The following is a 56,857-nucleotide window of genomic DNA, read 5'->3' as shown; positions in this document are numbered from 1 at the left end:
GGGCGGGCCCGCCGATGTGGAGGCGGGCCCGCTCGCTGATCGTTCAGCGGGTCACTTCGTGGTGATGACCTGGGTTCCGCCGGCGATCTCGTCGTGCTTGCCCTGCTTGGTCGGGCTGGAATTGATGGTCACCGCGATGACGATGTATGCAATGAACACCAGGAGTCCGCCGAGAAGGGGGACGACATTGAGAAGCATGAAGGCGTTGCGTTTCGCAGCCTCTGCCTGAGTTGGGTTGCCTCCGGCGACTCCCACCGTGCGCAGTCCCAGCAACTGCTTGCCGAAGGTTTGTCCGCGGGACGATTCGAGGAAGACGAAATACGAGAATCCGAGGACTGCGGAGATGATTCCGAAGAGGAGGCTGCCGAAGAACCCGGATGGAAGAATCACGTAGAAGACCGCGAGCACGATTCCGACGATGATGCCGTCGATCAGACGTGCGCCGAAACGTAGTCCGAGGCTCCCTGGTTGCCCGCCTCCGGGCAACTGTGAACCGGACCCGTATGCGGCGTTACCGCCGACCGGCGGCGGCGGGTAGTTGCCCGGAGGTGGTGGGTAGTTGCCGGGGGGAGGGTAGCTACCGGGAGGCGGATATCCACCGGCGTTTCCGGGAGGCGGGTACCCGCCGGCTGGGTTCTGGGGATACTGAGGCTGATTCGGATCCGAACCGTACTGAGGTCCGTTGGGCGGGTTCTCGCTCACTGATGTTCCCCTCGACTGACGTGATGTTGAGTCGTTGACAAATGTCTGGATTTCGACGCTGAGCGAACCGCACCCGGGGGTGCGTGTCAAGCACTACGCGCCCACCGCCCGTTTGGTTTCGTCGTCGATTCTCCACCGAGCGGGCACAGCTGAGGACCTCTAAGGTTGGTGGTTCTTACCGATTCGAGATTTGTGAGGGGCTCGCCGTGGGCATCAAGGTCGCTCTGGAACATCGAACAAGTTACTCGTTCGACCGCACGGTCCAAGTGTTTCCGCACGAGATCCGACTGCGGCCTGCGCCGCATTCTCGGACACCGATCGAAGCGTATTCGCTGAAGATCGAACCTGCCGAGCATTTCGTGAATTGGCAGCAGGACGTGTTCGGAAACTTTCTGGCACGCGTCGTTTTTCCGGAACGAACCGATCACATGTCGATCACTGTCGGGCTCGTCGCCGACATGGCCGTCATCAACCCGCTCGACTTCTTCGTCGAGGACTGGGCGGAGCATTTCGGTTTTCAGTACGACAAGGCGGACCTGCCGGATCTGGAGCCGTATCTGCGGCCCGTCGACGAGGACGAAGAAGGAAGTGGCCCAGGGCCGGTCGTGTCCACGTGGGTGGAGAAGTTGGAGGCGGCGGCACGCGAACGCGGTGACACGCTGCGCACCATCGATTTTCTGGTGATGGCGAACCAAGCCGTCCTCGGCGACGTCGGCTACTCGGTGCGGATGGAACCGGGTGTGCAGAGCCCGGACCACACGCTGACCACAGCTGTCGGTTCGTGTCGAGACTCGGCGTGGTTGCTGGTGTCCGTTCTGCGCCAGATGAAATTGGCCGCGCGGTTCGTGTCCGGGTACCTCGTGCAGCTCGCGTCCGACGTGAAGTCTCTCGACGGTCCGTCCGGGCCTGCAGCCGACTTCACGGACCTCCACGCGTGGACGGAGGTCTACCTCCCGGGTGCGGGGTGGGTCGGGATGGACCCGACCTCCGGATTGTTCGCGGGCGAAGGCCACATCCCTCTGTCGGCGACGCCGCACCCGTCCACGGCGGCAGCCATTTCCGGCGCCACGAGCAAATGCACCGCAGAGCTGGACTTCTCCAACACCGTGGTTCGGGTACACGAGGACCCGCGCACGACACTGCCGTACACCCAGGAGCAGTGGGACGCCATCCGGCGGACTGCATCGACGCTCGATGCCCGCATGAGTGCGCAGGACATTCGATTGACGGTGGGAGGTGAGCCGACGTTCGTCGCCATCGAGAATCAGGACGCGCCCGAATGGAACACCACCGCCGACGGTCCGCACAAGCGAATCCTGGCCAGCGCACTCGCCGAGCGTCTGCGCACCATCTACGCACCCGACGGGTTGGTCCAACGCAGCCAGGGCAAGTGGTACCCCGGTGAGCCGTTGCCGCGGTGGCAGGTCGGTCTGTATTGGCGGACCGACGGTGAATCGTTGTGGAGCGACTCCGATCTGATCGCCGATCCGTGGCTTCCTGCCGACGAGCGGCCCGCCGACGTGGACAACTCCGCGTCCCGGGCTCTGGTGGAAAAACTGGTGGAAGGCCTGGGATTACCGGCAGAGCAGGCACGACCGGCGTTCGAGGATCCGTTGGTGCGGCTACTCGACTACGTCCGGCAGCCGTACGGCGATCCGCCCGTCGACGCCGACATCGAACCCGGCACCGACACCCCGGACGCCCGTGCGGCGTTGCTGGCGAAGCTCGAGTCCAGTACCGACGAACCAGCGGCGTTCGTTCTGCCCATCGGCAGAACTCCCGACGGCACGGGGTGGCGCAGCGCGGATTGGACTCTCCGCCGTGGTCGCATCGTGCTTCTCGAGGGCGACTCGCCCGCAGGCTTGCGGCTTCCGCTCAGTGCCATCTCGTGGACCGGTGGTCCGCCGGAGAATCCGTCGGACCCGACCGACCGCAAGGATCCGTTGCCTGCGCGTCAGATGACGCAGCGTCCACCTCGGCCCGTCGACCCGGCCGAGGCGCGATACGCGCGACTCGCACTGGCGAACGAGTCGAATCGGGGCGTCGTCGGCGGCAACGGCGTGACGGCGCTCGTCGCCGAAGTGCGGGAGGGCATCCTGCATGTGTTCATGCCTCCCGTGGACCGGTTGGAGGACTTCGTCGATCTGGTCGCTCGGGTGGAGGACGCCGCGTCGGCGATCGAGACGCCCGTCGTCATCGAGGGCTACGGACCTCCGTCGGATCCACGCGTGCAGACATTGACAGTCACCCCCGATCCCGGCGTCATCGAGGTGAACGTTCAACCGTCGTCGTCCTGGGCGGAACAGAACGAGCTGATGGAGACGCTGTACCGCGAAGCACGCCGATCACGGCTGAGCACGGAAGGATTCGACAACGACGGCACGACGCGGGGGACCGGCGGCGGCAACCACATCACTCTGGGTGGCGTCACGCCGTCGGATTCGCCGATTCTGCGCCGACCGGACCTGCTGGTGTCGCTCCTGACTCACTGGCAAAGACATCCGTCGTTGTCGTATCTGTTCTCGGGTCGCTTCATCGGAACGACGTCGCAGGCGCCGCGCGCCGACGAGGGCCGCGAAGAGGCGCTGTACGAACTGGAGGTCGCGTTCAGTGAAATCCAGAGGTTGACGGGGTCGGATCGGACTGGGTCGCCATGGGTGGTGGATCGCGCGCTTCGCCATCTGCTGACCGACATCACCGGCAACACACACCGTGCGGAGTTCTGCATCGACAAGCTCTACAGCCCGGACAGCACACGCGGCCGATTGGGTCTGCTGGAACTGCGCGGATTCGAGATGCCGCCGCACCACCAGATGGCGATGGTGCAGTCGCTGCTCGTGCGGTCGATGGTGTCGAGGTTCTGGGACACACCGCTCGACGCGCCGCTGATTCGGCACGGGTCGAACCTGCACGGCCGGTACATGTTGCCGCACTTCGTGATCAGCGACATCGGCCGAGTCGCGGAGGACCTGAGAGAGCACGATATCGAATTCGACACCAGCTGGCTGGACCCCTTCACCGAATTCCGGTTTCCGCGGTTGGGGACCACCGTGATCGGTGATGCGGAATTGGAACTGCGCGGCGCGATCGAACCGTGGAACACACTGGGCGAGGAGTCGACGTCGTCCGGCACCGCCCGGTACGTCGACTCGTCCGTCGAGCGGCTTCAGGTGAAGATCGCCGGTGCGGACGATGGCAGATACATGGTCACGTGCAACGGGGTTCCGGTGCCGATGCTGCGGACCGAACGGCAGGACGTTCAGGTCGCCGGCGTCCGCTACCGGGCGTGGCAGCCGCCGAGTGCACTGCACCCGACCATCGAGGTACAGAGTCCGCTTCGGTTCGACCTCGTGGAAAAGCAAACGGGACGAGCAGTCGGAGGCTGCACCTACCACGTGGTTCATCCAGGTGGGCGGTCCTACGACGGGCCGCCGGTGAACTCGGTCGAGGCCGAGGCGCGCCGCAACGGTCGATTCGAGGAGGGCGGGTTCACCTCCGGCAAGGTGGACGTAGCAAGATTGCTCGAGTTGCAGGCGCGCCAATCGATCGACGTGACGGCGCCTGGCATGTTGGATCTCCGGCGTACGGGTGTCTACGCCGGCTAGTGGCCCGCGCGGCCACCCGCGACGCCCGACGGAAGGAATGACGACTCGATGGTGCCCGTGGATGCGACACCGAGCAGCGCGGCCCCTGTCGGCGCGTCGCCCGAGTCGGTGACGTCGTCGGGTGCGCCCGGTTCGACGGTCGGATTCGCGTCGACGGAAGCGGTCGAGGCGTATCGCAGCCGTCGGCGCGGGTTGCCGGGTTCGGACGACCGGTACGACGAACTGCTGAGTGACGGCCCCGGCGAGAGAGACGGGAAAGTCTCGGGCCTCCGTCGGCAGTGGTCGGAACTGATCGTCGGGCTCGATCGGGCCGGTCGCGGAGGCGAACGCGCCCTGCAGAATCGAGTTCGCAGCCTCGTCGACGAGCACGGGATCACGTACAACCCCGTGTCGGTGGGGGCGTCCGAGGCGCTCACGACTCCGGTGAGGTGGGGCCTCGACGGCATTCCGCTGGTGCTGGCCGCCGAGGACTGGGATGTTCTCGAGGCCGGACTGATCCAGCGCGCGCGTCTGCTCGATGCAGTTCTCACCGATCTCTACGGCGACATGCGCACGGTCACCGACGGTGTGATTCCTCCGCAACTGGTGTTCGGCGACCCCGGGTACGTCCGTGAGGCGCACGGGATCACCGTGCCAGGTCCACGGCAACTGTTCTTCCACGCCGCCGACGTGGGCCGGGCATCCGACGGTCGGTTCCGAGTGGTCGCCGATCGAACACAGGCGCCGTCGGGAATCGGGTACGCGCTCGCGGACCGCCGTGTGATGTCGCGGGCGACGCCCGAGTTGTTCCAGGACACGAATCCGCGCCCGTTGTCGACGTTCGCTCGCGCTGTCCGGTCTGCGCTCATCGACGCCGCCCCCGCGGCTGCCGAGGACCCCGTCGTCGTGGTCCTCAGTCCCGGATCGCACTCGGAGACGGCTTTCGACCAGGCGTACCTCGCCACTGTGCTCGGGTTCCCGCTGGTGGAGAACGCCGATCTGGTGGTGCGCGACGGATGCCTGTGGATGCGTTCGCTCGGCAAACTTCGCCGGGTGGACGTGGTCCTGCGGCGCGTCGACGCCGAGTTCACCGACCCGTTGGATCTGCGTCCCGATTCGCGGTTGGGTGTCGTGGGGCTGGTCGAGGTTCTACGTCGCGGTGCAGTCACCGTGGTCAACACCCTCGGCAGTGGTGTGCTCGAGAATCCGGCACTTCCTTCTCTTCTACCCGCGCTGAGTCGTGCGTTGCTCGACGAGGACCTGCTGCTCGAGTCGACGCCGTCGATCTGGGGCGGGGAGCAGCACGGGGTCTCGCGTCTGACGGCAGGCGTTCGCTCGTTGATCTTCCGATCCGTGACGACTCGTGACACCGTCGTCGGCCACGACCTGACCGATTTCGCGGCAGGCGAATTCGTCGATCGTCTGCGTGCCGAGCCGTGGGCGTGGGTCGGTCAGGAAGTCCCCGAGTTCTCCAGTGCACCCGCCGGGTCGGGTTTCGGCGGCACGATCGGTGCCGCCGAAGTCGGGATGAGGCTGTTCAGCGTCGCCCAGCGAACGGGATACACGCCGATGACGGGCGGCCTGGGGCAGGTCCTGGTCACCTCGCCCGTGGCGGACCCGCTGATCACGGTGGCGTCGAAGGACGTGTGGGTGCGTTCCGCCGAGCGGGTGACCACGGCCGATTCGGCTGCCCACACGCCGCCCGCCTCGGTCGAGGAATTGCCGCAGTACGCGGCGACCGAGAACGTCGACGTCGTCAGCTCGCCCCGCGTGCTCGGCGATCTGTTCTGGTTCGGGCGCTACAGCGAACGCGCCGAGGACATGACACGTCTGTTGATCGCGGCGCGCGAACGACACCAGGATTACCGCTCGATGCCGTGGCTGGACGGCAGCGACAGCCTGCCCATCCTGCTGCAGGCCGTGACGAAGGTGTCTCGTACCGGCCCCGGCTTCTTCGACGAGGACGTCTGCGCCGACGCGGTCGCCGAGCTTCGGTCGCTGATGCTCGACGTGGACCGACTCGGCTCGGTCGCACAGTCGGTGGATCGTCTGCAGCAAGCCGCGCGAGGTGTCAGGGATCAGCTGTCGAACGACACCTGGGCTGTTCTGAGCCGGATCGAGGCAGCGCTGGGCGAGCTAGCCGACACCGACACCGCCGACGGCGCACAACTGGCGGCGTCGCAGTCTTCGGTGCTGCGCGGTTTGCTGTCACTGTCCGGTCTGGCGTCCGAGTCGATGGTGCGTGACGCGGGCTGGTACCTGATGGACTGCGGCCGCCGGATCGAGCGCGGGCTTCAGCTGACGGCACTGCTGTCCGCCACGCTGAGCCATGCGTTGACACCGTCGACCGAGCAGGCGGTCATCGATTCCGTGCTCGGCGCGGCGGAATCGTCGGTGATCTATCGTCGCCGCAACCGGGGCCGTGCACGCCCCGCCGCCGTCGCGCAGCTGCTGTTGTTCGACGAATACAACCCACGATCGTTGGTCTATCAGTTGGATCGAGTCAAGGACGATCTCGGAGCGCTTCCCGACGCGTCGGGCACGTCGCGGGCGGAACAACTCGTCGAACAGATCGCGGTGCGGCTGCGACGCGTGGATCCGGGCGACCTCGAAAGCGTCGACGCCTCGGGCAGGCGGGTGGACCTCGTCGAGTTGGTGGACGGCATTCACGATCAGCTCGAGGAACTCTCTCGTGTGGTGCTTGCGACGCACATGGTGCTTCCCGGCGGGACTCAGCCGCTGTGGGGGACGGTCGGCGGTAACCTCTCGCAACGTCAGACGACGGGAAGTGGTGATTTCCGATGAGCAGGCGGTACAGAATCCGGCACATCACCACCTACACGTATTCGGATCGCGTGACCTCGTCGTACGGACGCGGGTTTCTCGCTCCGCGGGAGTTCGAGGGTCAGCGTTGCCTCGAGAAGTCGGTCGAGGTGCAGCCGGCGCCGACGGATCAGTCCTACGGCGTCGATGTCTTCGGAAACGAGGACGTGTACTTCCACGTGACGAGCGACCACGACAGACTGGTCGTGACCGCCGATTCGCTCGTGGAGGTCGACGAGCCGTCCACTCGGGACCTGGAGTCGGGTGCGACGGAACCGTGGGAGACGGCCAGGCCGCAGGCACCGGGGGAGTACACCGCGTCCGGTGCACGTGCCACGGCCGTGGAGTTCGTTCTCGACCTCGTCACGCCGGAGATCACCGACGGCGTCGTGGCGTACGCGGAGGCGAGCTTTCCGGCAGGTCGGCCACTCCGAGAGGCGATCGTCGATCTGACGCACCGCATCTTCACCGATTTCACCTACCAGTCCGGCTCCACGACGGTGTCGACGAAAGTCGCGGACGTGCTCGAGGCGCGATCGGGCGTGTGCCAGGATTTCGCCAGGCTCGCGATCGCGTGCCTGCGGGCGAAAGGTCTTGCTGCTCGATACGTGTCCGGCTACCTGGCTACCGAACCCCCACCGGGCAAGGAACGGATGATCGGGGTGGACGCCACCCACGCCTGGGCTGCCGTGTGGACCGGCGCGGCTGGATGGCTCGCCTTCGACCCGACCAACGACCAACTCGTCGACGAGCGGTACACGACGGTGGCGTGGGGCCGTGACTACGCCGACGTTCCGCCACTACGAGGCGTCATCTACACCGAGGCGGAGGAAAGCAGCATCTCGGTGTCCGTGGACGTCGCTCCGGTCGGTTTTCCTGCGTCGTGACGAAATCGGTACGTAGGTTCCTCCAGTAGGTGCCGTCAGGCGCCACAGTCTGTCGGAACTACCGGGTATCTTGGTAGCCGATGACCGCAACATTGGCAGACCCTGTATCCGAGGTGGTGGCCGCCGCTCAGCACCTGCTGACGAGGCGCACCGGCGCACCTGTCAGGCTGGTGGACCCAGTCGATCTCGGAGGCAGTGGTCAAGCAACCGTCCTCCGAGTTCGGGTGGCGGAAAACCCCTTTCAGCTGCCACGCACTCTCGTGATCAAGCAGGTCAGGGAAGCGTCTGCCGATCTCGGCCCCGAGGTCGACTCGGCGGCCGACACCGAGTCCGGTGGCCCCTCGGCGTTTCTTCGGGAAGCCGCGTCGTATCAATTCGCCACGGCACTCGCCACCGACAGCAGGCCAGGTCCGGATCTGCTCGCCTACGATCTGGGTGCACGTCTGCTGATTCTCAGCGATCTCGGCGACGCGAGCCCCATCACGGCGCTACTGAAGCACTCCGATGCAGCGTCGGTCACCAACTCGCTGATGGCCATGGCGCAGGCGCTCGGGCGTATGCACGCTGCGACGGTGGGCCGAGAAGACGATTTCGCGGCACTGCTCCGTCGGGCCGGTGTACCGACCAGTGCCGACGGTATCTCGGCGCAGATCCCCGACGCGCTCGTCGCCGTCCCCCGGATGCTCGAGGAGGACCTCGGCATCACCGACACTCCGGATGCTGTGCGTGAACGCGTCGAGCGCAGCGGCCGTCTGTTCGCCCACGGTGCGTTTCGTGCTTTCAGTCCGTCCGACCTCTGCCCGGACAACATCCTCGTCAACGAGGAAGGTGTCCGCTTCCTGGACTACGAGTGGGGTGGCTTCCGCGACGCCACACTGGACATCACGTACGCGCTGGCGTCGTTCCCCGGCTGCCTGTGCCACTTCGAGCTGTCCGCCGACCGAGCGCAGGCCATGATCGACGCGTGGCGCGCCGAGGTCGTCGGCATCTGGCCGCATCTGGCCGACGACGGTGTTCTGGCGTCGAAGATCCTGGATGCGCAGCTCATCTGGGTCTGGTTGACGACGTACTGGTTCCTCCCGAACGACCACACCCGTATCGCTGCTGCGCGCGCGCATCATCTGTCGGTGCCGCGTTCGGATGCGCTCATCTCTCGATGGAACGTCCTCGTCGACCAAGCAACTCGGACGGGTGACACCGATGTCGCCGCGTTCGCCCTCCGCGTTGTCACGGCGCTGGAGAGCAAGTGGGATCGCTGATCGGGGAATGAACGCGAGTTTCGGCTCCGGTCTCGACGACAACGACGAACACGGTCTGTTCGACGCGCCGACCGACGAGCCATCCACCCCGGGTGAGCTGGATTCGGTCCCCGAACAGTCGTTTCAGGCGCGTCCGTACACGCCACCCGAGGCGCCGTTGGCGGTGCGGATGCGCCCCGTCACGCTGGACGAGGTCGTCGGCCAGAGCCATCTGCTCAAGCCGGGAGCACCGCTGCGCCGGCTCGTCGACGGTTCCGGCGCGTCGTCGGTCATGCTCTACGGACCTCCGGGGACGGGCAAGACCACGCTCGCCTCGCTCATCTCGGGCGCAACCGGACGAAAGTTCGAGGCCCTGTCCGCGTTGTCGGCCGGCGTGAAGGAAGTCCGCGGGGTCATCGATCTCGCGCGACGTCGATTGACTGCGGGTGAACAGACCGTCCTCTTCATCGACGAGGTACACCGGTTCTCCAAAACACAGCAGGACGCATTGCTCGCCGCGGTGGAGAACCGCATCGTGCTTCTGGTCGCCGCGACGACGGAGAATCCCTCGTTCTCGGTGGTGTCACCGTTGCTGTCGAGGTCGCTCGTGCTGCAGTTGCAGCCTCTCGCGTCGTCGGACATCGAGATGTTGCTGACCCGCGCTGCGAACGATCCACGCGGACTCGACGGTGCGGTGTCCATCGACGAGGACGCGATGGAACATCTCGTCCGACTCGCTGCAGGTGATGCCCGACGCGCACTGACCGCGCTGGAGGCAGCGGCGGGTGCGGCTACCGGGCCGGTGCTGGATCTGGCGACCGTCGAAGCGAGCGTGGACAAGGCGGCGGTGAGGTACGACCGCGACGGAGACCAGCACTACGACGTCATCAGCGCGTTCATCAAATCGATTCGTGGGTCGGATGTCGATGCGGCACTGCATTATCTGGCACGGATGATCACGGCAGGGGAGGACCCTCGGTTCATCGCCAGGCGACTCGTCGTTCATGCGAGCGAGGACGTCGGTATGGCAGACCCCACTGCGCTTCAGACCGCGACGGCCGCCGCGACGGCGGTGCAGATGATCGGTATGCCGGAGGCGCGGCTGGCGCTGGCTCAGGCCACCATCCATCTGGCGACGGCACCCAAATCGGGTGCTGTGATCGCTGCACTCGGTGCGGCCATGGCCGACGTCGCGGCAGGGAAGTCCGGCACCGTCCCTCCTCATCTTCGTGACGGCCACTACAAGGGCGCCGAGGCGCTCGGCAACGCGGTCGGATACAAGTACCCGCACAACGATCCCGGTGGGGTTCTTCGTCAGCAGTACCCGCCCGACGAGCTGGTCGGGGTGAACTACTACGAACCCACCGATCACGGAGTCGAACGGGAGATCGGCACACGCGTCGGCAAGCTCCGCAGGATCGTGCGCGGTGGATGACGCGCAGGTCGCGGCGCATGCGCGGGCGCCGTGGTTCTCCGGTTAACCTGTACCAGTGCAAACCCATGACATTCGCAGGCGCTTCCTCGACCACTTCGTGAAGGCGGGGCACACCGAAGTGCCCAGTGCCTCGCTCGTGCTCGACGACCCCAACCTGCTGTTCGTCAATGCGGGCATGGTGCAGTTCGTTCCGTACTTCCTGGGTCAGCAGACTCCGCCGTACGCAACGGCCACCAGCGTCCAGAAGTGCGTCCGCACACTGGATATCGAGAACGTCGGGATCACGACGCGCCACAACACCTTCTTCCAGATGGCCGGCAATTTCTCGTTCGGCGATTATTTCAAGCGTGACGCCATCAAGTTCGCGTGGTCGCTGCTGACGGGAAGCGTCGAGGACGGTGGCTACGGGTTCGATCCCGAGCGCATCTGGGTGACGGCGTACCTCGACGACGACGAGGCAATCGCGCTGTGGAAGGAACTCGCCGGGATTCCGGACGAGCGGATCCAGCGTCGCGGCATGGCGGACAACTACTGGTCGATGGGCATCCCCGGGCCGTGCGGTCCGTGCTCCGAGATCTACTACGACCGTGGCCCCGAGTACGGAGTCGACGGTGGTCCCGAGGCCGACGAGGATCGCTACATCGAGATCTGGAACCTCGTCTTCATGCAGAACGAGCGCGGCCAGGGGATCAGCAAGGACGACTTCGAGATCCTCGGTCCGCTGCCGAAGCAGAACATCGACACCGGGATGGGCGTCGAGCGTGTCGCGTTCCTGCTGCAGGGCGTCGACAACGTGTACGAGACCGACTTGGTACGTCCGGTCATCGCCAAGGCCGAGGAACTCAGCGGACGCACGTACGGCGTCGATCACACCGACGATGTTCGTTTTCGTGTCATCGCGGACCACGCCCGCACGGCGGCACTGCTGATCTCCGACGGAGTCAACCCCGGCAACGACGGACGCGGTTACGTACTGCGGCGTCTGCTGCGCAGAATCGTGCGGTCCGCACGTCTGCTCGGTGCACCGGATCAGACGATGGCTCAGCTGATCACCGTCGTCCGAGACACGATGGCCGAGTCGTACCCCGAGTTGGTCTCCGGGTTCGACCGCATCCTCAACGTCTCGGTCGGCGAGGAGACGGCGTTCCTGAAGACCCTGACTTCGGGGTCCAAGCTGTTCGACACGGCCGCGGAGACGGTCAAGTCCTCGGGCAGGAAGACGATCGGCGGTGCCGAAGCGTTCGCGCTGCACGACACCTACGGATTCCCGATCGACCTGACGCTCGAGATGGCGTCGGAGGCGGGGCTGACCGTCGACGAGGACGGGTTCCGGTCGCTCATGGCCGAGCAACGTCAACGCGCCAAGGACGACGCCCGGGCCCGCAAGCATGCGCACACCGACCTGTCGGTGTACAAGGATTTCGTCGATCGTGGGCCGACCGAGTTCACCGGGTTCGACGAGTTGTCCTCGGAGGCGAACGTTCTCGCCCTGATCTCCGGCGGCGTCCGTGTCCCGACGGCCACTGCCGGGGAATCTGTCGAGGTGATCCTCGACCGGAGTCCGCTGTATGCGGAGTCCGGTGGTCAGATCGCGGACATCGGCACCATCACGGCGCCTGGACTGTCGGTCGAGGTCGACGATGTGCAGAAGATCGCCAAGAAGGTGTGGACGCACAAGGTGACGGTGCAGACAGGGCAGATCACCGAAGGCGACGTGGTACGTGTGTCCGTCGATCCGGCGTGGCGCAAGGGCGCGACGCAGGGCCACTCGGGTACGCACATGGTGCACGCCGCACTCCGACAGATTCTGGGCCCCAACGCAACTCAGGCCGGTTCGCTGAACAAGCCCGGCTATCTGCGGTTCGACTTCTCGTGGCAGGGTGCGCTGACGGAATCGCAGCGAAGCGACATCGAAGCCGTCGCGAACGATGCGATCGGCGCCGACTTCGCGGTCAACACGTCCGTGACTGATCTCGCGAGTGCCAAGGCGATGGGCGCGATGGCGCTGTTCGGTGAGAACTACGGCGACGAGGTGCGTGTCGTGGAGATCGGCGGGCCGTTCTCGATGGAGCTGTGCGGCGGCACGCACGTCGAGCATTCCTCGCAGATCGGGCCCGTCACATTGCTGGGAGAGTCGTCGGTCGGGTCGGGTGTGCGCCGCGTGGAGGCATTCGTCGGACTCGATTCGTACCGGTACCTGGCGAAGGAACGTGCGCTTCTCGCGGGAGTCGCGTCGTCCCTGAAGGTTCCGAGCGAGGAAGTGCCGGCCCGAATCGAGACGCTGGTGGAGAAGCTCCGCGTGGCGGAGAAGGAGCTCGAGGCCGTCAAGGCTGCTGCGGTTCTGTCCTCGGCCGGGGATCTGGCCGCCGGCGCGGAGCGGATCGGCAGCGTTCGGGCGGTCATCTCTCGGGCACCGGACGGTGTGGGCGGAAACGACCTGCGGACCCTCGCGACCGACGTACGAGGCAGGCTCGGCAGTGACCCGGCGGTCGTCGTGCTGTTCGGCTCGGTGGACGGCAAGGTGCCGTTCGTCGTCGTCACCAACAAGGCCGCTCAGGACGCAGGCGTGAAGGCAGGCGAACTCGTCGGCAGTTTCGGTCCGGCGATCGGCGGACGTGGCGGCGGTAAAGCCGATTCCGCGCAGGGTTCCGGATCCGATCCGGACGGCATCGCCCAGGCCCTCGTGGCCGTCCGTGCTCGTATCTCCGAAGCAGTCGACGCCTGATCGTGAGCGAATCCACAGCCCGATCCGGCGCCGGTCGGACGCCGGATCGGCCAGGGTTCGACGACCCGGGACCAGGGAGACGGCTCGGGATCGACGTCGGCAGTGTCCGTATCGGTGTCGCATCGAGCGACCCGGGATGCGTACTGGCCACTCCGGTCGAGACCGTGGCCAGAGCCAAGGCGAAAGGCGCGGACGCATCCGATGTCGCTCGTGTCGTCGAGCTCGCCCGCGAATACGAGGTCGTCGAGATCGTCGTCGGGTTGCCGCGGACGTTGCGCGGCGAGAGCGGCTCCGCCGTCAAAGCAGCCCAGGGTTTCGCTCGCGTACTCGCACGGCACATACCGGACGTTCCGATCCGTATGGCCGACGAACGACTCACCACGGTGACGGCGTCGCGTGCGCTGCGCGACAGCGGCGTTCGCGCGAAAGCCCAACGCGGCGTGATCGATCAGGCCGCGGCCGTCGCAATCCTTCAGGGATGGCTGGACGAACGTTCGGCGCATCTCGCTCGGCAAGAACACCCAGTTTCCACCCCGTCGGAAGAGCAGAGTCGCATCCCGGAGGTCGGCGAGTGAACTACAGGCAGCACGAGGACGAGGCCCACACCGATCCGATCGGCTACCCGACCGGGGAGGGCAGCGAGTTCCATCGTGCCGTACACGAGGGCGCTGCCCCCAGAGGCCTGCCGCAGGAGGTCGGCCGGAGCAGGGCGCAGACAAGGCACGCACGCAAAGCCGGTAGCCGGCGCAAGCGCGGCCGCATCATCGGGGCCACACTCGGCCTCGTCCTGATTCTCGTGCTCGCGGGCGGAGGCTACTTCGTGTACGACCGGTTCTCCGGTGGCGCTGTCGTCGCGGAGGATTACCCGGCCGGTGCCCGCGGAGACTCCGTCGTCGTCCGGGTCCATCCCGGTGACACGGCGCAGCAGATCGGCGGCGAGGCCGTCGCCAAGGGAGTCGTCGCCAGCGAGGGGGCGTTCATGGGCGCCGCAGTCCAGAACTCCGCGATGGCGTCGGTGCAGCCGGGTTACTACCTGCTGCCCAGCAATGTGCCGGCATCCGAAGCCGTCGCCACTCTGGTGGACCCGGCGTCGCGCGTCGGAAGTGTGGTGATCTCCGAGGGACGCCAGCTGCACGACTCTCGTGACGTCAACACCGACGCGGTCAAGAAGGGCATCTACACGCTGTTGTCCGAGGCCAGTTGCGTCGACGCGACGGGAAGCGGAACCCCCACCTGCATCTCGTACGAGGACTTCAACGCCGCGGGTGGCGTCGACGACCCGACTGCGTTGGGGGTCCCGGCATGGGCAACCGATCAGGTACGTGGGGTCCCCGATCGTGATCGTCAACTCGAAGGACTGATCGCGGCAGGCAGCTGGGACATCGATCCCACCGCCACGCCGGGCGAGATCCTGAGTCAGCTCGTGTCCGAGAGCGCCACTACGTACGAGAGCACCGGAATCCTGACCGCCGGAACCAATTCCGGCCTCGATCCGTATCAGACTCTGGTCGCCGCATCCCTCGTCGAACGTGAGTCGTTGCCTGCGGACTTCAGCAAGGTCGCGCGGGTGATCATCAACCGCCTGGCCGAGCCTCAGAAGCTGGAGTTCGACTCGACGGTCAACTACGCGCTCGACACCACCGAGGTCGCGACGACCGACCTCGACCGGGCGACCGTTACTCCGTGGAACACCTATGCGATGGAAGGACTCCCGGCCACTCCGATCGCCGCGCCGAGCGTCGCGGCGGTGGAAGCGGTCGAAGCGCCGGCCGACGGTGACTGGCTGTACTTCGTCACCATCAACGCGGCGGGCGACACGCTGTTCACCCGCAGCTACGACGAGCACCTTGCGAACATTGGACTGGTCGAGGACGGCTTCCTCGAGAGCGGCCGCTGATCGGTGCATGCTGCTGTTCTGGGGAGCCCCATCGGGCACTCGAAGTCTCCGCTTCTCCACCGTGCTGCGTACGCCGCCCTCGGGTTGACCGACTGGACGTACGAGAGAATCGAATGCACGGGGGAGCAGCTTCCCGGGCTCGTCGACGGGCTCGCCTCCGACTGGATCGGTCTGTCGGTGACGATGCCGGGCAAGGTCGCGGCCCTCACCTACGCCGACGAACGCACCGAACGTGCTGTGCTCGCTGGATCGGCCAACACGCTCGTTCGCGTCGACGGGCACTGGCGAGCTGACTGCACCGACGTCGACGGTGTGCTCGGGGCGTTGAGGGAAGCCGGGACCGACGATCTGACGGGAACGGCCGTCACCGTCGTCGGAGCCGGTGGCACGTCACGGCCGGCGATCGTCGCCCTGGCCGAATTGGGCGCGACATCGGTCACCGTCGTCGCACGCTCGCGTGAGAGAGCACAGGACACCCTCGACTGCGCGGCGGCGTCGGGAGTGCGCGCAGCTTTTCTGGCCGTCGACGATCCCGAACTGGCCGACACTGCGGCTGCGTCGTCGGTGTTGGTCAGTACCGTTCCGGCGAACGGCGCCGCACCGTACGCACACGCGATGGCGCAGGCTCCCGTCGTCCTCGACGCGATCTACGACCCGTGGCCGACTCCGTTGGCCGACGCAGTCCGCGGCGCAGGCGGCACCGTCGTCTCCGGTCTGGCCATGCTGCTGAACCAGGCGTACGGGCAGGTCGAGCAGTTCACGGGTCGGCCCGCACCCAAGGACGAGATGCGCGCCGCCCTCGCCGCGCCGTAGCGCCGTCCGGTGAACAGCCTGCGCGTTGTCCACAGGTCGGCGGTTGTGCACAGGGCAATGTCCGAGCTGGGACGTCGCGTCGGCTCCCTCGGGTGCTCGGTCCAGAGTGATTCCCGTGACGTGGTGCGCTCTGTTCGTCCTGTGGTGCGTGGTGTCCAGCGCGGTCGACCTCGCGACTCGCAGGCTCCCGAACCTCCTCACCGGCGTCGGGGCGGCCGGACTGATCGGATGGGCTGTCACCGGTGACGAGTACGGTGCGACGTTCGCGGGCGCCGGTGCATTGTTCGGGTGTTATCTGGTGGTGCACCTGGCGGTGCCACGCGCGTTCGGTGCCGGTGACGTCAAGTTGGCGTTCACCGTCGGAGGCGTCGCGGGACAGTTCGGTGTGGACGCGTGGGCCATGGCGGCCGTGACTGCGCCGCTGCTCACCGGGGCGGCCGGGATGGCCTGTGTCCTCGCCGGGCGACGCCACGTCGCAGTGCCCCACGGCCCGGCGATGTGCGCGGCGACCCTGCTGGCGATCACCGTGGCCCCGACGTGAAAAGATGTCGCTGTGCTGCGCTGGATAACTGCCGGAGAATCTCACGGTCCCGCTCTCGTATCCATTCTCGAAGGAATGGTGGCGGGAGTCGAGGTGAACTCCGAGGACATTGCCACTCAACTCGCTCGTCGCCGTCTCGGGTACGGCCGAGGTGCGCGGATGAAGTTCGAGGCGGACAAGGTCACCATCACCGGCGGTGTGCGGCACGGTCGTACCCTCGGTGGCCCCATCGCCATCGAGGTGGGTAACACCGAGTGGCCGAAGTGGGAGCAGGTCATGTCGGCCGATCCCATCGATCAGAGCGTCCTGTCGGATCTCGCACGCAACACACCGCTGACACGCCCACGGCCGGGCCACGCCGACTACTCCGGCATGCTCAAGTACGGATTCGACGACGCCCGCCCGGTTCTCGAGCGCGCGAGTGCGCGTGAGACCGCGGCTCGTGTGGCGATCGGCACCGTCGCCCGTCGATTCCTGAAGCAGGCATTCGGTGTCGACGTCGTCTCGCACGTCATCTCCATCGGTGCCTCCGACCCTTACGTCGGCCCGCCGCCGCACGGTGACGACCTCGACGCCATCGACGCAAGTCCGGTGCGGGCGTTCGACAAGGCGGCCGAGGAATCGATGATCGCCGAGATCGAAGCAGCCAAGCGAGACGGCGACACCCTCGGCGGAATCGTCGAGGTCGTCGTGCACGGGTTGCCCGTGGGTCTCGGGTCCTTCGTCAGCGGCGAAAGGCGGCTCGACGCACGGCTCGCTGCCGCACTCATGGGGATCCAGGCCATCAAGGGTGTCGAGGTCGGCGACGGCTTCGAGACTGCCCGTCGACGCGGCAGCGCCGCGCACGACGAGATGACACCTGGGCCCGACGGCATTCTCCGTTCCACCAACCGCGCCGGTGGGCTCGAGGGCGGCATGACCAACGGTGAAGCCATCCGCGTCCGCGCGGCCATGAAGCCCATCTCCACGGTGCCTCGTGCTCTCGCGACGGTCGACATGAGTACCGGCGACGAAGCCGTCGCCATTCACCAGCGTTCCGACGTGTGCGCCGTGCCCGCCGCGGGGGTCGTCGCCGAGACCATGGTGGCTCTCGTCGTCGCGCAGGCAGCGTTGGAGAAGTTCGGTGGAGATTCGTTGGCGGAGACGGTCAGCAACGTCGATCACTACGTGAAGGGCACAGCTGCCCGACCTCCGCGATGACTCCGTACGCGGTGCTGGTCGGCCCGCCCGGCGCCGGCAAGTCCACGATCGGTCGACGGGTCGCCGCGGCGCTGGAGCTCGAGCTTCTGGACACCGACGTGGCCATCGAACGGACCACGGGGCGCACGATCGCGGACATTTTCTCGCAAGATGGGGAACCGGCCTTCCGAAGCATCGAGGAGACCGTCGTCGCAGAGGCGTTGGCGACGCACTCCGGCGTCGTCTCCCTCGGAGGTGGTTCGGTGTTGTCCGAACGGACCCGAGCACTTCTGGCGCCGTTGCCCGTCGTGTACCTCGAGATCAGTGTCGCCGAGGGCCTGCGGCGCACTGGCGCGAACACCGCCCGGCCACTGTTGGCCGGGCCCGATCCACGCGCGAAGTACCAACATCTGATGCGAACACGTCGACCTCTCTACCGCGGAGTCGCGTCCATTCGAGTACGTACCGACGGTCGAAGTCCGGCGCGGGTTGTCGGGCAGGTCGTCTCGAAACTGACCCAGTACCACGAGCAGAAAAGTGTGAGGTGACCGATATGACCGAGCCTGTGCGCGTCATGGTCGAAACGGCTGCTCCCTACCCGGTGATCATCGGACGGGGATTGTTGAACGATCTAGTCGACGAACTCGCCGGTGTGGCGACCGTTGCCATCTTTCATCAACCTCCGCTGGCCGAGACCGCCGAAGTGGTACGAGAGTCGTTGGCGGCGAAGGGAATCGATGCTCACCGCATCGAGATCCCCGATGCCGAGGACGGCAAGGAACTTGCCGTGGCCGGCTTCTGCTGGGAGGTTCTCGGACGAATCGGACTGACGAGATCCGACGCTGTGGTGAGCCTCGGCGGCGGTGCCGCCACAGATCTGGCGGGTTTCGTCGCTGCGACGTGGATGCGCGGCGTGAAGATCGTCCACGTCCCGACGACGCTGCTTGCGATGGTCGACGCTGCCGTCGGCGGCAAGACGGGCATCAACACCGAGGCCGGCAAGAACCTCGTCGGGTCGTTCCACGAGCCGTCGGCGGTCCTGGTCGACCTGGCCACACTGGAAACGGTCCCGCGCAACGAGATAGTCGCGGGTCTCGCCGAGGTCATCAAGACGGGCTTCATCGCCGACCCGGTGATCCTCGACCTGATCGAGGCCGACCCGGAGGCTGCGCTCGACCCGTCGGGCACCGTGCTGCCCGAGCTGATTCGGCGTTCCGTCGAGGTCAAGGCACGCGTGGTGGCCGCGGACCTCAAGGAGTCCAACCTGCGCGAGATCCTGAACTACGGGCACACCCTCGGCCACGCGATCGAGCGACGTGAACGGTACCGCTGGCGCCACGGCGCAGCAGTCGCGGTGGGCCTGGTGTTCGCAGCCGAATTGGGCCGGCTCGCGGGCCGCCTGGACGACGCGACCGCGGACCGTCATCGCAGTGTGCTCGAAGCAGTGGGACTTCCCGTGGGCTACGACGGCGACGCCTTCGGCGACCTGCTCAAGGGAATGCAGTCCGACAAGAAGAACCGTGCGGGGCTGCTGCGCTTCGTTGTGCTCGACGGGCTGGCCAAGCCGGGTCGTCTCGAAGGACCGGACCCGTCCCTGCTGGTGGCGGCCTACTCGGCCATCGCGAAGGACAACTCGGGTTCGTCGTCCACCGGCATCCTGCTCTGACCGACCTGCTCTGACCCGTCCGCTCTGACCAGTGAGGGCATGTGTGCACGTGCACACATGCCCTCACCGGTCAGCTCAGGGGACTACCTGTCTTTCTCGACCGCCGGGAAGACCTCGGTGTCGGAGTTGTCTCCCGACCATTGCGATTGCTCTCGGCCCGCCTGATCGCGACCGGACTGATGCCGTCCGGACTGCTGAGGAGCACCTGCGGTGCTGTCCACCGGATGGCGGTCGTGCCGTTCCTTGGCGTGCTCCTCGTCCGCGGCCGCAAGTTTCTTGTTGGCTTCTCGCCCCGCCAGGAGCCGACCCAGGAAGACCGCGATGGTGGCAGGAATGAAGATGACCAACACCGTGAACGCGGCCCCGGAGGTCAGTTCGAAGAAGAGGGTGTTCTGACCGACGCTGAAGTCGACGATGAGCTGGACCAGCCAGGTCACCAGACCGGCAGCCAGGCCGCCCAATGCCGCAGCCTTGAGCCAGACCATGGTCAAGTCCTCGCCGTAGTCCGGATCGGGATTCTTCCGCCGGTCCCGAATGCCGTCCAGCCCCGCCCAGACGACGACGGCGATCAACACCACCGCGATGCCCAGCCACCGGAGTTGCGATCCGTGCAGAGGCCACTGAGTCACAGTGACGCCGAGAAGAATTCGCACCCCCACGTTGATCAAGCACATGCCGATTCCGCGTACCACCCACCCTGTCATGGGGGACAGCCTAGCCCTACGCGCCGGTAGGTGTGTCCGACCCCACAGAACTGTCCGGCGGTAGTTTGTAGGGATGCCTGTAGATCACAGCGGCAGACGCGCCGCTCTTCGGCGAAGCATGGAAGCGAACGATCTCGAATCCCTGCTCGTCACCGACCTTCTGAACATTCGCTACCTCACCGGATTCACCGGGTCCAACGCCGCGCTGATCGTGTCGATTCACGATTCGCCGGGCCGCGAGGACAACACGGTCGTCTGCACGGACGGGCGTTACGTGACCCAGGTCGCCGATCAGGTGCCGGACCTGCGAGCCGTGATCGACCGCGCGTCGGCGTCGTACCTCCTGGGCGGCGAACTCGCGCCCAGGAACGCATCGATCGGCTTCGAATCCCACGTCGTCACGGTCGACCAGCACCGGGCGTGGACGAGCCTCGACTCCGCCCTGAATCTCGTTCGTAGTCCCGGTCTGGTGGAGGACCTGCGGATGGTCAAGGACGAGCACGAGGTAGCCCTGCTGCGCGATGCATGCCGGGCAGCGGACGACGCGTTCGCGGTGCTGGTGGAGCGTGGATCCGTCGCTGCTGGACGTACCGAACTCGAGGTCGCCCGAGAACTGGAATCGCTGATGATCGAGCACGGAGCCGACGGAATCTCGTTCGAGACCATCGTGGCAGCCGGGCCCAACTCGGCCGTTCCGCATCACCGCCCGACATCCGCGGTCCTGGCGACCGGTGACTTCGTGAAGTTCGATTTCGGAGCGCTGGTCGGGGGCTATCACTCGGACATGACGCGCACACTCGTCATCGGCGCTCCGCAGGACTGGCAGAAGGATCTGTACGCGTTGGTGTTGCAGTCGCAGACGGCAGGCAGGGACGCCCTTGCACCTGGTGTGAGCACGGCGTCCGTCGACGCAGCGTCGCGCTCGGTGATCGAGGAGGCCGGTTACGGCGAGTTCTTCCTCCACGGGCTCGGCCACGGCGTCGGACTGGAAATCCACGAAGCGCCGGGAATTGCCCGCACCAGCACCGGTACACTGCTGAGCGGTGCAGCTGTGACCGTCGAGCCGGGAGTGTATTTCTCGGGACGCGGTGGCGTCCGGATCGAAGACACGCTCATCGTCCGTGACGGCGGTCCCGAGCTGCTGACCATGACCAGCAAGGAACTTACTCTCGTGTGACGCACGGCAGTTCCTGAACACGAGAAACACGAGGAGACGTAAGAGCCAGTGGCTTCCACAAGCGATTTCAAGAACGGTCTTGTCCTCAGCATCGAGAACCAGCTGTGGTCGATCATCGAGTTCCAGCACGTCAAGCCGGGCAAGGGCCCCGCGTTCGTGCGCACCAAGCTGAAGAACGTCCTGTCGGGCAAGGTCGTCGACAAGACCTTCAACGCGGGCGTCAAGGTGGACACCGCAACCGTCGACCGCCGCGACATGACGTACCTGTACCACGACGGTTCGGACTTCGTGTTCATGGACGGCGACACGTTCGACCAGATCTCCATCAGCGAGGCCACCGTCGGCGAGAGCTCGCGATTCCTCCTGGAGAACATGAAGGTCCAGGTCGCGACGCACGAGGGCGCACCGCTGTACGTCGAGCTGCCCGTCACGGTCGAGCTCGAGGTCAAGCACACCGATCCCGGCCTCCAGGGAGATCGCTCCACCGGCGGCACCAAGCCCGCCACCCTCGAGACCGGCGCCGAGGTGTCGGTTCCGCTGTTCGTCAACACGGGCGACAAGCTGAAGATCGATTCGCGTGACGGCAACTACCTCGGGCGTGTGAATTCCTGACGTGTCGTCGAAGAAGAACCATTCGGCCGGCAAAGGTGAGCCGGTGAAGAAGCTCGGTGCACGCCACAAGGCCCGCAAGCGGGCCGTGGACTTCCTGTTCGAAGCCGAGGCTCGGGACACCGATCCTGTGAACCTGGCGAAGGAACGCATCGAGCTCGCTCGCGGCGACGATTCGATCGCGCCGGTCAGCGAGTACACCGAAACTCTCGTCGGCGGGGTAGCGGAGAACCTGGACCGGCTGGACAGTGTGATTTCCGATCATCTGACCGACTGGACCCTGAACAGGCTTCCCGCGGTGGATCGGGCGATCCTTCGTGTCGCGGTGTGGGAACTGTTCCACGCCACCGACGTGCCTCCCGTCGTCGCTGTCGACGAAGCGGTCGAACTGGCCAAGCAGCTTTCCACCGACGATTCACCGTCGTTCGTCAACGGTGTTCTCGGCCAGATCGTTCTCGTCGCCCCACAGGTCCGCGCAGCTGCTGCTGCGGTGTCCTCCCGGGACGACGCGAACAGCAGCACCGACAGCGAGTAATACCGCTCACGCGACGCTCCCCGAATTACGCCATCGGGGAGCGTCGTTGCTACGCTGTTACACCGTCAGACATCCTTTAACGATCCGTCCAGAGAGGCGGAGAAGGAGGTCGTAGTTTGCCTGCGTCCGTTGTGCCCCCCGATCCCTCGACGCCTGATCCCCCGTCACCCGGCTCGTCGCGTGAGCTTCTCTCCGCCGCCGACGTTGGTCGGACCGTGTCTCGAATGGCACACCAGATCATCGAGAAGACGGCACTCGACTCCGCGGATGCGCCCCGCGTGGTCCTCCTCGGTATCCCGACTCGCGGGACCACGTTGGCCGAGCGCCTCGCCGAGCGGATCGAAACGTTCACCGGCGTCCGCCCGCCCGTCGGTTCGCTGGACATCACCCTCTACCGCGACGATCTTCGCGGCAAGCCGCATCGCCCCCTCGAACGTACGTCCGTCCCCTCGGGCGGCATCGACGACGCCCTCGTGGTCCTCGTCGACGATGTCCTCTTCTCCGGCCGCACGGTCCGCTCGGCCCTGGATGCACTGCGCGACCTCGGTCGACCGCGTGCCGTTCAACTGGCGGTCCTCGTCGACCGCGGTCACCGCGAACTACCCCTCCGGGCGGATTACGTCGGCAAGAACGTACCGACCGCGCGTACCGAGGACGTGTCGGTGCAGTTGGTCGAGCACGACGGCCACGATCGCGTCAGCATTTCGGACGGGAGCGGAGCCCGCAGGAGTGACCCGGAAGTGGACGGGAGCGGAGCCCGCAGGAGTGAGCCGGAAGTGGACGGGAGCGGAGCCCGCAGGAGTGACCCAGAGGAAGACGGGAAGTACGCCCGGTGAAGCATTTGTTGTCGGTTGCGGATCTGAGCCGTGAGAGCGCGACCGAACTGCTCGACGACGCGGACCGGTTCGAGCAGGCGTTGCTGGGCCGGGAGGTGAAGAAGCTTCCGACGTTGCGGGGACGCACGGTGATGACGGTGTTCTTCGAGAACTCGACCCGGACGAGGGTGTCGTTCGAGGTGGCGGGCAAGTGGATGAGTGCCGATGTCATCAATGTCAGTGCCAGCAGCTCGTCGGTGTCCAAGGGTGAGTCTCTTCGTGACACGGCGATGACGTTGCGGGCGGCGGGCGCGGATGCGTTGATCGTTCGTCACCCTGCGTCGGGTGCTGCGCACCAGATCGCGAAGTGGACGGCTGGGCTGGGAACCGGTGGGTCCTTCGACGCTTCCGCATCCGGCGGCCCGTCGGTCATCAATGCAGGCGACGGTACTCACGAACACCCGACGCAGGCGCTTCTGGATGCGTTGACGTTGCGGCAGCGGCTCGGCGACATCGAAGGCAAGCGCATCGGAATCGTCGGGGACATTCTGCACAGTCGTGTGGCGCGGTCGAATGCGATTCTGCTGTCGACGCTGGGGGCCGAGGTCGTGCTCATCGCGCCGCCCACGTTGCTTCCGGTCGGAGCGTCGACGTGGCCGGTTCGGGTGTCTCACAGCATCGACGCCGAGTTGCCCGCGCTCGATGCGGTGCTGATGTTGCGGGTGCAGGCGGAGCGTATGAACGGTGGGTTCTTCCCGTCGCCGAAGGAGTACTCGATCACCTACGGGTTGTCGCAGAAGCGGCTCGATCTTCTGCCCGAGCACGCTGTCGTTCTGCATCCCGGTCCGATGCTGCGCGGAATGGAAATTGCGTCGTCGGTGGCGGATTCACCGCGGACTGCTGTATTGCAACAGGTTACGAACGGAGTTCATGTGCGCATGGCGGTGCTGTTCCGATTGCTCGTCGGCTCGGACGGAGGTGCGCTGTGAGCGTTCTGCTCCGCAACGTCCTCGTCTACGGGGAACAACCGGCCACCGACGTTCTCGTGTCCGACGGCCAGATCGCCGCGATCGGAACCGATCTCGACGCCGGCGATGCCGAGGTCGTCGAGGGGAGAGGGCAGATACTGCTTCCCGGATTCGTGGATCTGCACACACATCTACGTGAGCCGGGTCGTGAGGACACCGAGACCATCGACAGTGGATCTGCTGCCGCGGCACTGGGCGGATACACCGCAGTGTTCGCGATGGCCAACACCGCGCCTGTCGCCGATTCCGTCGTCATCACCGACCACGTGTGGCGTCGCGGGCAGGAAGTCGGCTTGGTCGACGTGCATCCCGTCGGAGCGGTGACCGTCGGGCTCGGTGGTACTCAGCTCGCCGAGATGGCGACCATGGCCGGTGGTGTCGGCAAGGTGAAGATGTTCTCCGACGACGGCAAGTGCGTCGACGACCCGTTGATCATGCGCCGGGCACTCGAGTACTCGAGCTCTCTGGGTGTTCTCGTCGCGCAGCATGCCGAAGAGCCTCGGTTGACCGTCGGAGCCGTGGCGCACGAGGGCCCGACTGCGGCTCGGCTCGGGTTGACCGGGTGGCCACGCGCCGCTGAGGAGTCCATCGTCGCCCGGGACGCGGTGTTGGCGCGCGATGCGGGTGCGAAGGTGCACATCTGCCATGCGTCCACTGCCGGAACGGTCGAGATCCTGAAGTGGGCGCGGGGGCAGGGGATTTCGATCTCCGCCGAGGTGACGCCTCACCACCTTCTGCTCGACGATTCGCGGCTCGAGACGTACGACGCGATCAACAAGGTCAACCCACCGCTCCGGGAAGCATCGGATGTCGACGCTCTCCGGCGAGGACTGGCCGACGGCACGGTCGACTGCGTCGCGACCGACCATGCACCGCATGCGGAGCAGGAGAAGTGCTGCGAATTCTCCCAGGCACGTCCAGGAATGCTGGGCCTCGAGACCGCGCTTGCGATCGTTGCGCAGACGATGGTGGACACCGACCTGCTGGACTGGCGCGGCGTTGCCAGGGTGATGAGCGAGCGTCCGGCCGAGATCGTCGGCCTCCCGGATCAAGGACGGCCCGTGGAGGTGGGGGAGGTCGCCAACCTCGTCCTCGTCGATCCCGCTTCGCCGTGGACGGTGCGAGGCAAGGGCTTGGCCAGCCTGTCGCACAACACACCGTTCGAGGAGATGACCTTCTCCACCAAGGTCACCACCACGCTGCTGCGCGGTCGAATCACCGCTCGCGACGGTGTGGTTCGACGCCCCGACCGTCTCGGACTCGGCAGTGTCGATGACCGGAAGGTGAGCGAGTAATGGACAGAGTTCTCATCGTCATCGCGTTCATCGTGTTCTGGATCGCGATGATCGGCCTCATCTTCTGGGGTTGGCGAGGCAGGCAGAAGCGTCAAGCCGACTCGATCGGCTCGTTCCCACCGGTCCCGGACGACCTCGGCGCGACACTGATCGAACCCTCCACCGGGCTGTACGTGGGCAGCACCATCGCCCCCAGCTGGCAGGACCGCATCGCCGTCGGCGACATCGGCCACCGCGCGACCGGTGAGCTGTCCCGACACGAGCGAGGAATCCTGCTCGAGCGTTCCGGGGAGTCCACAATCTGGATTCCGCAGGAGTCCATCTCGGTGATCCGAACCGAACGCGGGCTCGCGGGCAAGGTCATGAGCAAGGACGGACTGCTCGTCATCCGCTGGACGCTTCCCACCGGCACCGAGATCGACACAGGCTTCCGCGCCGACGACAAACTCGTCTACCCCATCTGGGTGGACACCGATACCGATCGACACGATTCGAAGGAGACAACGGCGTGAGCAGCGCAGTTCTTGTTCTGGAGGACGGCCGGACCTTCCGCGGCACCACCTTCGGTGCACAGGGCCGGACGCTCGGAGAGGCCGTGTTCTGCACCGGCATGACCGGCTACCAGGAGACACTGACCGATCCCAGCTACCACCGCCAGATCGTCGTCGCCACGGCGCCGCAGATCGGCAACACAGGCTGGAACCAGGAGGACGGCGAAGCGGCCAGCGCTCAGGATCCCAACAAGATCTGGGTTGCCGGCTACGTCGTTCGAGACCCGGCTCGGCGCACGTCGAGTTGGCGCGCGACCGGTTCGTTGCAGGATCAGCTCGAAGCACAGAGCGTCGTGGGCATCGCGGGGATCGACACCAGAGCACTGGTGCGTCACCTGCGTACACGCGGATCCATGCGTGCGGGCGTCTTTTCCGGGGACGCTCTGGGCACCCAGGACGAGATGCTGCAGCAGGTCCTGGATCAGCCCTCCATGCTCGGCGCCGACCTGGCGGGTGAAGTCACCACGAAGTCCGGTTACGTCATCGAGCCGACGGGCGGCGACGCCCGCTACACCGTCGTCGCAGTGGACCTGGGAATCAAGACCAACACTCCACGGATGTTCGCCGAGCGCGGTATCCGCGTGCACGTCGTCCCGTCGGCCACGTCGATCGAGCAGATTCTGGAACTGAAACCGGACGGGGTGTTCCTGTCCAACGGACCGGGCGACCCGGCAACGGCCGACGCCAACGTTGCGCTCACTCGCGAGGTGCTGGAGAGGAAGCTGCCGCTCTTCGGCATCTGTTTCGGAAACCAGATCCTCGGACGTGCGCTCGGGCGTAGCACGTACAAGATGAAGTTCGGCCACCGCGGCATGAACATCCCGGTCGTCGAACACACCACCGGACGTATCGCCATCACCGCCCAGAACCACGGGTTCGCTCTCGAAGGCGAAGCGGGCGAGGAATTCGACACCGACTTCGGTCGGGCTCGTATCAGCCACACCTGCGCCAACGACGGGACGGTCGAGGGCGTGGAGCTGCTGAGCGGCACCGCGTTCTCGGTCCAGTACCACCCGGAGGCAGCGGCAGGCCCGCACGACGCCGCCTACCTGTTCGATCGGTTCACATCCACCCTCGAGGGAGCTGACAAGTAATGCCACGCCGCTCAGATCTGGGACACGTCCTGGTCATCGGATCGGGACCGATCGTCATCGGACAGGCCTGTGAGTTCGACTACTCCGGAACCCAGGCTTGTCGGGTGCTCCGCGAGGAAGGACTGCGCGTCAGCCTCGTCAACTCCAACCCGGCCACCATCATGACCGACCCCGAGTTCGCCGACGCCACCTACGTCGAGCCGATCACGGCCGACTTCATCGAGAAGATCTTCGCTCGCGAAGCTCTGCAGGGGAACCCGATCGACGCCGTGCTGGCGACGCTCGGCGGCCAGACGGCGCTCAACGCCGCGGTGGCACTGCACGAGCAGGGAATTCTCGAGAAGTACGACGTCGAGCTCATCGGTGCCGATTTCGACGCCATTCAGCGCGGTGAGGATCGGCAGAAGTTCAAGGACATCGTCGCCAAGGTCGGGGGAGAGTCGGCTCGTTCGGCTGTCTGCTACACGATGGACGAGGTTCGGGCGACGGTCGCCGATCTCGGATTCCCCGTCGTCGTCCGCCCGTCCTTCACGATGGGTGGCCTCGGCTCGGGTATGGCCTACAACGACGAGGACCTTGCACGCATCGCCGGCGGCGGACTCGCCGCGTCGCCGACGGCCAACGTGCTCATCGAGGAATCCATCCTCGGATGGAAGGAATACGAGCTCGAACTGATGCGCGACGGCCGCGACAACGTGGTCATCGTCTGCTCCATCGAGAACGTCGACCCGGTCGGTGTGCACACCGGGGACTCGGTCACGGTTGCTCCCGCCATGACGCTGACCGACCGCGAGTACCAGAAGATGCGTGACCTCTCGATCGACATCCTTCGTGAGGTCGGCGTGGACACCGGCGGCTGCAATATCCAGTTCGCCATGGACCCGACCGACGGACGACTCGTCGTCATCGAGATGAACCCCCGCGTGTCGCGGTCGTCGGCTCTTGCATCGAAGGCGACGGGATACCCGATCGCGAAGATGGCAGCCAAGCTCGCCATCGGCTACACGCTCGACGAGATCGTCAACGACATCACCAAGGAAACACCGGCCTGCTTCGAGCCGACGCTCGACTACGTCGTGGTCAAGGCACCTCGGTTCGCGTTCGAGAAGTTCCCCGGCGCCGACGGCACCCTGACGACGACGATGAAGTCCGTCGGCGAGGCGATGTCGATCGGGCGCAACTTCACCGAAGCCTTCGGCAAGGTCATGCGTTCGCTCGAGACCAAGCGCGCGGGCTACTGGACCGGCCCCGAGGTCGAAGCCGAGAGACTCGAGGCTTTGCTGGAGGACATCTCGGTCCCGAAGGACGGCCGGATGTACGGCATCGAGAAGGCCTTCGCGCTCGGTGCGACTCTCGAGCAGTTGTTCGACGCCACGAAGATCGACCCGTGGTTCCTCGATCAGATCCAGCAGATCCACGAGCTGGGCAACGAACTGCGTGCCGCCGAGAAGTTCGACGAGACGCTGTTGCGACAGGCCAAGTACCACGGGCTGTCGGACCGCCAGATCGCTGCGCTGCGTCCGGAACTCGTGGACGAGGACGGTGTTCGCGCGCTGCGCGACGAGCTCGGCGTCCATCCTGTCTACAAGACGGTCGACACCTGTGCGGCGGAGTTCGAGGCGAAGACCCCGTACCACTACGGAACCTACGAACTCGACCCCGAGGCGGAGTCCGAGGTAGCCGAGCAGCGTGAACGTGACAAGGTGCTCATTCTCGGCTCGGGCCCGAACCGAATCGGACAGGGCATCGAGTTCGACTACTCGTGTGTCCATGCGGCACAGACGTTGTCGGAAGCCGGGTACGAGACCGTCATGGTCAACTGCAACCCCGAGACCGTCTCCACCGATTACGACACCGCCGATCGGCTCTACTTCGAACCGTTGACGTTCGAGGACGTACTCGAGGTCTACCGCGCCGAGGCTGCGTCGGGAACCGTGCGCGGCGTCATCGTGCAGCTCGGCGGTCAGACGCCCCTGGGCCTTGCCAAGCGACTGAAGGCCGCCGGTGTGCCGATCGTCGGTACCAGTCCCGAGGCCATCGATCTCGCCGAGGACCGCGGTGAGTTCGGACGCGTCCTCACCGAAGCAGGGTTGCCTGCACCGAAGTTCGGCACCGCGACCACGTTCGACGGTGCCCGCGACATCGCCGGCGGAATCGGATACCCCGTGCTGGTGCGTCCGTCGTACGTCCTCGGCGGACGCGGCATGGAGATCGTGTACGACGAGGCATCCCTCGCCGACTACATCTCGCGCGCCACCGAGATCTCGCACGACCGCCCGGTTCTCGTCGACCGCTTCCTCGAGGATGCCGTCGAAATCGATGTCGACGCATTGTGCGATGGCAGCGAGGTCTACCTCGGCGGCGTCATGGAACACATCGAGGAAGCCGGAATCCACTCCGGTGACTCCGCGTGTGCGCTGCCGCCGATCACGTTGGGCCGAGCGGACATCGAGAACGTGCGCCGCTCGACGGAGTTGCTCGCCAAGGGCATCGGCGTCAAGGGTTTGCTCAACGTTCAGTACGCCCTCAAGGACGACATCCTGTACGTCCTGGAGGCGAACCCCCGCGCGAGCCGCACGGTGCCGTTCGTGTCCAAGGCGACGGCAGTGCAGTTGGCGAAGGCGTGCGCCCGCGTCATGCTCGGTGAGTCGATCGCGGACCTGCGCGCCAGCGGCATGCTTCCCGCGGAAGGCGATGGGGGAACGACGCCGCTCGACGCACCGATCGCGGTCAAGGAAGCCGTGCTTCCGTTCAACCGCTTCCGTCGTGCCGACGGAACGGGCGTGGACACGCTCCTGAGTCCCGAGATGAAGTCCACCGGTGAGGTCATGGGCATCGACGCGGACTTCGGTACCGCGTTCGCCAAGAGCCAGACGGCGGCGTACGGCTCACTCCCGGCCTCGGGCGCCGTGTTCGTTTCCGTGGCCAACAAGGACAAGCGTTCGTTGATCTTCCCGGTCAAACGGCTCACGGACCTGGGCTTCACGATTCTCGCGACCGAAGGCACTGCAGAGGTGCTGCGACGCAACGGGATTGCGTGCGAACAGGTCTACAAGCAATCGGGCGAGGACGTCCCTGCGGGCGAATCGACCATCGTCGATCGCATTCTCGCCGGCGACGTGGCCATGGTGATCAACACCCCGTACGGCAATTCGGGCCCTCGCGTGGACGGTTACGAGATCCGAAGCGCGGCCGTTGCGCAGAACATTCCGTGCATCACCACTGTGCAGGGCGCGTCCGCCGCGGTGCTGGGGATCGAGGCAGGTATCGCGGGCGGTATCGGCGTGCGTTCGCTGCAGGATCTGCACGCGGCGCTCGCAGGCGGTGCCGGGGCGTCATGAGCCACCACGGGTGGCTCGGACGGCTCCGCCGTGCGATCGAGCACCGCGGACGACTGTGCGTGGGGATAGATCCTCACCCTGCACTGCTCGAGCAGTGGGGACTGTCGGTGGACGCCGAGGGGCTCGAGGTGTTCGCGGAGAAGTGCGTGGAGGCGTTCGTCGGCGAGGTCGCTGTCGTGAAACCTCAGGTCGCATTCTTCGAGGCCTACGGGAGTGCGGGATACGCGGTTCTGGAGCGCACCATCTCGGTACTGCGGGATGCCGGGACTCTCGTGATCGCCGACGCGAAACGGGGCGACATCGGCACGACGATGAGCGCGTACGCGCAGACGTGGCTCGGGGAGGGGACCGACCTGTCGTCGGACGCGGTGACCGTCTCGCCGTACCTGGGTTTCGAGTCCCTGCAGGACACGATCTCGCTGGCTCGACGAGGTGGCAGGGGAGTGTTCGTTCTGGCGCGCACCTCGAACCCCGAAGGCGCAGCCCTGCAGAACGCCGCGGCGGGTTCCTCGACGGTCGCGCAGTCGATCGTCGACGGTGCAGCGGCAGCGAACGGCGACGGCTCGGCGACGGTCGGCCTCGTCGTCGGCGCCACCCGTGATCACGGACTGGATCTGTCGTCCTTCGACGGCCCGATTCTCGCGCCCGGGCTCGGCGCGCAGGGTGCGACAGTGGCCGATCTGGCGCAGATCTTCGACGCCTCGACAGCGCTGCTGCTTCCCAGCTCCTCGCGTGGTGTTCTCGCTGCCGGGCCGTCGGTCGCTGCTCTCCGAAGCGCTGCGGCGACGCTCCGCGACGAAGTCGAGGCGGGTCTTTCATAGCCGATAGGACCGACCTCGTCGGCCACGGGGTGAGTTAGCGGCGCGGCCCGCACGTCGGTACCGTCGCTGTCGTTGCTGGTTACCGCTGGTCTGTCAGCAGCGACGTGCACCGGGAGACCACAGGTGCACGGTTCATCGACGAACGAGTTACGGAGGAATCGTGGCGCTTCCCCAATTGACGCCGGAGCAGCGTGCCGCCGCGCTAGAGAAGGCGGCTGCAGCCCGAAAAGTACGTGCCGAGCTCAAGGAGCGGCTCAAGCGAGGCGGGACCGATCTGAAGCAGGTTCTCGCGGATGCGGAGACCGACGAGATCCTCGGCAAGATGAAGGTCTCGGCCCTGCTGGAGGCGTTGCCGAAGGTGGGTAAGGTCAAGGCTCAAGAATTGATGACCGAGTTGGAGATCGCACCGTCGAGGCGCATCCGGGGCCTCGGTGATCGTCAGCGTAAGGCTTTGTTGACCAAATTCGATTTCGAAGCGTGATCTACGGAGGTACGGCACGTGTCCGACAGTGACGCGTCACCGCACGGGAGGGGCCGGCTGATCGTTCTGGCCGGTCCCTCCGGTGTCGGCAAATCCAGCGTCGTTCGCGTGTTGCGACGTGAACTTCCGGAACTGTGGTTCAGCGTGTCGGTGACGACGCGGGATCCGCGGCCCGGCGAGATCGACGGCGAGGACTACCACTTCGTCACAGCGGCCGAGTTCGACCGGATGATCGAGGCAGGCGAGTTGCTCGAGTGGGCGAGTGTGCACAGTGGTCTGCATCGTTCCGGTACGCCTGCCGCGCCGGTGGAGGCGGCGTTGGAGGACGGCAAGCCCGTTCTGCTCGAGCTCGATCTGGCTGGGGCACGCGCGGTACGTGTGTCGAAGCCGGAGGCAACTCTGGTGTTCATGGCCCCGCCCACGTGGGACGATCTGGTCCAGCGCCTGACCTCGCGTGCGACGGAGGATCCGGCGGTCACCGCACGTAGACTCGAGACGGCGAAGGTCGAATTGGCTGCGCAGGAGGAGTTCGACACGGTGGTTGTCAATACCGATGTCGACCATTCTTGTGCTCAGTTGGTATCCTTGTTGGTCGGTAGGTCGTCGGTCGGTTGACCCCGGCCTGCAATCGACGAAAGCGCTCCGCAGCACACACGATGTACAACTCAGGAGATTCATAGTGAGCAGTAGTTCTCTGGCCGGTTCCGACTTCGACGCGCGTAGCGCACTTCCGGCTTACGACACGCCGCTCGGAATCACCAACCCTCCCATCGACGAGCTCCTCGCTCGCACGTCGTCCAAGTACGCACTGGTCATCTACGCGGCCAAGCGTGCACGCCAGATCAACGACTACTACAACCAGCTCGGTGACGGAATCCTCGAGTACGTGGGCCCGCTCGTCGAGCCGGGTCTGCAGGAGAAGCCGCTGTCGATCGCGCTCCGCGAGATCCACGAAGATCTGCTCGAGCACACCGAAGGCGAATGACAATCGAATAGGACCGGGTCCGTTGCGCGTAGTCGTCGGGGTAGGCGGGGGAATCGCCGCCTACAAGAGCTGTTCCATCATTCGTAGCTTCACCGAGGCAGGTCATCACGTTCGTGTGGTGCCCACGGAATCGGCGTTGGAATTCGTCGGTCGCGCAACGTTCGAGGCTCTGTCCGGCAGCCCGGTTCACACCGGCGTCTTCGCCGACGTGCCCGAGGTGCCGCACGTCCGGCTCGGCAAGGAAGCCGATCTTGTCGTCGTCGCGCCCGCAACGGCGGATCTGATGGCTCGACTCGCCGGCGGCCGTGCAGACGATCTCCTGACTGCAACTCTGCTCACCGCTCGGTGTCCCGTGCTGCTCGCTCCAGCGATGCACACCGAGATGTGGGAGCACCCGGCAACCGTCGCCAACGTCGACACGCTGCGCAGTCGGGGCGTCACCGTCCTCGAACCCGCATCCGGTCGGCTGACCGGACGCGACACGGGGGCAGGCAGACTCCCCGACCCAGACGAAATCTACGGTCTCGCGCTTCTGCTCGCCGAGCGCGCGGAGGCGCTTCCTCGTGACTTGACCGGTCGCACGCTCGTCGTCACGGCGGGCGGTACGCGCGAACCTCTCGATCCTGTTCGGTTCCTCGGGAACAGGAGTTCCGGCAAGCAGGGGTACGCGCTCGCGCGAGTCGCCGCTCAGCGTGGGGCGGATGTGACCTTGATCTCGGGCTACACCGCAAATCTGGCGGACCCCGCCGCTGTCGATGTCGTCGAAGTCAAGACGGCGCAGCAGATGCAGGCCGCGGTTCGCAAGTTCGCTCCCGACGCGGACGCGATCGTCATGGCTGCCGCCGTAGCGGACTTCCGTCCGGCCAGCGTGGCCGGCAGCAAGATCAAGAAGGGCGCGAACGAGCCCGATTCGATACCTCTGGTCAAGAACGACGACATACTCGCCGGCCTCGTCGACGCCCGTCGAGCAGGCGAAATCCCCGCCTCCACCGTCATCGTCGGGTTCGCGGCGGAGACCGGTGACGAGAACGGCGACGTTCTGACCTACGCGAGGGCCAAGTTGGCCCGCAAGGGATGCGACCTACTGGTGGTCAACGCCGTGGGCGAAGGCAAGGCGTTCGAGGTCGACCACAACGACGGATGGTTGCTCGGCGCCGACGGATCCGAGTCCGCACTGGGTGAGGGATCCAAGTCCTTGCTCGCAGGCCGCGTCCTCGACGCGGTCGGCACGATACTGTCCGCAGGTTCGACACAGCGCACGGAATCGACACAGCGCACGGGTTCGAATCAGCCGTGATTGCAAGGGTGCACAGGCATCCTGTGCACGACTAGTGTCGAATATTTGTAGATACAGCTTGGCTGAAGTGAACGCTTTTGACACGTCGAGAGGAAACACGTGAGTAAGTCCGGTAGTCGGCTCTTCACCAGTGAGTCGGTAACAGAGGGCCACCCCGACAAGATCTGTGACGCGATCAGCGACTCGATCCTCGACGCGCTGCTGACGGAGGATCCTCGTGCACGCGTGGCCGTCGAGACGCTCGTCACGACGGGCCAGGTTCACGTTGCCGGCGAGGTCAATACGACGGCGTGGGCGGACATCCCCAAGATCGTGCGCGACAAGGTGCTCGAGATCGGGTACGACTCGTCGGCGAAGGGCTTCGACGGCAACTCCTGCGGAGTCAACGTGGCGATCGGCGCACAGTCGCCCGAGATCGCGCAGGGCGTCGATCACTCGCACGAGGCGCGTGTCGAGGGGTTGTCCGACGACGAGATCGACCGTCAGGGCGCAGGCGACCAGGGATTGATGTTCGGGTACGCCAACACCGACACTCCTGAGCTCATGCCACTGCCGATTGCTCTGGCGCACAGGCTTTCTCGACGACTCACCGAGGTGCGGAAGAGCGGCGTCCTGCCGTACCTGCGTCCCGACGGCAAGACTCAGGTCACCATCGAGTACGACGGTGACAACGCAGTCCGTCTCGACACGGTGGTCGTGTCCACGCAGCACGCCGCGGACATCGATCTCGACAACCTACTGACGCCGGACATTCGCGAGAAGGTGCTCGGATCGGTCCTGGCGGAACTGAACGTCCCGTCCCTCGACACCTCCGACGTCCGGCTGCTGGTCAACCCCACCGGCAAGTTCGTTCTCGGCGGGCCCATGGGTGACGCAGGCCTGACCGGACGCAAGATCATCGTCGACACCTACGGCGGCATGGCCCGGCACGGCGGTGGCGCGTTCTCGGGCAAGGATCCGTCCAAGGTGGACCGCAGCGCCGCGTACGCGATGCGCTGGGTAGCCAAGAACGCGGTGGCGGCAGGTCTCGCGGACCGCATCGAGGTACAGGTCGCCTACGCCATCGGCAAGGCTGCACCCGTCGGTCTGTTCGTGGAGACCTTCGGAACCGAGAAGACCGATCCTGCTCGCATCCAGGCCGCGATCTCGGAGGTGTTCGACCTACGTCCGGGCGCCATCATCCGCGATCTGGATCTGCTTCGACCGATCTACGCGCAGACCGCCGCGTACGGCCACTTCGGCCGAACCGACATCGACCTGCCGTGGGAGTCGACGGACCGCGCAGACAAGCTCCGCGCCGCCGCGGGACTCGCCTGAGCAGCGCACCGAAAGCGGCAGCACCCGAGCTACCCGTAGCTCGGGTGTTGCCGCTTCTCCCGCTCCCGCATCTCGACCGCGAATTCGACTACCTCGTTCCGGCGGAGCTCTCGGAGGATGCGAATCCCGGTGTGCGAGTGCGTATTCGCTTTGCCGGCCGGCTGGTCGACGGCTACATCGTGGAGCGTGTCGCCACGAGCGACCACACCGGCAAACTCGGCTTTCTCGATCGCGTCGTCTCACCCGAACGTGTCCTCACCTCGGAGATCGCGACGCTGGTCGACGCTGTTGCGCACCGCTACGCAGGAACGCGCGCCGACGTGTTGAGGCTCGCCGTCCCGCCGCGTCACGCCAAGGTCGAATCGGAGCCGCTGCCGGATGTCTCCGCCGTCTCCACCGCTGCCGACCACCCAGTTGTCGACGCCTCTGTGTGGGACAGGTACACACACGGCGCTGCGTTCGTCGATGCTCTCAGGGCGGGCCGTGGACCCCGAGCGGTCTGGCAGGCGCTGCCGGGTGAGGACTGGGCACGGCGGATCGCGGAGATAGCGGCCGTGACGGCAACGTCGGGTCGCAGCGCCGTCGTCGTGGTGCCGGACCAGCGGGATCTGGACCGAGTGGCGTCGGCGTGTCAGGCCGTCCTCGGCGACGACCAGGTGGTGGCACTGTCGGCCGGGCTCGGCCCGGCGAAACGCTATCGACGCTGGCTCGCTGCGCTACGGCGCGACGTGTCCGTAGTGGTCGGGACCAGGAGTGCCGTGTTCGCCCCGGTGCAGAACCTCGGCCTGATGGTGCTGTGGGACGACGGCGACGACGGGTACGCCGAACCACGTTCGCCCTATCCCCATGCGCGCGAGGTGGCGCTCCTCCGAGCGCACGGCACCGGGTGCGGCGTCGTCCTCGCCGGGCATGCGCGCACCGCCGAGGCCGAAGCCCTCGTCGACTCGGGGTGGGCTCACGACCTGTTGGCGTCGCGTGAGACGGTGCGGGCCGCGCAACCGCACATCGTCGCGCTGGCGGACAGTGATCATGCGCTGGCACGTGACCCGGGGGCGCGTGCTGCGAGACTGCCGGCCATCGCGTTCGACGCCGCGAGGACCGCTCTGAAGAACGACACGGCGGTGCTGGTTCAGGTTCCGCGCGGCGGGTACGTTCCGTCGCTCGCATGCGCGAAGTGTCGCAACCCCGCTCGATGTCGACGGTGCAACGGACCGCTCGCGTTGCCGTCTGCGCCGGGTGCCGACGGAGCAGGTAGCCCGACGTGCCGGTGGTGCGGAGCTGCGGACACCAACCACAAGTGCGCTGTGTGCGGATCGAGGGCCCTGCGTGCGGTCGTGATCGGCGCGCACCGCACCGCCGAGGAATTGGGCCGCGCCTTCCCGGGTGTTCCGGTGCGCACGTCCGGTGGAAGCGCTGTCCTGGACTCGGTGGATGCCGGTGCGTCGCTGGTGATCTCGACGGTGGGTGCGGAACCGACGATCAGCGGCGGGTACGGGGCGGCGCTGCTGCTCGACGGATGGGCACTGCTCGGGCGTGCGGACCTCCGAGCGGCCGAGGAAACCCTCAGACGATGGATGACGGCGTCGGCGCTGGTACGCCCCGGTGCCGACGGCGGCAGGGTGGTCGTGGTCGCGGAATCCGAGCTGCCCACCGTTCAGGCGTTGGTGCGGTGGGATCCGGTCGGCCACGCCCGAAGCGAGTTGGACGAGCGCGTCGACGTTCGCTTTCCTCCCGCCGTCCACGTCGCGGCGGTCGACGGAACGACAGCCGCGATCACGGCGCTCGTCGAATCCGCGGAACTTCCGGCCGAGACCGAAGTCCTCGGGCCCGTGGAACTGCCCGACGGGCAGCGTCTGCCCGCGGGCGGGGGAGAGGACCGACTTCCCGGCGACGTACAGCGAATACTGCTCCGCGTGCCTCGTCGTGCAGGCGGAGCGCTGGCGCGTGCTCTCGCCGACGCGCAAGCCGCCAGCAGCGCCCGGAAGAACACGGAAGCGGTTCGCGTACAGATCGATCCGATCCGCATCGGTTGACGCTCCCATCAGCGCCCCTCAGCGCCTAGAGTCCATACCGACAGTCGAGTCGGACTGGACATCGAGTCGTACATCGGAGCGGGGTCGGGGAAATGAAACGTAGACAGTTGATCAGACGTGTCGCGACGGGCTTGGCCGTCGTCGCAGGTGCGAAACTCGCCGGGCCTGCGGTCGCCCAGGCGGCACCGGAGTCGGGGTCGTCGAATCTGCCGGGGTTCGGAATACCGCTGGATCGTCTGCTGAAGATCGTGTCGCTCTCGCACGTGAACGACCCGGCGACGACGCCGATCTTCCCCGGCGATCCGGAGTTCGTGCTCGAGACGGCTGCGACGGTGGCCGAGGACGGCTATTACCTCCAGAACGTTCGTGAGGGTGAACACACCGGATCGCATTGGGGTGCACCCGCTCATTTCCAGGACGGTGGCCTGACGGCAGATCAGCTCGTTCCGGAGGATCTGTTTCTCCCGGCGGTGAAGATCGACATTCGGGAGAAGGCGGCGGCGAACGCCGACTACGCGGTGACGATCGCCGATCTTCGGGAGTGGGAGGCGTTTAACGGACGAATTCCGTCCGGTGCCGCCGTCGTTCTGTGGACCGGGTGGGAATCGCGTTGGGGGACAGACGCGTACGTGAACGCCGACGCCGACGGTGTCACTCATCAGCCGGGATTCTCCGTCGATGCAGTGCAGTGGCTCATCGACACGGGTCGTCTCGCGGAACGAGGTGCGTTGGGAACCGACACCTTCGGGCCCGACCTCGGCAACGACGACACCTATCCGGTGTCGGTGAAGCTGTACGACAGGCATCGCATCAGCCTCGAGAATCTGCGCAACCTGGAACAGCTGCCCACCACCGGCGCCTACGTTCTGGTCGGTGGTCCGATCAATCGGGCTGGATCCGGTTCGCCGGCAACGATATTCGGACTGGTTCCACGGCTGCCCTGAGCGTCCGCAGCGGCGCGCCCGTGACCGAACCAGTCGAACGGCGCGCCCTGCACCGACAGGTTGTAGACCATACGGAGGGTTCCGTCGGAGTCGTACGCGAACACTCCGGCCTTGCCGTTCTTCTTGGCCTCGTACATCGCTCGATCGGCGTTGCGTAGCAGGGCGTCAGCGGTGACGGAGTGCTCGAACACGTCGAGTTCCACGACGCCGACGCTGGCACCGATGGAGACGACGTGGCCCTCGATGTCCTGTGGTTCTCGCAGTGAGTCCACTATCGATCGGGCCGTGGTGCAGCCGGCATCGATGGATGCCGGGATGAGCACGGTGAACTCGTCGCCGCCGAATCGGGCGACGACTCCGCCGTGTTCTCCAGCGTTCACCGAATCCACGAGTCGACCCGACAGAGTCTTCAGCGATCGATCGCCTGCTCCGTGACCGAGCCTGTCGTTGATCGCTTTGAAGTCGTCCAGGTCGACGAGCAGAAGTACTCCGACATCGCCGTTGTCGTTGTGACGTTCGATGGCGGCGGCGAGGTGTTCGTCGAAGGCGGAGCGATTGAGCAGACCGGTCAATCCGTCGTGGTGGGCGCGATAGGTCAGCTCGTTCTGAGTCGAGTACAGCGTGCGCAGGAGCGCGTCGTTCTGTACGAGCGTCATGACCTGCCGCACCACCGCGAGCACGATCACGCCGAGAAACAGACCGAAGACAACAGGGTCCACGGTCCCGTTCGTGAACCGCTGCAGCGCCACGGCCACTCCGGTCAGAGCCATCAGCGCGTACGGCAGCAGGAGCTGGGTCCGGTCGTGCCCGGATCCGGGCAGCGACTCGGTGGGCTCGAGTGGCCGGGTGGGCCCGGGTGATCGGATGGGCGCGGGTGATCGGATGGGCGCCGGTGTTGGGGCGAACTCGGGGTCCGTGCTCGTCGCGACGACCGACGGCGCCGAGGCCGCCAGCGCGATCAGGACCGGTCCGGCGATGAAACCGGCGTCGGCGATCAACGGCATCTCGTTTGCACCCGATGCGACCAGGTACGCGTACAGGCTGTCGGACACGGCCAGCGATGTCAGACCCCCACCCAGCAGGGTGAGCTGAGCCCGGTAACGCCGCAGGACGCGGGGTATCACGGCGAGCAATCCGACCATGGCCAGGAGGACGAGGTCGGTGATGGGGTACATGAGAGCGATGAGGAACTGCAGCGAATCGGATCGGTCCGAGCGGGCGACCTGACCGAGCACCGTCGCCCACGAGATCACGAACAACGAGCCGACGACGACGAGACCGTCCAGAACCGACGTGAGCCACTGGTAACTGCTGCCCGACTCCGTGCGATGGGGCGCGCGTCGCATCACGGACAGGAGTGCGGGCACCGCGAAGATGGGGAAGAGGAAGAAACCGATGTCCGCGTAGGACGGCGATGGCAAGGGCACATCCAGCACCGATCGGTAGAGGGCCCAGATCACCATCCCGCCGGTCCAGCACGCCATGCCGGCGGCCATCAGCAGGCGCCACCGACGCTGTGCGCCGGATCGGCGTCCACCGGTGCGCCAGCACACGACGGTGGCAGCGATCCCTCCGGCGAGTTGGCCTGCGTCGTCGAGGGCGACCGACGCGGCGTCGGGGAGAAGTCCGGAACTCGCGAGCGCCACGACGAGGGCGACCGCACCGAGGGAAGCGATCACGCGCTTCCTCAGTGAGTTCGCCATGGTGCCCCCTCGTATCGACACGAACCTCGGTGCGAACAGGCTAGCCGCTCGTGGCAGCTGTCGGCCGCCGTCCAATGAACTGCTCGACAGTCACTCTTGCCGAAAACCTATTGTCGATATATCGTCAATACGTCCAAACGATACAGAAGGAGACGGACATGGAAAATTTCTACGAACATGAGCACGTCCACGGACACGCACGGCGCGGGGGACCGCATCACCGGGGCGGTCCCCATCATCGGGGCGGTTTCGGTCCCGGCGGTTTCGGGCCCGGCGGTTTCGGGCCTGCGGGCAACCTCGGCCGCGGCCGCGGCCGCGGAGGACGAGGTCGTCGCGGTGACGTTCGAGCTGCAGTCCTGCTGATCCTGGCCGAGTCGCCGATGCACGGGTACGAGCTGATCCAGCAGATCGTCGCGAAGAGCGAGGGCGCGTGGAAGCCGAGCCCGGGGTCCATCTATCCCGCGCTCTCACAGCTCGAGGACGAGGGTCTCGTCCTGATCGAGAAGGTCGACGGTCGCAAGACGGCTCGCCTGACCGAGACCGGCCGGACGTTCGTCGACGAACACCGGGAGGAGCTGGGTTCTCCGTGGGACGACGTACGCGGAACGGTCGGAGGTGATGCGATGGACCTGCGGGGTCTGATCGGATTGCTGATGGGTGCCGCAGGTCAGGTCGCTGCGGTCGGGACGCCGGGTCAGGTCGCGGCCGCAAGCGAGGTTCTCGTCGATGCGCGCAGACGCCTGTACCGAATTCTGGCCGAGGAGGAGACACCGCACGCCGGTGAGTCCGACGCATGATCGACGGGCGTGCTCGTGCCCGGTGGGTGGTCCCTAGAATGGGTGGTTCGTGAGAAATCCGTTCTACCTATTCGTGGGAGCCCTCTGGTGCGCGTTGTGTTCGCAGGTACGCCCGACCCGGCAGTTCCGTCGCTGGCGCGACTGATCTCGTCGGATCGGCACGACGTGGTCGCGGTGATCACGCGTCCGGATGCGGCCGCAGGTCGTGGACGCAAGATCGGACGCTCGCCCGTTGGACTGCTGGCAGACGAACACGGGATCCCGGTGTTGACGCCGCAGCGCCCGTCGGAGCCGGAGTTCCTCGACGCTCTCACCGCGCTCGAACCCGACGTGTGCCCGGTCGTCGCATACGGAGCACTGCTGCCGCGGCCGGTGCTGAACGTACCGAAGTTCGGATGGATCAATCTGCACTTCTCGCTGCTCCCCGCGTGGCGGGGCGCGGCCCCGGTTCAAGCAGCGATCTCCGCGGGCGACGACGTGACGGGCGCATCGACGTTCCTCCTCGAAGAAGGCATGGACACCGGCCCGGTCCTGGGCGTCGTCACCGAAACCATCGGGTCGACCGACTCGGCGGGCGACCTGCTGGGCCGCCTCGCGCTCAGTGGTGCGGTACTGCTCGAAGCGACTCTCGACGCGATCGAGGCCGGTGAGGCCTCCGCAGTTCCGCAACCGGTAGACGGCGTGTCCTACGCACCGAAGATCACCGTCGACTCGGCGCGCATCGACTGGACCTCCTCGGCGGCGTCGATCGACCGGCACGTCCGCGCGGTGACCCCGTCGCCCGGTGCGTGGACGACGATCGGAGACGTGCGGCTGAAAGTAGCCCCGGTCACAGTGTCGGACGTGGGCCTCGAAGCCGGGCACGTCCTGGTCCGCAAGGACGGGGTGTTCGTCGGGACTGCAACGACCGCAGTAGCTCTGGGCGACGTCCAACCCCAGGGCAAGAAACTCATGAAAGCACTCGACTGGGCGCGCGGTGCCCGGCTGACGGAAACGGCGGTTGCCCTGTGAGCTCCGAGAAGAACCAGGGCCGAGCAGGCCGACGCGGCAACGTGAACAACGGGCCGACGCGCACCTCGGGATCCCGCCGGGGGGCGGGCAACCGGCCGAATCGTGGGGGAGGGCCGGGGTCGACCCCGCCTGTCGACCCTGCGCGACTCGCCGCCAGAGACGTACTGAAGGCGGTACGCGAGCGGGATGCCTACGCCAACCTCGTGCTCCCGGGGCTGCTGCGCGAGCGCAAGCTCGACACGCGTGATGCTGCCCTGGCGACCGAACTCGCCTACGGAGCGTCGCGAGCCCGAGGATTCCTCGACTCGGTCATCGAAAGCGGTTCGGGTCGTGCGATTTCGGAGATAGACGGTGGTCTGCTCGACATCCTGAGGCTGGGTGCTTACCAACTGCTTCGTACCCGCGTGGCGCCCCACGCTGCCGTGGCGACGTCGGTCGATCTGACCAGGGCCGAGTTCGGCAGCGGCAAGGCAGGATTCGTCAACGCCGTGCTTCGGCGAGTGTCGGAGAAGTCCGCCGATCGATGGGTCGACGAGCTCGCTCCCGCAGCAGACAAGGATCCCGTCGGACATCTGGCGTTCGAGTACGCGCATCCCAAGTGGATCGCGCAGGCCTTCGCCGACGCGCTCGGGGCGGACGCCGCAGAACTGGCGGATGTGCTGGCCGCCGACGATGCCAGGCCCGCAGTCCATCTCGTCGCACGACCTGGGGAGATCTCCGCCGAGGAGCTCGCCCTCGTCACCGGAGGTGAAGAGGGCAAGTACTCGCCGTACGCCGTCTATCTCGACGGCGGTGATCCCGGCAAGCTCGACGCAGTCCGAGACGGCCTGGCCGGTGTGCAGGACGAGGGCAGCCAACTGGTGGCGCGCGCGCTGACGCTGGCACCGATCGAGGGCGAGGACGGCGGACGCTGGCTGGACCTGTGTGCAGGTCCCGGAGGCAAGGCGGCTCTGCTCGGGGCGATCGCCGAGATCGACGGCGCCCGTGTCGACGCCGTCGAACCGACCCCGCACCGTGCCGACCTCGTGTCGAAGACGACGAAGGGGCTCCCGGTCACCGTTCACGTCGTGGACGGCCGGGACCCGGGTCTCGACGGCGGATACGACCGAGTCCTGGTCGATGCGCCCTGCACCGGACTCGGAGCGCTGCGCCGGAGGCCCGAGGCGCGGTGGCGTCGCACGCAGTCCGACCTGGCGGGGCTGGTGGCGTTGCAGAAGGAACTGCTCGCCTCCGCACTGAAGCTGGTACGGCCGGGCGGCGTCGTCGTGTATTCGACCTGTTCGCCGCACCTGTCCGAGACCACGGCCGTCGTCGCGGACGCGGTGCGCCGATACGGCGCTCGGCAGCTGGACACCCACCAGCTCCTGCCCGACGTTCCACAGCTCGGTGACGGTGCGTCGGCGCAGCTGTGGCCGCACCGCCACGGAACGGACGCGATGTTCCTCGCTGCGCTTCGTCGACCGTTGGACTGACGCTGCGCATTCCTCCAAGTGCCGCGGCCGGACATGGTCGACACTGTTCCCATGGCACTTGCATGGGAAGACCTCGTCTCGTTCGCCGCGACCCTTCCGGAGACCGAGGAGTCGACGTCCTACAACACTCCCGCGTTGAAGGTGGCGAACAAGTTGATAGCCCGTCTACGGGCCGAAGCAGAGGGCGGCGTGGTCGTCATGTGCAGCCTCGAAGAGAAAGAAGCTCTGCTGGCCGCGCCCGGCTCCGCGTACTACACCACGGATCACTACGACGGGCACGGCTCGATCATCGTGGACCTGGACCGGGCGGACGCCACCGAAGTGCAGGAGCTGCTCACCGAAGCGTGGCGAGCGAAGGCGCCCAAGCGGGCCCTGAAGCGGCTCTGAATCGGGCACGGAGAAATCACGCGCCGCGGGAGCCCGGCGGCCGACCCTTTAAGCTGTCTCATCGTGGCAGCTCCGATGATCGCTCCGTCCATCCTCTCCGCCGACTTCGCCCGTCTGGGGGAGGAAGCAGAGGCCGTCGCAGGCTCCGACTGGCTCCACGTCGACGTCATGGACGCGCATTTCGTTCCCAATCTGACGCTCGGCCTTCCCGTCGTCCAGAGTCTCGTCAAGGCCACCGACATACCCCTCGATTGCCATCTGATGATCGAGGATCCGGCTCGGTGGGCGCCGCCGTACGCGGAGGCAGGTGCCTACAACGTCACGTTCCACGCGGAGGCGACGGACGATCCCATTGCCGTCGCGAAGGACATCCGTGCAGCGGGAGCCAAAGCAGGCCTGAGCGTGAAGCCCGGCACCCCGATCGAGCCGTACCTCGAGATACTTCGGCATTTCGACACGCTGCTCGTCATGAGCGTCGAGCCGGGCTTCGGCGGACAGTCGTTCATTCCCGAGGTGCTGAGCAAGGCTCGCACGGTACGCAATCTCGTCGACTCCGGCGAACTGACCTTGGTCGTCGAGATCGACGGCGGCATCAATGCCGACACCATCGAGCAGGCCGCGGACGCCGGCGTCGACTGCTTCGTCGCCGGGTCCGCCGTGTACGGCACAGCCGATCCCGCAGCGACCGTGCGCGCGTTGCGCGACCGTGCAGCCGGGGCGTCGCACCACCTCGCACACTGATGACATCCGGCGCCGCTGTGAGCGAGACCGCCGCCATGGCGCTCGCCATCGCCGCGTCGGAAACGGCCAGGGGGTCGACCAGTCCCAATCCGCCGGTCGGAGCCGTCATCCTCGACCCCGACGGGGTCGTCGTGGGGACCGGGGCGACGCGGCCGCCCGGGGGTCCGCACGCCGAGGTGGTCGCTCTTGCGGAAGCCGGTGAACGCGCACGCGGCGGAACGGCAGTGGTCACGCTCGAACCGTGCAATCACACCGGTCGGACCGGTCCGTGCTCGCAGGCGCTGATCGCGGCAGGCGTTCGTCGTGTCGTCTATGCGGTGGCCGATCCCAACCCTCTTGCCGAAGGGGGAGCAGGCACGCTCGCCGAGGCAGGCGTCGACGTCTCGTCCGGGTTGGAGTCCGACGCCGTGAAGCGCGGTCCACTGCGTGCGTGGCTGCACAAGCAACGGACCGGACGCCCCCACATCACGTTGAAGTACGCGGCAAGTCTCGACGGCCGCAGCGCAGCGCAGGACGGCACGAGTCAGTGGATCACCGGACCCGACGCTCGCGCGCACGTACACGCGCAGCGCGCGACTCTGGACGCAATCGTCGTCGGGACCGGAACCGTGATCGCGGACGATCCGCTGCTCACGGCCCGGCTTCCCGACGGAAGCTCCGCACCGCACCAACCCGTCCGCGTCGTCGTCGGCCATCGTGACATCCCTCCCGAGGCGCGCATCCGCGGCGACCACACACGCACGATCTTCGTCCGATCGCACGATCCGCACGACGTCGTCGACGCGCTCGGCGAGTACACCGACGTCCTGGTCGAGGGTGGGCCGACCCTGGCCGGCGCCTTTCTCGCCGCAGGTGTCGTCGACCGCATCGTGGCGTACATCGCTCCCGTCGTACTCGGTTCGGGGACCTCGGCGGTGGAGAATGCAGGCGTCGGAACAATTTCCGACGCCCTGCGGTTCTCGATCGAGAGTGTCGTCCCACTGGGAACCGACGTGGTCGTCAGCGCGGTGAAGCTGCAGAAGTGACCGGAAACGAGAGAGTGGAGATCTGATGTTCACTGGGATTGTCGAGGAACTCGGCGAGATCGTCGGCAAGGACGATCTGACCGATGCCGCCCGCTTCACGGTGAAGGGTCCGATCGTCACGTCGGATGCAGGGCACGGTGATTCGATCGCCGTGAACGGTGTGTGCCTGACGGTCGTCGACGTGCTGGCCGACGGCGCGTTCACGGCCGACGTGATGCAGGAGACGTTGAACCGGTCCAGCTTGCAGCGCTTGGAGGTGGGCAGCCGGGTCAATCTGGAACGTGCGGCAGCATTGAACAGCAGGCTGGGTGGTCACCTGGTTCAGGGTCATGTCGACGGCACCGGGACGGTGGTGAACCGATCTCCTTCGGAGAACTGGACGGTCGTCCGGATCGCAATGCCCACCTCGGTCGCGCGGTACGTCGTCGAGAAGGGCTCCATCACCGTCGACGGGGTGTCGCTGACGGTGTCGGCGCTCGGTCGCGACGACGGCGGCGGGCACTGGTTCGAGATCTCGCTCATTCCGACGACGCTCGACCTGACGACGCTGGGTAGTTCGGACGTCGGGACGCCGGTGAACCTCGAGGTCGACGTGATCGCCAAATACGTCGAACGGCTGCAGACCCTCGCCGCCGAGTAGGAATGCCGGAAAGTTACTGTTGACGAAGTATTCATGCCTGAATTCGTCTGGGGTGTGAACAAGACGTATGGAGCGTAGGACGTGACAAGGTTCGACAGTATCGAGCGCGCGGTTGCGGACATCGCCGCAGGTAAAGCTGTGGTCGTGGTCGACGACGAGGATCGCGAGAACGAGGGCGACCTCATCTTCGCGGCCGAGAAGGCGACGCCGGAACTCGTCGCGTTCATGGTGCGGTACACCTCGGGGTACCTCTGTGTACCGCTGTCCGGTGACGATTGCGACCGCCTGGGTCTTCCTCCCATGTACGCGACCAACCAGGACAAGCACGGCACGGCCTACACGGTGACGGTCGACGCCCGGGAGGGCATCGGGACCGGAATCTCGGCCTCGGACAGGGCTGCGACCATGCGGCTGCTGGCGGATCCGACGACGGGCGCGGGCGATTTCACCCGGCCGGGACACGTGGTTCCGCTTCGCGCGAAGGACGGCGGAGTCCTGCGTCGACCGGGTCACACCGAAGCGGCCGTCGACTTGGCACGAATGGCCGATCTGCGGCCTGCGGGAGTCATCTGCGAGATCGTCAGCCAGAAGGACGAAGGCTCGATGGCGCAGACCGACGAGTTGCGGGTCTTCGCGGACGACCACGACCTCGCACTCATCTCCATCGCCGATCTCATCGCGTGGCGCCGCAAGCACGAGAAGCACGTCGTGCGCGTCGCGGATGCTCGGATTCCCACCGCTCACGGCACTTTCCGCGCCGTCGGATACCAGAGCGTCTACGACGAGGTGGAGCACGTCGCCCTGGTGTGCGGAGATATCGCCGGACCGGACGGTGACGGCAGCGACGTCCTGGTCCGTGTGCACTCGGAGTGCCTGACCGGCGACGTCTTCGGTTCGCTGCGGTGTGACTGCGGTCCTCAGCTCGATGCTGCGCTCGACATGATCGCCACCGAGGGCCGAGGCGTCGTGCTGTACATGCGAGGGCACGAAGGCCGCGGTATCGGACTGTTGCACAAGTTGCAGGCGTACCAGCTGCAGGACGCAGGTTCGGACACCGTCGACGCAAACCTTCAGCTCGGACTTCCAGCCGATTCGCGGGACTACGGAATCGGTGCTCAGATTCTGGTGGATCTCGGCATCTCCTCGATGCGCCTGCTGACGAACAATCCAGCCAAGCGAGTCGGTCTCGACGGATACGGACTGCACGTCACCGAGCGCGTCCCGATGCCGCTGCGGGCGAACGCGGAGAACCTGACCTACCTACGCACCAAGCGCGACCGCATGGGCCACGACCTGGCCGGACTCGACGCATACGAGAAGGGGCAGCATTCATGAGCGGGGAAGGCGAACCACAACTACAACTCGAGGGTGCAGGTGATCTGAAGGTCGCCATCGTTGCCGGTCAGTGGCATCGCACCATCTCCGAGGCTCTGCTCGACGGCGCACGCAGGAAGGTCGAGGAAGCCGGTGTCACCGAGGTCACCGTCGTTCGAGTGGCGGGGGCGATCGAGCTTCCGGTCGTCGCGCAGACCTTGGCCCGTGACCACGACGCGGTGATTGCTCTCGGCGTGGTGATCAGAGGCGGAACACCGCATTTCGAGTACGTGTGCGACGCCGTCACGGCCGGTCTGACGCGGGTGTCGCTCGACGAGAGCACTCCCGTGACCAACGGAGTGTTGACGACGGACGACGAGCAGCAGGCTCTCGATCGGTCCGGGCTTCCCGGGTCGAAGGAGGACAAGGGCGGGCAGGCCGCTGCGGCGGCGATCGACACCGCGCTGACCCTGAAGCATCTGCGGCAACCGTGGACGAACCAGGAATTTCGATGACGGAGAACGCAGGCTGGGATCTCGAGGTCCGGTCCAAGAAGTCCGCGCGCTACGCGATTGCTGCCGCTGTTCTGCTGGTGGTGGCACACACCACCGTGGCGATCCTGCTGCGGATCTCGCCCACCGGGGTGTACTTCCGCACTGCCGATCAGCTGGCGTTGGCCGGCATCGGTGTGTTGTTGGCCGGTATCGCACTGTTGTTGACGCGCCCACGCGTGCGGGTCGGCAAGAAGGGCGTTGCGGTCAGGAACATCCTGTCCGAGCGTCTGATCGAATGGGACCTCGTTCGCGGTCTGTCCTTCCCCGACGGGGCGATGTGGGCGCGGGTGGACATCCCGGACGACGAGTTCATTCCGGTGATGGCCATCCAGTCGAACGATCGGGATCACGCGGTCGCCGCGGTCCGGTCCTTCCGCAGCCTGGAAGCGAAGTATGCGGGCTCGGACCGCTAGCTCGCCGAAGCCGGTCGGTGGCTGCGGCTAACCTGGACACCGTGTCCGACCCAGCTACATATCGCCCGGCAACCGGAACCATCCCGGTGGAGCCCGGCGTGTACAAATTTCGTGATCCTCACGGACGCGTGATCTACGTGGGCAAGGCCAAAAGCCTTCGAAGCCGCCTCAATTCGTACTTCGCGGACGTCGCGTCCCTGCACCCGCGCACTCGCCAGATGGTCACCACGGCGGCATCCGTCGAATGGACCGTGGTGACGACCGAGGTCGAGGCGCTGCAGCTCGAGTACAACTGGATCAAGGAGTTCGATCCTCGATTCAACGTTCGGTACCGCGACGACAAGAGCTACCCGATGCTTGCGGTCACGATGAACGAGGAGTATCCGCGTCTGTTCGTCTACCGCGGACCCAGGCGCAAGGGCGTCCGATACTTCGGTCCCTACGCACACGCGTGGGCAATTCGCGAGACTCTCGATCTGTTGTTGCGTGTGTTCCCGGCCCGTACCTGTTCGGCAGGAGTTCTCAAACGGCACAAGCAGATCGGTCGCCCGTGTCTGCTCGGCTACATCGACAAGTGTTCCGCGCCGTGCACCGGACGCGTGTCGGCCGACGAGCACCGACGCACCGTCGAGGACTTCTGTGACTTCCTGTCCGGCAAGACGGACAAGCTGGTTCGGCAGCTGGAGAAGAAGATGCAGGACGCGTCGGAGAATCTGGACTTCGAATCCGCTGCTCGACTCCGCGACGACGTGGGCGCCTTGAAGCGGGCACTGGAGAAGCAGGCTGTGGTGCTCGGTGACGGAACCGACGCCGACCTGGTGGCCTTCGCGACCGATCCGCTGGAGGCTGCGGTGCAGGTCTTCCACGTACGCGGCGGCCGAGTCCGCGGACAGCGCGGATGGGTCGTGGAGAAGGCGGGTGAGGTCATCGAGACGGTGGCCGACGATCAGTCCGACCTTCCGGCTCTGGTCGAGCAGTTCCTCACCCAGTTCTACGGCCAGGAAGCAGCGTTGTCCTCGCGCACTCCCGGCGTCGACGACGCGGGAGCCAACGCGGTCCCGAAGGAAGTGCTCGTCCCGGTCCTACCGGGCAACGCGGACGAGGTGCAGCAGTGGCTGAGCGAGCTGCGCGGATCGAACGTGCAGCTGAGGGTTCCGCAGCGAGGAGACAAGAAGGCGCTCGCGGAAACCGTCGAACGAAACGCGAAAGAAGCTCTGCAACAGCACAAGTTGAAGCGAGCCGGTGACTTCACATCGAGATCCGCCGCGCTGCAGGGTATTCAGGAGGCGCTGGATCTGGATTCCGCGCCGCTGCGCATCGAGTGCATCGATATCTCGCACGTTCAGGGCACCGATGTCGTCGCGTCGCTCGTCGTCTTCGAGGACGGGTTGCCGCGCAAGAGCGATTACCGGCACTACGCGATCAAGGAAGCCGCAGGAGACGGGCATTCCGACGACGTCGCGAGCATCGCCGAGGTCACCCGCCGACGATTCCTGCGCCACAGCTCCGATGCCTCGGGCAACGAATCCGGGGGCGACCTGTCGCCGGAGGCCGCGTTGGATCCGCAGACCGGGCGTCCGCGACGGTTCGCGTATCCGCCCAACCTGTTCGTCGTCGACGGCGGAGCACCGCAGGTCGCTGCCGCGTCCGAGGTACTCGACGAGTTGGGTGTGACCGACGTCGCAGTGGTCGGCCTCGCGAAGCGTCTGGAGGAAGTGTGGGTTCCCGGCGAATCCGATCCGGTGATCCTTCCTCGAACCAGCGAGTCGCTGTATCTGCTCCAGCGGGTTCGGGACGAAGCGCACCGGTTCGCCATCACGTTCCACCGCAGCAAGCGGTCCAGAAGGATGACCGCGTCGGCGCTCGATTCGGTGAAGGGTCTCGGCGAGACCAGACGGACGGCGCTGGTGACGCACTTCGGCTCCGTCGCGAAACTCAAACAGGCGACGGTGGAGGACATCGTCGAGGTCCCGGGAATCGGAGCCACCACCGCCAAGGCAGTCCTGGACGCACTGGGGGCAGGTGACGCCGACGCCGGCGTCACCGCGACGGGGGCAGCCGCAGGCGAAGGGTCGTCGGCCGAGGTCGAGGGCGATATGTCGGCATCGACGGCGCCGGTGGGGGAAGATCGGCAGGAGACGACTTCGACAGGGCAGGTTGTGACGTGAGCGAACCGGATGTTCGGCAGGAGGACGACGTTCACGAAGCGGACCCGGTTGGAGACGTGGACGCACGACCGGACGCGATTCCAGCCACCGCAGTTCGAGCGACCGCAGTTCATGCTATCGAGGTTGCGCTCGTGACCGGTCTGTCCGGTGCGGGTCTGCGCACGGCCGCGAAGGTGCTCGAGGACCTGGGGTGGTATGTGGCGGACAACCTGCCACCCGAGTTGATCTCGAAGATGATCGACGTGGCGCTCGCCTCGGAACCTCCGCTCGAACGCCTCGCACTGGTGATGGACGTCCGCAGCCGACTGTTCACCGGTGACCTCGGATGGGTCGTTCGTGAACTGAACTCGCGGGGCATACGGAACCGAGTCCTGTTCCTGGAGGCCGCGGATGCGGTGCTGATCCAACGGTTCGAATCCAACCGCCGAAGCCACCCACTACAGAACGACGGCCAGGACGGCACCCTGTCCGAGGGGATTCACGCCGAACGTGCCCGGCTCGCCGAGGTGAAATCCGTCGCGGACGTCGTCGTGGACACGACATCGCTGTCGGTGCATCAACTACGTCGCCGAGTGGAGGCGTCGTTCGGAGGAACCGACATCGCGGTGATCGGTGTGACCGTCCAGTCCTTCGGCTTCAAATACGGTCTGCCGATCGATTCCGATCTGGTGTGCGACGTGAGATTTCTGCCGAATCCGCACTGGGTTCCCGAGTTGCGAGAACATACTGGCAAAGAGCCTGCAGTGCGTGATTACGTCCTGGGTCAAGACGGTGCCCAGGACTACCTGCAGACCTTTCGGCACTTGTTGCACTTGACCGTCGACGGGTATCGCAGGGAGGGCAAGAGCTACATGACCGTCGCGGTCGGGTGTACGGGTGGCAAGCATCGAAGTGTGGCAATGACAGAAGCGCTGGCAGACATGCTGGCGCGAGAGAAAGACTTGTCGGTGCGGGTGCTGCACCGAGACGCGGGCCGCGAATGAGCGACATGAAAGTCGTCGCCCTCGGCGGTGGACACGGTCTGTACGCAACGCTCAGCGCGGCACGCAGGCTCGCATCGCACGTGACAGCAATCGTCACCGTCGCGGACGACGGTGGGTCCTCGGGCCGGCTCCGCGCGGAGCTCGGGATGGTCCCGCCGGGCGACCTCCGTATGGCGCTGGCAGCGCTGTCGTCGGAGGAACAACGCACGCGCATGTGGGCGGACGTCATGCAGCATCGGTTCGGTGGATCGGGTGCGCTCGCGGGCCATTCCGTCGGGAACCTGATCCTCGCGGGCCTGACGGAGGTTCTCGGTGACACGGTGCTCGCGTTGGACGAAGCAGCGCGCCTGCTCGGAATCGAGGGCCGCGTCGTGCCGATGGCACCGATCCCGCTGGACATCGAGGCCGACGTCTCTGGCTTGGAGGACGATCCAAGGGTGTCGCGCGTCATCCGCGGACAGGTCGCCGTCGCGACGACACCGGGCAAGGTCAGGCGCGTACGACTCCTACCGTCGGATCCGCCCGCGACGCCCGAAGCGGTTCGCGCCATCGACGAGGCCGATCTGGTCGTACTCGGACCGGGGTCGTGGTTCTCGAGTGTGATTCCCCACGTACTCGTCCCGGATCTGCTGGCCGCATTGGCACGGTCGTCCGCGGTCAAGGTGCTCGTACTCAATCTGGCACCGGAATTGGGGGAGACGACCGGATTCTCCGCCGAGCGGCACCTGCACGTACTGTCCCAGCACGCACCGGATTTCAGGGTCGACCACATCGTCGTCGACTCCGCGTTCGTCCCGGCCGGTGGCGAACGCGAGCATCTCGCCCGAGCGGCAGCACGGTTGGGAGCCGACGTCGTCTACGTGGACGTCGCGGAACCGGGCACCCACGCACATCATTTCGGAAAGTTGGCTGCGGCTCTCGGTAGCATCGTCTCCTCGCAGGAGAACGACGCGTCCGACGGGCCGCGCAGAGAGGGGATCACTTCGTGGCCATGACAGCTGAGGTGAAGGACGAGCTGAGCAGGCTCGCTGTCACCCAGGTGAGCTGCAGGAGGGCCGAAGTGTCGGCGCTGCTGCGTTTCGCCGGCGGGCTTCACATCGTTGCCGGACGAGTAGTCGTCGAGGCGGAAGTCGACCTCGGTTCGACAGCACGCCGACTGCGCCGCGAGATCCTGGACCTCTACGGGTACACGTCCGACGTCCACGTTCTCAGCGCCGGTGGTCTGAGGAAGAGCTCGCGGTACGTCGTCCGAGTGGCCAAGGACGGCGAGGCACTCGCCCGCCAGACCGGACTTCTCGACATGCGTGGACGTCCCGTCCGAGGGCTGCCCGCTCAGGTGGTCGGCGGCACGGTCGGTGACGCCGAAGCAGCGTGGCGCGGGGCGTTCCTGGCTCACGGTTCTCTGACGGAGCCGGGTAGGTCCTCGGCACTCGAGATCAGCTGCCCCGGTCCCGAGGCCGCACTGGCACTGGTCGGTGCAGCTCGCCGCCTCGGCGTCGTCGCCAAGGCACGGGAAGTGCGAGGCACCGACCGAGTCGTCGTGCGGGACGGAGAAGCCATCGGCGCGCTGCTCACACGCATGGGAGCGCAGGACACCAGGCTCGTCTGGGAAGAACGGCGCATGCGTCGTGAGGTGCGTGCCACCGCCAACCGGCTGGCCAACTTCGACGACGCCAACCTGCGCCGATCGGCGAGAGCCGCCGTGGCCGCGGCGGCGCGGGTCGAACGTGCGCTGCAGATTCTCGGCGAAGACGTGCCGGATCATCTGGCTGCGGCCGGGTCGCTGCGCGTCCAGCATCGACAGGCATCGCTCGAAGAACTCGGCCAACTCGCGGACCCACCGATGACCAAGGATGCGGTCGCCGGACGTATCCGCAGGTTGCTGTCCATGGCGGATCGAAAGGCGAAGGACACCGGCATTCCGGACACCGAGTCCGCCGTCACCGCCGAGTTGCTCGACGAGGCCTGAGGCACCGGCGAGAGCCGACGACGCGACTGCTCGGATAACTGCAGGTGGAGGGTGATGCGCGCGCGAATGCAGTGCGCACACTAGGGTGGAAAACGCACGTAGGGACTTGCCCCATGCGCGAAATACGACAATCGGTTCAACAACTTAGGAGCGAACAGTGACGATCCGGGTAGGCGTGAACGGCTTCGGCCGCATCGGACGTAACTTCTTCAGGGCAGTCGATGCGCAGAAAGCTCTGGGCACCACCGACATCGAGATCGTGGCTGTCAACGACCTCACCGACAACGCATCCCTGGCGCACCTGTTGAAGTACGACTCGATCCTGGGCCGTCTGCCGCACGACGTCAGCCTCGAAGGCGACGACACCATCGTCGTCGGCGATCAGAAGATCAAGGCGTTGTCGCTGCGCGAGGGACCGTCGGCTCTCCCGTGGGGTGACCTGGGCGTCGACGTCGTAGTTGAGTCCACGGGTATCTTCACCGACGCCTCGAAGGCCAAGGGCCACCTCGACGCAGGCGCCAAGAAGGTCATCATCTCCGCACCTGCCAAGGGTGAGGACATCACGATCGTCATGGGCGTCAACGACGACAAGTACGACGGCAGCCAGAACATCATCTCCAACGCGTCGTGCACCACCAACTGCCTCGGCCCCATTGCCAAGGTCCTCGACGACGAGTTCGGCATCGTCAAGGGGCTCATGACCACGGTGCACGCGTACACGCAGGACCAGAACCTGCAGGACGGCCCGCACAGCGACCTGCGTCGCGCACGCGCAGCGGCCCTCAACGTCGTCCCCACCGGCACCGGCGCGGCAAAGGCCATCGGCCTGGTGCTCCCGCAGCTTCTCGGCAAGCTCGACGGATACGCACTGCGGGTGCCGATCCCGACCGGCTCGGTCACCGACCTCACGGCGAACCTGAAGAAGTCGGCATCCGTCGACGAGATCAACGCCGCCATGAAGGCAGCAGCGGAAGGCCCGCTGAAGGGCATCCTGAAGTACAGCACCGACCCGATCGTGTCCTCGGACATCGTCACCGACCCGCACTCGTCGATCTTCGACGCACCGCTGACCAAGGTCATCGACGACCAGGTCAAGATCGTGTCCTGGTACGACAACGAGTGGGGCTACTCCAACCGCCTGGCCGACCTCATCGGTCTCGTCGGAAAGTCCCTCTGATCACATGGCAGTCAAGACTCTGCAGGACCTGATCGACGCCGGCGTGTCGGGTCGCCCGGTTCTGGTGCGCTCGGACTTCAACGTGCCGATCGAGAACGGTGTCATCACCGATCCCGGTCGCATCGTCGCATCGCTTCCGACGTTGAACGCACTGCTCGACGCCGGTGCGAAGCTCATCGTCACCGCGCACCTCGGCCGGCCGGACGGCAAGCCCGAGGCGAAGTACTCGCTCGCGCCGGTGGCGTCGAAGCTCGGGGAACTGCTCGGTCGCCACGTTCAGTTGGCGGGCGACGTCGTCGGCCAGGATGCTCAGGCTCGTGCCGAGGGGCTGACCGACGGCGACGTACTGCTGCTGGAGAACATCCGGTTCGATCCGCGTGAGACCAGCAAGGACGAGGCCGAGCGTGCTCAGCTGGCAGCCGAGTTGGTCGCGCTCACCGACGGTGAGGGTGCTTTCGTGTCCGACGGCTTCGGCGTCGTGCACCGCAAGCAGGCTTCGGTGTACGACGTGGCGAAGCTGCTTCCGTCGTACGCAGGTGGTCTGGTGGCCACCGAGGTCGACGTGCTGGCCAAGTTGACGGAGGATCCGGCACGCCCGTACGCGGTCGTGCTCGGCGGGTCGAAGGTCTCGGACAAGTTGGGTGTCATCGAGGCGCTCGCACCCAAGGTCGACACTTTGGTCATCGGCGGCGGCATGGCGTTCACTTTCCTTGCCGCACAGGGCTACTCGGTCGGTTCTTCGCTTCTGCAGGAAGACCAGATCGACGTCTGCAAGGACCTGCTCGAGCGGTTCGGCGACGTCATCCACCTGCCGGTCGACATCGTCGTGGGTGACTCGTTCTCGAAGGACGCCGAAGCCAAGACCGTTGCCGCATCCGAGATCCCGGACGGTTGGATGGGACTGGACATCGGGCCGGAGTCCGTCAGCCGATTCACCGTCGTGCTCGCGAACGCGAAGACGATCTTCTGGAACGGCCCGGCCGGTGTCTTCGAGTTCGAGAAGTTCTCCGCAGGAACGCGGGGCATCGCCGAGGCAATCGTCGGTGCCACCGAGAAGGGCGCGTTCAGCGTCGTCGGCGGCGGGGACTCCGCAGCCGCCGTCCGTGCACTGGGACTGTCCGACGACGGCTTCTCGCACATCTCGACCGGAGGCGGTGCATCTCTCGAATACCTCGAGGGCAAGCAGCTTCCCGGCATCGCAGCGCTGGAGGGATGAACCATGGCACGTAAGCCGCTCATCGCAGGCAACTGGAAAATGAATCTGAACCACCTCGAGGCGATCTCGCTGGTGCAGAAGATCGCGTTCTCGCTGCCCGCGAAGTACTTCGACAAGGTGGACGTGACGGTCATTCCGCCGTTCACGGACATCCGCAGTGTGCAGACGCTCATCGAGGGCGACAAGCTCCTGCTCACCTACGGCGCGCAGGACGTCTCCGCACAGGAGTCCGGCGCATACACCGGTGAGATCAGTGGGTCGATGCTCGCGAAGCTCGGTTGCACGTTCGCTGTCGTCGGGCACTCCGAGCGTCGAACCCTGCACAGCGAGGACGACGCCGCGGTCGCAGCCAAGACCAAGGCTGCACTGAAGCACGGACTCACACCGATCGTGTGCATCGGTGAGGGCCTCAACATCCGTGAGGCTGGCGAGCACGTCTCGTACAACATCACGCAGCTTCGTGGTTCGCTGGCCGGGTTGTCGGCCGAGGACATCGCGAAGGTCGTGGTCGCCTACGAGCCGGTGTGGGCGATCGGCACCGGTCGAGTGGCCAGTGCCGCGGACGCGCAGGAAGTGTGCTCGGCAATCCGCGAGGAGCTGAAGACGCTCGCCTCCGCAGAGGTGGCGGCGGGCGTGCGGGTCCTCTACGGCGGCTCCGTCAACGCGAAGAACGTGGGCGAGATCGTCGGCCAGCCCGACGTCGACGGTGCGCTCGTCGGTGGAGCCTCCCTCAAGGCGGACGAGTTCGCCACATTGTCGGCAATCGCCGC

Annotated in this window: 49 protein-coding genes and 1 pseudogene; 47 read left to right on the top strand and 3 right to left on the bottom strand. The window is 66.1% G+C overall.

Going from position 1 to position 56,857, the window contains the following annotated elements:
• Nucleotides 1-51 precede the first annotated feature (51 nt).
• Entirely contained in the window at nt 52-702 is a 651-nt protein-coding gene (locus tag BH95_RS05640) for an RDD family protein (protein WP_019666408.1), read from the bottom strand.
• 206 nt (nt 703-908) lie between these two features.
• Here BH95_RS05640 and BH95_RS05635 point away from each other — a divergent pair, with 206 nt between their 5' ends.
• The 13 genes from BH95_RS05635 (at nt 909) to aroB (ending at nt 19,490) form a co-directional block, all read left to right on the top strand.
• Complete coding sequence (locus tag BH95_RS05635; RefSeq protein WP_037181332.1) at nt 909-4,307, top strand: transglutaminase family protein; 3,399 nt, start codon at nt 909-911, stop codon at nt 4,305-4,307.
• Nucleotides 4,308-4,355: 48 nt separating this feature from the next.
• Nucleotides 4,356-7,091: a circularly permuted type 2 ATP-grasp protein gene (locus BH95_RS05630; protein WP_037181330.1), complete on the top strand. Its 2,736-nt coding sequence runs from the start codon at nt 4,356-4,358 to the stop codon at nt 7,089-7,091.
• Nucleotides 7,088-7,996, top strand: a complete 909-nt coding sequence (locus tag BH95_RS05625; protein WP_019666405.1) for a transglutaminase family protein — start codon at nt 7,088-7,090, stop codon at nt 7,994-7,996. The genes BH95_RS05630 and BH95_RS05625 overlap by 4 nt, the downstream gene beginning before the upstream one ends.
• Nucleotides 7,997-8,076: 80 nt before the next feature.
• Nucleotides 8,077-9,255, top strand: a complete 1,179-nt coding sequence (locus tag BH95_RS05620; protein ID WP_019666404.1) for a hypothetical protein — start codon at nt 8,077-8,079, stop codon at nt 9,253-9,255.
• Nucleotides 9,256-9,262: 7 nt separating this feature from the next.
• The gene (locus BH95_RS05615; RefSeq protein WP_019666403.1) at nt 9,263-10,669 is read left to right on the top strand and encodes a replication-associated recombination protein A; all 1,407 of its coding nucleotides are present in this window, start codon (nt 9,263-9,265) and stop codon (nt 10,667-10,669) included.
• Nucleotides 10,670-10,724: 55 nt separating this feature from the next.
• Nucleotides 10,725-13,394: an alanine--tRNA ligase gene (alaS, locus tag BH95_RS05610; protein ID WP_033189679.1), complete on the top strand. Its 2,670-nt coding sequence runs from the start codon at nt 10,725-10,727 to the stop codon at nt 13,392-13,394.
• A 2-nt stretch (nt 13,395-13,396) separates the two neighbouring features.
• The gene (ruvX, locus tag BH95_RS05605) at nt 13,397-13,969 is read left to right on the top strand and encodes a Holliday junction resolvase RuvX (protein WP_019666401.1); all 573 of its coding nucleotides are present in this window, start codon (nt 13,397-13,399) and stop codon (nt 13,967-13,969) included.
• A complete protein-coding gene (locus BH95_RS05600; RefSeq protein WP_020110133.1) occupies nt 13,966-15,291 on the top strand; it encodes an endolytic transglycosylase MltG in 1,326 nt (441 codons plus the stop codon). The genes ruvX and BH95_RS05600 overlap by 4 nt, the downstream gene beginning before the upstream one ends.
• 3 nt (nt 15,292-15,294) lie before the next feature.
• Nucleotides 15,295-16,104 (top strand): shikimate dehydrogenase, encoded by an 810-nt coding sequence (locus BH95_RS05595; RefSeq protein ID WP_020110132.1) that lies wholly within the window; start codon nt 15,295-15,297, stop codon nt 16,102-16,104.
• A 115-nt stretch (nt 16,105-16,219) separates the two neighbouring features.
• Nucleotides 16,220-16,645, top strand: coding sequence for a prepilin peptidase (locus BH95_RS05590; RefSeq protein ID WP_230594246.1), 426 nt, complete (start codon nt 16,220-16,222; stop codon nt 16,643-16,645).
• Nucleotides 16,646-16,657: 12 nt separating this feature from the next.
• Nucleotides 16,658-17,845, top strand: a complete 1,188-nt coding sequence (aroC, locus tag BH95_RS05585) for a chorismate synthase (RefSeq protein WP_026348018.1) — start codon at nt 16,658-16,660, stop codon at nt 17,843-17,845.
• Nucleotides 17,842-18,372, top strand: coding sequence for a shikimate kinase (locus BH95_RS05580; protein ID WP_019666396.1), 531 nt, complete (start codon nt 17,842-17,844; stop codon nt 18,370-18,372). Before aroC ends, BH95_RS05580 begins: the two co-directional genes overlap by 4 nt.
• A gap of 5 nt (nt 18,373-18,377) precedes the next feature.
• Nucleotides 18,378-19,490, top strand: a complete 1,113-nt coding sequence (gene aroB, locus BH95_RS05575) for a 3-dehydroquinate synthase (RefSeq protein WP_026348017.1) — start codon at nt 18,378-18,380, stop codon at nt 19,488-19,490.
• Between the two features lie 83 nt (nt 19,491-19,573).
• Here aroB and BH95_RS05570 read toward each other — a convergent pair whose 3' ends face one another.
• The gene (locus tag BH95_RS05570) at nt 19,574-20,194 is read right to left on the bottom strand and encodes a B-4DMT family transporter (RefSeq protein WP_019666394.1); all 621 of its coding nucleotides are present in this window, start codon (nt 20,192-20,194) and stop codon (nt 19,574-19,576) included.
• A gap of 73 nt (nt 20,195-20,267) precedes the next feature.
• Between BH95_RS05570 and BH95_RS05565 the strand changes: the two genes are divergently transcribed.
• From BH95_RS05565 to BH95_RS05485, 17 genes and pseudogenes are all read left to right on the top strand, one after another.
• Nucleotides 20,268-21,371 carry a M24 family metallopeptidase gene (locus BH95_RS05565; RefSeq protein ID WP_026348016.1) on the top strand — a complete coding sequence of 368 codons (1,104 nt, stop codon included), beginning with the start codon at nt 20,268-20,270 and terminating at the stop codon, nt 21,369-21,371.
• Nucleotides 21,372-21,419: 48 nt separating this feature from the next.
• Entirely contained in the window at nt 21,420-21,983 is a 564-nt protein-coding gene (efp, locus tag BH95_RS05560; protein WP_019666392.1) for an elongation factor P, read from the top strand.
• 43 nt (nt 21,984-22,026) lie between these two features.
• A complete protein-coding gene (nusB, locus tag BH95_RS05555; RefSeq protein ID WP_026348015.1) occupies nt 22,027-22,515 on the top strand; it encodes a transcription antitermination factor NusB in 489 nt (162 codons plus the stop codon).
• 131 nt (nt 22,516-22,646) lie between these two features.
• Nucleotides 22,647-23,228, top strand: a pseudogene (pyrR, locus tag BH95_RS05550) (bifunctional pyr operon transcriptional regulator/uracil phosphoribosyltransferase PyrR); the annotation flags it as partial.
• A gap of 119 nt (nt 23,229-23,347) precedes the next feature.
• The gene (locus tag BH95_RS05545; protein ID WP_019666389.1) at nt 23,348-24,319 is read left to right on the top strand and encodes an aspartate carbamoyltransferase catalytic subunit; all 972 of its coding nucleotides are present in this window, start codon (nt 23,348-23,350) and stop codon (nt 24,317-24,319) included.
• On the top strand, nt 24,316-25,653 hold the full coding sequence (locus BH95_RS05540) for a dihydroorotase (protein WP_037181328.1): 1,338 nt from the start codon (nt 24,316-24,318) through the stop codon (nt 25,651-25,653). The genes BH95_RS05545 and BH95_RS05540 overlap by 4 nt, the downstream gene beginning before the upstream one ends.
• Nucleotides 25,653-26,165: a PH-like domain-containing protein gene (locus tag BH95_RS05535; RefSeq protein WP_019666387.1), complete on the top strand. Its 513-nt coding sequence runs from the start codon at nt 25,653-25,655 to the stop codon at nt 26,163-26,165. The genes BH95_RS05540 and BH95_RS05535 overlap by 1 nt, the downstream gene beginning before the upstream one ends.
• On the top strand, nt 26,162-27,298 hold the full coding sequence (gene carA, locus BH95_RS05530; RefSeq protein WP_019666386.1) for a glutamine-hydrolyzing carbamoyl-phosphate synthase small subunit: 1,137 nt from the start codon (nt 26,162-26,164) through the stop codon (nt 27,296-27,298). Before BH95_RS05535 ends, carA begins: the two co-directional genes overlap by 4 nt.
• Nucleotides 27,298-30,639, top strand: a complete 3,342-nt coding sequence (gene carB, locus BH95_RS05525; protein ID WP_037181326.1) for a carbamoyl-phosphate synthase large subunit — start codon at nt 27,298-27,300, stop codon at nt 30,637-30,639. The genes carA and carB overlap by 1 nt, the downstream gene beginning before the upstream one ends.
• A complete protein-coding gene (gene pyrF / locus BH95_RS05520; RefSeq protein ID WP_026348014.1) occupies nt 30,636-31,460 on the top strand; it encodes an orotidine-5'-phosphate decarboxylase in 825 nt (274 codons plus the stop codon). Before carB ends, pyrF begins: the two co-directional genes overlap by 4 nt.
• 160 nt (nt 31,461-31,620) lie before the next feature.
• Entirely contained in the window at nt 31,621-31,941 is a 321-nt protein-coding gene (gene mihF / locus BH95_RS05515) for an integration host factor, actinobacterial type (protein ID WP_019666383.1), read from the top strand.
• Between the two features lie 18 nt (nt 31,942-31,959).
• Nucleotides 31,960-32,556, top strand: coding sequence for a guanylate kinase (gene gmk / locus BH95_RS05510; RefSeq protein ID WP_019666382.1), 597 nt, complete (start codon nt 31,960-31,962; stop codon nt 32,554-32,556).
• A gap of 64 nt (nt 32,557-32,620) precedes the next feature.
• Nucleotides 32,621-32,926, top strand: coding sequence for a DNA-directed RNA polymerase subunit omega (rpoZ, locus tag BH95_RS05505; RefSeq protein WP_019666381.1), 306 nt, complete (start codon nt 32,621-32,623; stop codon nt 32,924-32,926).
• A gap of 22 nt (nt 32,927-32,948) precedes the next feature.
• Entirely contained in the window at nt 32,949-34,223 is a 1,275-nt protein-coding gene (gene coaBC, locus BH95_RS05500; RefSeq protein ID WP_037181324.1) for a bifunctional phosphopantothenoylcysteine decarboxylase/phosphopantothenate--cysteine ligase CoaBC, read from the top strand.
• A 99-nt stretch (nt 34,224-34,322) separates the two neighbouring features.
• Nucleotides 34,323-35,540, top strand: a complete 1,218-nt coding sequence (metK, locus tag BH95_RS05495) for a methionine adenosyltransferase (RefSeq protein WP_019666379.1) — start codon at nt 34,323-34,325, stop codon at nt 35,538-35,540.
• Entirely contained in the window at nt 35,537-37,573 is a 2,037-nt protein-coding gene (locus BH95_RS05490; RefSeq protein ID WP_179275338.1) for a primosomal protein N', read from the top strand. The genes metK and BH95_RS05490 overlap by 4 nt, the downstream gene beginning before the upstream one ends.
• 92 nt (nt 37,574-37,665) lie before the next feature.
• Nucleotides 37,666-38,517 (top strand): cyclase family protein, encoded by an 852-nt coding sequence (locus BH95_RS05485; protein ID WP_037163080.1) that lies wholly within the window; start codon nt 37,666-37,668, stop codon nt 38,515-38,517.
• Here BH95_RS05485 and BH95_RS05480 read toward each other — a convergent pair.
• Nucleotides 38,433-40,220 carry a GGDEF domain-containing protein gene (locus BH95_RS05480; RefSeq protein WP_037163083.1) on the bottom strand — a complete coding sequence of 596 codons (1,788 nt, stop codon included), beginning with the start codon at nt 40,218-40,220 and terminating at the stop codon, nt 38,433-38,435. The genes BH95_RS05485 and BH95_RS05480 overlap by 85 nt on opposite strands.
• A gap of 158 nt (nt 40,221-40,378) precedes the next feature.
• Here BH95_RS05480 and BH95_RS05470 point away from each other — a divergent pair, with 158 nt between their 5' ends.
• The 17 genes from BH95_RS05470 to tpiA all read left to right on the top strand — a co-directional run.
• A complete protein-coding gene (locus BH95_RS05470; RefSeq protein WP_080737961.1) occupies nt 40,379-41,017 on the top strand; it encodes a PadR family transcriptional regulator in 639 nt (212 codons plus the stop codon).
• Between the two features lie 87 nt (nt 41,018-41,104).
• A complete protein-coding gene (gene fmt / locus BH95_RS05465) occupies nt 41,105-42,028 on the top strand; it encodes a methionyl-tRNA formyltransferase (RefSeq protein WP_037181323.1) in 924 nt (307 codons plus the stop codon).
• A 41-nt stretch (nt 42,029-42,069) separates the two neighbouring features.
• Nucleotides 42,070-43,500, top strand: a complete 1,431-nt coding sequence (locus BH95_RS05460; protein WP_027498523.1) for an RsmB/NOP family class I SAM-dependent RNA methyltransferase — start codon at nt 42,070-42,072, stop codon at nt 43,498-43,500.
• A gap of 51 nt (nt 43,501-43,551) precedes the next feature.
• Nucleotides 43,552-43,887, top strand: a complete 336-nt coding sequence (locus tag BH95_RS05455) for an MmcQ/YjbR family DNA-binding protein (protein ID WP_176458839.1) — start codon at nt 43,552-43,554, stop codon at nt 43,885-43,887.
• A gap of 63 nt (nt 43,888-43,950) precedes the next feature.
• Nucleotides 43,951-44,628 (top strand): ribulose-phosphate 3-epimerase, encoded by a 678-nt coding sequence (gene rpe, locus BH95_RS05450; RefSeq protein ID WP_037163093.1) that lies wholly within the window; start codon nt 43,951-43,953, stop codon nt 44,626-44,628.
• Entirely contained in the window at nt 44,628-45,653 is a 1,026-nt protein-coding gene (ribD, locus tag BH95_RS05445; protein WP_037163096.1) for a bifunctional diaminohydroxyphosphoribosylaminopyrimidine deaminase/5-amino-6-(5-phosphoribosylamino)uracil reductase RibD, read from the top strand. Before rpe ends, ribD begins: the two co-directional genes overlap by 1 nt.
• Nucleotides 45,654-45,678: 25 nt before the next feature.
• On the top strand, nt 45,679-46,293 hold the full coding sequence (locus tag BH95_RS05440; RefSeq protein ID WP_037163099.1) for a riboflavin synthase: 615 nt from the start codon (nt 45,679-45,681) through the stop codon (nt 46,291-46,293).
• A gap of 81 nt (nt 46,294-46,374) precedes the next feature.
• A complete protein-coding gene (locus BH95_RS05435) occupies nt 46,375-47,628 on the top strand; it encodes a bifunctional 3,4-dihydroxy-2-butanone-4-phosphate synthase/GTP cyclohydrolase II (protein WP_037181321.1) in 1,254 nt (417 codons plus the stop codon).
• Nucleotides 47,625-48,122 (top strand): 6,7-dimethyl-8-ribityllumazine synthase, encoded by a 498-nt coding sequence (ribH, locus tag BH95_RS05430; RefSeq protein WP_019666366.1) that lies wholly within the window; start codon nt 47,625-47,627, stop codon nt 48,120-48,122. The genes BH95_RS05435 and ribH overlap by 4 nt, the downstream gene beginning before the upstream one ends.
• A complete protein-coding gene (locus BH95_RS05425; RefSeq protein ID WP_019666365.1) occupies nt 48,119-48,574 on the top strand; it encodes a PH domain-containing protein in 456 nt (151 codons plus the stop codon). Before ribH ends, BH95_RS05425 begins: the two co-directional genes overlap by 4 nt.
• 41 nt (nt 48,575-48,615) lie before the next feature.
• Complete coding sequence (gene uvrC / locus BH95_RS05420; RefSeq protein WP_080733959.1) at nt 48,616-50,742, top strand: excinuclease ABC subunit UvrC; 2,127 nt, start codon at nt 48,616-48,618, stop codon at nt 50,740-50,742.
• A gap of 56 nt (nt 50,743-50,798) precedes the next feature.
• On the top strand, nt 50,799-51,725 hold the full coding sequence (rapZ, locus tag BH95_RS05415; protein WP_371828079.1) for an RNase adapter RapZ: 927 nt from the start codon (nt 50,799-50,801) through the stop codon (nt 51,723-51,725).
• On the top strand, nt 51,722-52,720 hold the full coding sequence (locus BH95_RS05410) for a gluconeogenesis factor YvcK family protein (RefSeq protein WP_019666362.1): 999 nt from the start codon (nt 51,722-51,724) through the stop codon (nt 52,718-52,720). Before rapZ ends, BH95_RS05410 begins: the two co-directional genes overlap by 4 nt.
• Nucleotides 52,711-53,694: a DNA-binding protein WhiA gene (whiA, locus tag BH95_RS05405; protein ID WP_019666361.1), complete on the top strand. Its 984-nt coding sequence runs from the start codon at nt 52,711-52,713 to the stop codon at nt 53,692-53,694. Before BH95_RS05410 ends, whiA begins: the two co-directional genes overlap by 10 nt.
• A 157-nt stretch (nt 53,695-53,851) precedes the next feature.
• The gene (gene gap, locus BH95_RS05400) at nt 53,852-54,871 is read left to right on the top strand and encodes a type I glyceraldehyde-3-phosphate dehydrogenase (protein ID WP_019666360.1); all 1,020 of its coding nucleotides are present in this window, start codon (nt 53,852-53,854) and stop codon (nt 54,869-54,871) included.
• 4 nt (nt 54,872-54,875) lie between these two features.
• Nucleotides 54,876-56,087, top strand: coding sequence for a phosphoglycerate kinase (locus tag BH95_RS05395; RefSeq protein WP_019666359.1), 1,212 nt, complete (start codon nt 54,876-54,878; stop codon nt 56,085-56,087).
• Between the two features lie 3 nt (nt 56,088-56,090).
• On the top strand, nt 56,091-56,857 hold a 767-nt coding region (tpiA, locus tag BH95_RS05390), incomplete at its 3' end, for a triose-phosphate isomerase (protein WP_037181903.1).

This window comes from Rhodococcoides fascians A44A, assembly GCF_000760735.1.
Classification (GTDB): Bacteria; Actinomycetota; Actinomycetes; order Mycobacteriales; family Mycobacteriaceae; genus Rhodococcoides; species Rhodococcoides fascians_E.
Note: the sequence above shows the minus strand (reverse complement) of the source record. Positions and strands in the feature narration are given on the sequence as shown.

Coding starts and splice junctions, on each gene's coding strand:
- BH95_RS05470 (WP_080737961.1), top strand. CDS start 40,379: ATGGAAAATTTCTACGAACATGAGCACGTCCACGGACACGCACGGCGC.
- BH95_RS05425 (WP_019666365.1), top strand. CDS start 48,119: ATGACGGAGAACGCAGGCTGGGATCTCGAGGTCCGGTCCAAGAAGTCC.
- aroB (WP_026348017.1), top strand. CDS start 18,378: ATGACCGAGCCTGTGCGCGTCATGGTCGAAACGGCTGCTCCCTACCCG.
- BH95_RS05480 (WP_037163083.1), bottom strand. CDS start 40,220: ATGGCGAACTCACTGAGGAAGCGCGTGATCGCTTCCCTCGGTGCGGTC.
- BH95_RS05625 (WP_019666405.1), top strand. CDS start 7,088: ATGAGCAGGCGGTACAGAATCCGGCACATCACCACCTACACGTATTCG.
- BH95_RS05630 (WP_037181330.1), top strand. CDS start 4,356: ATGGTGCCCGTGGATGCGACACCGAGCAGCGCGGCCCCTGTCGGCGCG.
- BH95_RS05395 (WP_019666359.1), top strand. CDS start 54,876: ATGGCAGTCAAGACTCTGCAGGACCTGATCGACGCCGGCGTGTCGGGT.
- ribH (WP_019666366.1), top strand. CDS start 47,625: ATGAGCGGGGAAGGCGAACCACAACTACAACTCGAGGGTGCAGGTGAT.
- BH95_RS05485 (WP_037163080.1), top strand. CDS start 37,666: ATGAAACGTAGACAGTTGATCAGACGTGTCGCGACGGGCTTGGCCGTC.
- BH95_RS05455 (WP_176458839.1), top strand. CDS start 43,552: ATGGCACTTGCATGGGAAGACCTCGTCTCGTTCGCCGCGACCCTTCCG.
- carB (WP_037181326.1), top strand. CDS start 27,298: ATGCCACGCCGCTCAGATCTGGGACACGTCCTGGTCATCGGATCGGGA.
- BH95_RS05440 (WP_037163099.1), top strand. CDS start 45,679: ATGTTCACTGGGATTGTCGAGGAACTCGGCGAGATCGTCGGCAAGGAC.
- pyrF (WP_026348014.1), top strand. CDS start 30,636: ATGAGCCACCACGGGTGGCTCGGACGGCTCCGCCGTGCGATCGAGCAC.
- BH95_RS05535 (WP_019666387.1), top strand. CDS start 25,653: ATGGACAGAGTTCTCATCGTCATCGCGTTCATCGTGTTCTGGATCGCG.
- BH95_RS05565 (WP_026348016.1), top strand. CDS start 20,268: ATGCCTGTAGATCACAGCGGCAGACGCGCCGCTCTTCGGCGAAGCATG.
- BH95_RS05570 (WP_019666394.1), bottom strand. CDS start 20,194: ATGACAGGGTGGGTGGTACGCGGAATCGGCATGTGCTTGATCAACGTG.
- BH95_RS05620 (WP_019666404.1), top strand. CDS start 8,077: ATGACCGCAACATTGGCAGACCCTGTATCCGAGGTGGTGGCCGCCGCT.
- BH95_RS05615 (WP_019666403.1), top strand. CDS start 9,263: ATGAACGCGAGTTTCGGCTCCGGTCTCGACGACAACGACGAACACGGT.
- BH95_RS05580 (WP_019666396.1), top strand. CDS start 17,842: ATGACTCCGTACGCGGTGCTGGTCGGCCCGCCCGGCGCCGGCAAGTCC.
- ribD (WP_037163096.1), top strand. CDS start 44,628: ATGACATCCGGCGCCGCTGTGAGCGAGACCGCCGCCATGGCGCTCGCC.
- BH95_RS05410 (WP_019666362.1), top strand. CDS start 51,722: ATGAGCGACATGAAAGTCGTCGCCCTCGGCGGTGGACACGGTCTGTAC.